At 67.2% G+C, this 56368-nt stretch carries 51 protein-coding genes, 1 tRNA gene and 1 pseudogene (1 of these 53 cut by a window edge); 27 read left to right on the top strand and 26 right to left on the bottom strand.

Translation table 11 applies throughout. The features are described from left to right. Positions 1-282, top strand: the 3' portion of a protein-coding gene (locus tag CWC60_RS15670; protein ID WP_109794893.1) for an RT0821/Lpp0805 family surface protein. The gene continues 201 nt to the left of window position 1, outside the view; only the last 282 of its 483 coding nucleotides appear in the window; its start codon lies beyond the left edge, outside the window; the stop codon is at positions 280-282. 148 nt (positions 283-430) lie between these two features. Then, positions 431-721, top strand: coding sequence for a cupin domain-containing protein (locus CWC60_RS15665; protein ID WP_109794876.1), 291 nt, complete (start codon positions 431-433; stop codon positions 719-721). 10 nt (positions 722-731) lie between these two features. On the opposite strand, the gene CWC60_RS15660 is transcribed toward CWC60_RS15665, so the two are convergent. Then, positions 732-1577: a class II glutamine amidotransferase gene (locus tag CWC60_RS15660; RefSeq protein WP_109794875.1), complete on the bottom strand. Its 846-nt coding sequence runs from the start codon at positions 1575-1577 to the stop codon at positions 732-734. 287 nt (positions 1578-1864) lie between these two features. Between CWC60_RS15660 and CWC60_RS15655 the strand changes: the two genes are divergently transcribed. Beyond that, positions 1865-3250, top strand: a complete 1386-nt coding sequence (locus CWC60_RS15655) for a preATP grasp domain-containing protein (protein WP_125182803.1) — start codon at positions 1865-1867, stop codon at positions 3248-3250. 13 nt (positions 3251-3263) lie between these two features. Here the strand turns inward: CWC60_RS15655 and CWC60_RS15650 are convergent, their stop codons facing one another. Further along, a complete protein-coding gene (locus CWC60_RS15650; protein ID WP_109794873.1) occupies positions 3264-4277 on the bottom strand; it encodes an amidohydrolase family protein in 1014 nt (337 codons plus the stop codon). A 223-nt stretch (positions 4278-4500) separates the two neighbouring features. On the opposite strand from CWC60_RS15650, the gene CWC60_RS15645 reads away from it, so the two are divergent. After that, positions 4501-5238: a proteasome-type protease gene (locus tag CWC60_RS15645; protein ID WP_109794872.1), complete on the top strand. Its 738-nt coding sequence runs from the start codon at positions 4501-4503 to the stop codon at positions 5236-5238. After that, positions 5235-6182, top strand: a complete 948-nt coding sequence (glsA, locus tag CWC60_RS15640) for a glutaminase A (protein ID WP_109794871.1) — start codon at positions 5235-5237, stop codon at positions 6180-6182. The genes CWC60_RS15645 and glsA overlap by 4 nt, the downstream gene beginning before the upstream one ends. A 52-nt stretch (positions 6183-6234) precedes the next feature. Here the strand turns inward: glsA and CWC60_RS15635 are convergent, their stop codons facing one another. Next, positions 6235-7446: an NADP-dependent isocitrate dehydrogenase gene (locus CWC60_RS15635; RefSeq protein ID WP_109794870.1), complete on the bottom strand. Its 1212-nt coding sequence runs from the start codon at positions 7444-7446 to the stop codon at positions 6235-6237. Between the two features lie 174 nt (positions 7447-7620). After that, positions 7621-8919: a crotonyl-CoA carboxylase/reductase gene (gene ccrA / locus CWC60_RS15630; protein WP_109794892.1), complete on the bottom strand. Its 1299-nt coding sequence runs from the start codon at positions 8917-8919 to the stop codon at positions 7621-7623. A 201-nt stretch (positions 8920-9120) separates the two neighbouring features. Between ccrA and CWC60_RS15625 the strand changes: the two genes are divergently transcribed. The 4 genes from CWC60_RS15625 to CWC60_RS15615 all read left to right on the top strand — a co-directional run bounded on the left by CWC60_RS15625 (position 9121) and on the right by CWC60_RS15615 (position 13471). Beyond that, complete coding sequence (locus tag CWC60_RS15625) at positions 9121-11100, top strand: protein meaA (RefSeq protein ID WP_109794869.1); 1980 nt, start codon at positions 9121-9123, stop codon at positions 11098-11100. A gap of 390 nt (positions 11101-11490) precedes the next feature. Further along, positions 11491-11625: a hypothetical protein gene (locus tag CWC60_RS24305; RefSeq protein WP_277422335.1), complete on the top strand. Its 135-nt coding sequence runs from the start codon at positions 11491-11493 to the stop codon at positions 11623-11625. Between the two features lie 89 nt (positions 11626-11714). Continuing rightward, positions 11715-12344: a glutathione S-transferase family protein gene (locus tag CWC60_RS15620; RefSeq protein ID WP_109794868.1), complete on the top strand. Its 630-nt coding sequence runs from the start codon at positions 11715-11717 to the stop codon at positions 12342-12344. A gap of 95 nt (positions 12345-12439) precedes the next feature. After that, entirely contained in the window at positions 12440-13471 is a 1032-nt protein-coding gene (locus CWC60_RS15615; protein WP_109794867.1) for a tetratricopeptide repeat protein, read from the top strand. A 161-nt stretch (positions 13472-13632) separates the two neighbouring features. Here the strand turns inward: CWC60_RS15615 and CWC60_RS15610 are convergent, their stop codons facing one another. The 3 genes from CWC60_RS15610 to CWC60_RS15600 form a co-directional block, all read right to left on the bottom strand. Continuing rightward, on the bottom strand, positions 13633-14148 hold the full coding sequence (locus CWC60_RS15610) for a cupin domain-containing protein (protein WP_109794866.1): 516 nt from the start codon (positions 14146-14148) through the stop codon (positions 13633-13635). Further along, entirely contained in the window at positions 14145-15914 is a 1770-nt protein-coding gene (locus tag CWC60_RS15605) for a monovalent cation:proton antiporter-2 (CPA2) family protein (RefSeq protein ID WP_206419961.1), read from the bottom strand. Before CWC60_RS15605 ends, CWC60_RS15610 begins: the two co-directional genes overlap by 4 nt. A 136-nt stretch (positions 15915-16050) precedes the next feature. Then, positions 16051-16953 carry an MBL fold metallo-hydrolase gene (locus CWC60_RS15600; RefSeq protein WP_109794864.1) on the bottom strand — a complete coding sequence of 301 codons (903 nt, stop codon included), beginning with the start codon at positions 16951-16953 and terminating at the stop codon, positions 16051-16053. 153 nt (positions 16954-17106) lie between these two features. Between CWC60_RS15600 and CWC60_RS15595 the strand changes: the two genes are divergently transcribed. The 3 genes from CWC60_RS15595 to ppdK all read left to right on the top strand — a co-directional run bounded on the left by CWC60_RS15595 (position 17107) and on the right by ppdK (position 22918). Next, positions 17107-17994 carry a glycine--tRNA ligase subunit alpha gene (locus CWC60_RS15595; protein ID WP_109794863.1) on the top strand — a complete coding sequence of 296 codons (888 nt, stop codon included), beginning with the start codon at positions 17107-17109 and terminating at the stop codon, positions 17992-17994. A 2-nt stretch (positions 17995-17996) separates the two neighbouring features. Next, complete coding sequence (glyS, locus tag CWC60_RS15590) at positions 17997-20111, top strand: glycine--tRNA ligase subunit beta (RefSeq protein WP_109794862.1); 2115 nt, start codon at positions 17997-17999, stop codon at positions 20109-20111. Positions 20112-20251: 140 nt separating this feature from the next. Continuing rightward, the gene (gene ppdK, locus CWC60_RS15585; protein ID WP_109794891.1) at positions 20252-22918 is read left to right on the top strand and encodes a pyruvate, phosphate dikinase; all 2667 of its coding nucleotides are present in this window, start codon (positions 20252-20254) and stop codon (positions 22916-22918) included. A gap of 27 nt (positions 22919-22945) precedes the next feature. Here the strand turns inward: ppdK and CWC60_RS15580 are convergent, their stop codons facing one another. The 5 genes from CWC60_RS15580 to gpmI are packed head-to-tail and all read right to left on the bottom strand — an operon-like array spanning position 22946 to position 28731. Then, a complete protein-coding gene (locus CWC60_RS15580) occupies positions 22946-23434 on the bottom strand; it encodes an RNA pyrophosphohydrolase (RefSeq protein ID WP_109794861.1) in 489 nt (162 codons plus the stop codon). Continuing rightward, positions 23424-24695, bottom strand: coding sequence for a divergent polysaccharide deacetylase family protein (locus tag CWC60_RS15575; RefSeq protein ID WP_109794860.1), 1272 nt, complete (start codon positions 24693-24695; stop codon positions 23424-23426). Before CWC60_RS15575 ends, CWC60_RS15580 begins: the two co-directional genes overlap by 11 nt. Positions 24696-24714: 19 nt before the next feature. Next, a complete protein-coding gene (locus CWC60_RS15570) occupies positions 24715-26028 on the bottom strand; it encodes a S41 family peptidase (protein ID WP_206419960.1) in 1314 nt (437 codons plus the stop codon). 2 nt (positions 26029-26030) lie between these two features. Next, the gene (locus tag CWC60_RS15565; protein ID WP_109796417.1) at positions 26031-27170 is read right to left on the bottom strand and encodes a murein hydrolase activator EnvC family protein; all 1140 of its coding nucleotides are present in this window, start codon (positions 27168-27170) and stop codon (positions 26031-26033) included. Next, positions 27163-28731: a 2,3-bisphosphoglycerate-independent phosphoglycerate mutase gene (gpmI, locus tag CWC60_RS15560; protein ID WP_109794857.1), complete on the bottom strand. Its 1569-nt coding sequence runs from the start codon at positions 28729-28731 to the stop codon at positions 27163-27165. Before gpmI ends, CWC60_RS15565 begins: the two co-directional genes overlap by 8 nt. 158 nt (positions 28732-28889) lie before the next feature. On the opposite strand from gpmI, the gene CWC60_RS15555 reads away from it, so the two are divergent. After that, positions 28890-29738 (top strand): c-type cytochrome, encoded by an 849-nt coding sequence (locus tag CWC60_RS15555; protein WP_109794856.1) that lies wholly within the window; start codon positions 28890-28892, stop codon positions 29736-29738. Positions 29739-29761: 23 nt separating this feature from the next. On the opposite strand, the gene rlmH is transcribed toward CWC60_RS15555, so the two are convergent. From rlmH to CWC60_RS15505, 10 genes are all read right to left on the bottom strand, one after another. Continuing rightward, entirely contained in the window at positions 29762-30223 is a 462-nt protein-coding gene (gene rlmH / locus CWC60_RS15550; protein ID WP_206419959.1) for a 23S rRNA (pseudouridine(1915)-N(3))-methyltransferase RlmH, read from the bottom strand. 1 nt (position 30224) lies between these two features. Beyond that, positions 30225-30575 (bottom strand): ribosome silencing factor, encoded by a 351-nt coding sequence (rsfS, locus tag CWC60_RS15545; protein ID WP_206419958.1) that lies wholly within the window; start codon positions 30573-30575, stop codon positions 30225-30227. Between the two features lie 54 nt (positions 30576-30629). Continuing rightward, positions 30630-31235, bottom strand: a complete 606-nt coding sequence (locus CWC60_RS15540; protein WP_109794854.1) for a nicotinate-nucleotide adenylyltransferase — start codon at positions 31233-31235, stop codon at positions 30630-30632. Then, positions 31236-32525 (bottom strand): glutamate-5-semialdehyde dehydrogenase, encoded by a 1290-nt coding sequence (locus tag CWC60_RS15535; protein ID WP_109794853.1) that lies wholly within the window; start codon positions 32523-32525, stop codon positions 31236-31238. Then, positions 32522-33676: a glutamate 5-kinase gene (gene proB, locus CWC60_RS15530; RefSeq protein WP_109794852.1), complete on the bottom strand. Its 1155-nt coding sequence runs from the start codon at positions 33674-33676 to the stop codon at positions 32522-32524. Before proB ends, CWC60_RS15535 begins: the two co-directional genes overlap by 4 nt. Beyond that, positions 33664-34692: a GTPase ObgE gene (gene obgE / locus CWC60_RS15525; RefSeq protein WP_109794851.1), complete on the bottom strand. Its 1029-nt coding sequence runs from the start codon at positions 34690-34692 to the stop codon at positions 33664-33666. The genes proB and obgE overlap by 13 nt, the downstream gene beginning before the upstream one ends. A gap of 135 nt (positions 34693-34827) precedes the next feature. Next, on the bottom strand, positions 34828-35094 hold the full coding sequence (rpmA, locus tag CWC60_RS15520) for a 50S ribosomal protein L27 (RefSeq protein ID WP_109794850.1): 267 nt from the start codon (positions 35092-35094) through the stop codon (positions 34828-34830). Between the two features lie 26 nt (positions 35095-35120). Further along, entirely contained in the window at positions 35121-35432 is a 312-nt protein-coding gene (gene rplU, locus CWC60_RS15515; protein WP_109794849.1) for a 50S ribosomal protein L21, read from the bottom strand. A gap of 108 nt (positions 35433-35540) precedes the next feature. Further along, positions 35541-36005: an acyl-CoA thioesterase gene (locus tag CWC60_RS15510; protein WP_109794848.1), complete on the bottom strand. Its 465-nt coding sequence runs from the start codon at positions 36003-36005 to the stop codon at positions 35541-35543. A 94-nt stretch (positions 36006-36099) separates the two neighbouring features. After that, positions 36100-36939, bottom strand: coding sequence for a nitroreductase family protein (locus tag CWC60_RS15505; RefSeq protein WP_109794847.1), 840 nt, complete (start codon positions 36937-36939; stop codon positions 36100-36102). A 201-nt stretch (positions 36940-37140) separates the two neighbouring features. Here CWC60_RS15505 and CWC60_RS15500 point away from each other — a divergent pair, with 201 nt between their 5' ends. The 4 genes and pseudogenes from CWC60_RS15500 to CWC60_RS24415 all read left to right on the top strand — a co-directional run. Then, positions 37141-38520 (top strand): dicarboxylate/amino acid:cation symporter, encoded by a 1380-nt coding sequence (locus CWC60_RS15500; RefSeq protein ID WP_109794846.1) that lies wholly within the window; start codon positions 37141-37143, stop codon positions 38518-38520. 115 nt (positions 38521-38635) lie between these two features. Continuing rightward, positions 38636-38899 (top strand): DUF7218 family protein, encoded by a 264-nt coding sequence (locus tag CWC60_RS15495; protein WP_109794845.1) that lies wholly within the window; start codon positions 38636-38638, stop codon positions 38897-38899. 104 nt (positions 38900-39003) lie between these two features. After that, positions 39004-39093: transfer RNA gene (locus tag CWC60_RS15490), tRNA-Ser, on the top strand. 80 nt (positions 39094-39173) lie between these two features. Continuing rightward, positions 39174-39251, top strand: a pseudogene (locus CWC60_RS24415) (hypothetical protein); the annotation flags it as partial. Between the two features lie 198 nt (positions 39252-39449). Here the strand turns inward: CWC60_RS24415 and CWC60_RS24195 are convergent. Then, positions 39450-39866, bottom strand: coding sequence for a hypothetical protein (locus tag CWC60_RS24195; protein WP_241147942.1), 417 nt, complete (start codon positions 39864-39866; stop codon positions 39450-39452). Between CWC60_RS24195 and CWC60_RS15480 the strand changes: the two genes are divergently transcribed. The 5 genes from CWC60_RS15480 to CWC60_RS15460 all read left to right on the top strand — a co-directional run bounded on the left by CWC60_RS15480 (position 39856) and on the right by CWC60_RS15460 (position 46913). After that, positions 39856-41322: a hypothetical protein gene (locus CWC60_RS15480; protein ID WP_109794844.1), complete on the top strand. Its 1467-nt coding sequence runs from the start codon at positions 39856-39858 to the stop codon at positions 41320-41322. The two genes, CWC60_RS24195 and CWC60_RS15480, sit on opposite strands and share 11 nt — an antisense overlap. Before the next feature lie 126 nt (positions 41323-41448). Next, positions 41449-43146, top strand: coding sequence for a circadian clock protein KaiC (gene kaiC, locus CWC60_RS15475; protein ID WP_109794843.1), 1698 nt, complete (start codon positions 41449-41451; stop codon positions 43144-43146). Continuing rightward, on the top strand, positions 43143-43475 hold the full coding sequence (locus CWC60_RS15470; RefSeq protein WP_109794842.1) for a thioredoxin domain-containing protein: 333 nt from the start codon (positions 43143-43145) through the stop codon (positions 43473-43475). Before kaiC ends, CWC60_RS15470 begins: the two co-directional genes overlap by 4 nt. Further along, entirely contained in the window at positions 43472-46486 is a 3015-nt protein-coding gene (locus tag CWC60_RS15465) for an ATP-binding protein (protein WP_125182802.1), read from the top strand. Before CWC60_RS15470 ends, CWC60_RS15465 begins: the two co-directional genes overlap by 4 nt. 37 nt (positions 46487-46523) lie before the next feature. Then, the gene (locus CWC60_RS15460) at positions 46524-46913 is read left to right on the top strand and encodes a response regulator (RefSeq protein ID WP_109794840.1); all 390 of its coding nucleotides are present in this window, start codon (positions 46524-46526) and stop codon (positions 46911-46913) included. 15 nt (positions 46914-46928) lie between these two features. Here CWC60_RS15460 and CWC60_RS15455 read toward each other — a convergent pair whose 3' ends face one another. After that, the gene (locus CWC60_RS15455; protein WP_164516578.1) at positions 46929-47315 is read right to left on the bottom strand and encodes a response regulator; all 387 of its coding nucleotides are present in this window, start codon (positions 47313-47315) and stop codon (positions 46929-46931) included. 410 nt (positions 47316-47725) lie between these two features. Between CWC60_RS15455 and CWC60_RS15450 the strand changes: the two genes are divergently transcribed. The 5 genes from CWC60_RS15450 to CWC60_RS15430 all read left to right on the top strand — a co-directional run bounded on the left by CWC60_RS15450 (position 47726) and on the right by CWC60_RS15430 (position 55235). Next, positions 47726-49885, top strand: coding sequence for a hybrid sensor histidine kinase/response regulator (locus CWC60_RS15450; protein WP_109794838.1), 2160 nt, complete (start codon positions 47726-47728; stop codon positions 49883-49885). Positions 49886-50193: 308 nt separating this feature from the next. Next, positions 50194-51090, top strand: coding sequence for a phytanoyl-CoA dioxygenase family protein (locus tag CWC60_RS15445; RefSeq protein WP_164516577.1), 897 nt, complete (start codon positions 50194-50196; stop codon positions 51088-51090). A gap of 287 nt (positions 51091-51377) precedes the next feature. Beyond that, positions 51378-51989, top strand: a complete 612-nt coding sequence (locus CWC60_RS15440) for an inner membrane-spanning protein YciB (RefSeq protein ID WP_109794836.1) — start codon at positions 51378-51380, stop codon at positions 51987-51989. Beyond that, positions 51986-54262, top strand: coding sequence for a penicillin acylase family protein (locus tag CWC60_RS15435; protein ID WP_109796418.1), 2277 nt, complete (start codon positions 51986-51988; stop codon positions 54260-54262). The genes CWC60_RS15440 and CWC60_RS15435 overlap by 4 nt, the downstream gene beginning before the upstream one ends. Continuing rightward, positions 54255-55235 (top strand): dienelactone hydrolase family protein, encoded by a 981-nt coding sequence (locus CWC60_RS15430; protein ID WP_164516576.1) that lies wholly within the window; start codon positions 54255-54257, stop codon positions 55233-55235. The genes CWC60_RS15435 and CWC60_RS15430 overlap by 8 nt, the downstream gene beginning before the upstream one ends. Here the strand turns inward: CWC60_RS15430 and CWC60_RS15425 are convergent. Beyond that, positions 55192-55785 (bottom strand): NnrU family protein, encoded by a 594-nt coding sequence (locus CWC60_RS15425; RefSeq protein ID WP_109794833.1) that lies wholly within the window; start codon positions 55783-55785, stop codon positions 55192-55194. The two genes, CWC60_RS15430 and CWC60_RS15425, sit on opposite strands and share 44 nt — an antisense overlap. A gap of 92 nt (positions 55786-55877) precedes the next feature. Then, positions 55878-56339: a pseudoazurin gene (locus CWC60_RS15420; protein WP_109792444.1), complete on the bottom strand. Its 462-nt coding sequence runs from the start codon at positions 56337-56339 to the stop codon at positions 55878-55880. Between the last annotated feature and the right edge of the window lie 29 nt (positions 56340-56368).

Here is a 56368-nt window from a genome sequence, read left to right as displayed (position 1 = left end):
TCCGAGGTCGGACGCTCGCTGGACAAGTCCGACAGGCTCTACGCCGAGCGCACCGCCCAGCGGAGCCTGGAGAGTTCCCGCAGCGGGACAACGTCAACCTGGGTCAACCCGGACACGCAGCATTCCGGCACTTTCACACCAACCAACACCTACAGGTCGGCGGACGGCCTTGACTGCCGCGACTACCAGCAGCGGGTGATCATCGACGGCCGCGATGAACTGGCGACCGGAACGGCCTGCCGCCAGGCCGACGGCACGTGGCGCATCGTCAACACGCGGTAGACCAGCCCGCCGCGCCGGCTGGCGCACCCGCAACAGGGCATGTACCCTGTCCCCGGGCGCGGCCGGCGCCTCTGGCCTGCGGCATCCTTCATGGGCGAGGAAGGACGCTGAAGTCCGGACCCCGCGCCATGCTGATGGAGAAGGCCGAATGAGCGACAACCGGCCCTGGGCCGTGCCGACGAAGCAGCTCGAGACCGACCGCGTCGTGGTCACCGAATGGCGCTTTGCGCCCGGGGCCCACACAGGCTGGCACCGCCACGGCATGGACTATGTCGTGGTCCCCGTCACGACCGGCGAACTCAGCATCGAAACCGCCAACGGCGTGGCGAAGGCGCCGCTCGCCGCAGGCGTCTCCTACGCCCGCGACGCCGGCGTTGAGCACGACGTGATCAACGACAACCCCTTCGAGTTCGTCTTCGTCGAGATCGAGTTGAAATAGACAACGCCCTTCAACCGGCTTCCCGGAGCGCGCCTTCCGGCAGTCTAAGCGGCTCGAAATGCAGTTTGTAGTCGGGGTCGACGGCATAGACCGTTCCGTTCGGCACCTGCCGCCAGGCCTCCTCCGGCGTCACCGGTTCCGACGCGACCTCGGCGGAACGGTAGTCGGATCTCGGCTTGTGGTGCACATGCGTCTGCCCGCAGATGTCGCAGCGGACAAGGCCGTCACGCTCCAGGTACCAGAGCGTCCGGTTCAGCCGCGTGCCGACCATGCGTTCGCCGTCGCCAAGAACGATATTGAGCCCGACGGGCTTGCCGGGGGCCAGTTCCGCACACCATCGGACGATCCGCTCGACGCCTTCGCGCACGGTTTCGAGCAGGTCGGTCTGCGGTCCGTGCGCCCAGCGTGTCAGCAGGTAATGGAATACATGTTCGCTGTCGGTATCGCCCCGGATCTCATCGTGATGAAGCGGGTCGACATGCTCCAGCAGGCGCGGTCGGATCGCCTCGAAGTTCGGCAAGGTGCCGTTGTGGGCGAAGATGTAGCGGCCGAAGACGAAGGGGTGGGTGTTCTCGATACGCGGCGAACCCACAGTTGCGCGGCGCACATGCGCGATCACGGTGTGTGCGTAGACGCGGGCCGCCTTCTTCGCGAAATGCTCGCCATGGAACGCGGCCCATGTCTGACGCTCCAGCATCGGTACGCCGTCGGGATACTCGGCAACACCCCAGCCATGGCCGTGCGCCAGTCCCTCGGCGTCGCCCTGGCTCTGGCGCATGAGGTTGTTCTGGGAACGGACAAGACCGCATTCGACCCGAGTGGGCTCATTCGCCCGAAGCGCATAGAGACGGCACATTCCGGCATTCTCCTTCCCCCAGGGCGCGTTGCGCAGCTTTGGTCCCGAGAATAGTCTCCTTTGGCAACGGCGCGTCAAAGGGCGAATCGCCGCCGAGCACGCATTTCGGCCGGGCGCGCAGGGACGGGCAACTCTATGGCCAGGAATTCACCAAGCTTGGGGATGAGGGCGTGTCGGCACGGAAGACGCATGGTCCGGACGCCCGAGACACAATGCGGCCGGCGATTCCGATCGTCGAACGCCTGGCAGTCCATCTACCGCAGAGGGAACGGCGGCGACTCCTGCGGATGGCCAGGGCAGTTCTCGCAAACGAGCCCTCGCTCGGGCGGACCGACTTCTTCGGCCCGCGGGTTTCGTCCGGTCTGAAGCCGGGGCCCGCCCTCCTGATCGGCGATCAGCGGGAAGTCGGGCTGTTCGCGGGAATGCGGGAACAGCGGCTGGAGCATCGGATAGCCCTGCTGGCCGACGAGGGCGACTTCCTCGTCGTCGAGAAGGCCTGCCCGCGCCACGAGGCCTTCGTCCGCCACCTGCTCGGCATCCACGACCTTCGGATCATCGAGATCGGCCCGCCGGAGCGGGGCGGCCCGGCGGCGATCGCAAGCCGCTGCCGGTCGCCGGCGCTGGCCGCGCGCTTCGCCGACGCGGCCCGGGACCGGGGCTGCTTCCAGATCGTCCCCTATTTGGGCTCGGGTAAGGACTGGGCGCTGGCCGGAACAATCGCCGATGTCGCCCGCGTCCCGGTCAGGGTCGCCGCACCGCCGCCGCAGCTCGCCAAGCGGGTCAACGACAAGATCTGGTTTGCTGACCGCGTGCGGGCGGTGCTTGGTCCACAGGCCCTGCCGCCCACTTTCGCCGCCTATGGGCCGGCGGCCCTGGCGGCGCACATACGGCGCCTCGCCCGCAATTGCGAACAGGTCATCGTCAAGACGCCGGACAGCGCCGGTTCCCTGGGCAATGTGAACCTCGACGCGGCGCTGATCCGCGGCTTCAGCACCGAAAGGCTGCATTGCTGCGTCCTGGACATCCTGCGCGCCCGAGGCTGGCGCGACCGCTATCCGCTGCTGGTCGGCGTCTGGGAGACCGCCGCCCTGTCCAGCCCCTCGGCGCAGATCTGGATCCCCGCCCCCGGTGACGGAGATCCGGTGGTGGAAGGCATCTTCGAGCAACGCCTGGCCGGTGACGAAGCCGAATTCATAGGCGCCGCTCCGGCTGTGTTATCGGTCGGCGTGCTGCGCCGCATCTGCCGCGAGGCGATGGCGCTGGCCGTACATCTGCAGGCGCTCGGCTATTTCGGACGTTGCAGCTTCGACTGCCTGATCACCGGCGAGGCCGGGCGCGCCCGTGGCGTGCACTGGATCGAGTGCAACGGCAGATGGGGCGGGGTTTCGATCCCGATGAGCTTCGTCAACCGGTTCTTCGGCCGCCACGCCGGCCGCGGCATGGTCATCGTACAGGACCAGTCCCTGCAACTGCGCGTGCGAACCGCCGAAGCGCTCTACGACCTGCTGGGACCGTTCCTGCTGCGCCGCGGGAAAAATGAAGGCATCGTCCCGCTTGCCGTCGGCGGAATCGAGCGCAGCGCCGGATTCCCCTTTCTCGCCGTGGCCGATAGCCAGGCTCGCGCTGAAACCCTGGCCGGCCAGGCCCGCGCCCTGCTCGCCAGACGCGGCTGAACGCTCCCTGCGGTCAATCCGGCAGGTCGAGCCGGTAGACCCGTTTCGCGGTGTCGTGGAACAGGGCGTCGCGCTCGGCCTCCGTATAGGCGGCGGCGATCAGCTTGAAGGCGTTCCACAGCACCGGATAGCTGACCGACAGCTTGTCGACGGGGAAGTTGCTCTCGAACATGCAGCGCCCGGGTCCGAAGCAGTCGATGGCGTGGACGTACCAGTCGCCCGTCGCCGCCACCAGCTCGCGCGCCGTGGGCGGCTTGTCGCGCTTGTGCCAGCCGAAGCCGTTCACGGCCATGTTGAGGCCGCCCAGCTTCGCCACCACGTTCTCGCAGCGCGCCAGTTCCGCGAAATCGAGCTTCCACTGCTCGAAGATCTCGTCGCGCTTGCCCTCATAGGGCCCGATGCCCAGCGGTCCGAGAAAGTGGTCGGCGATGATCACCGTGTCGGGAAAGGCGCGGGCCAGTTCGGTCACCTCCCGGATCTGGGGATGGTAGACCCAGGCCTCGAAGCTCATGTCCCGCTTTTGCAGTTCGGCAAAGCCTTCGCGGAAGGTGGCGTCGGCCAGCATGTGCCTGAACGGCTTCGTGTGCGCCACCCTGACGTCCGGGCTGTCGTCATGGGCTGCGACATGGCGGATGCCGCGGAAGCGGTCGGGCGCCGCGCGCATGTGGGCGTCCAGCACCTCGCCGACGCGGCTGCCCAGGTTGAGGTCGGCCAGGCCCACGATGCCTGCGCAGGCGCGGGCGGCGCCGTAGGTCCCCGACGCGCTCATGGCGGCAACGCCGTTGACGAACTCGGTCTCGCCCACAGGCTTCAGGTGTTCCGGCCCGTCGGCGCGGTACATGGCGCCGCACTCGACGAAGACCGTGGCGACGACGTTGTGACCGGAACCCATGTCGGAGAGCAGTTCGTCCAGCAGATAGCGAGAGCCGGGATAGTCCCAGAGATGGTGGTGCGGGTCGATGATCGGCCGGTCCGGCTCGATGACTTCTTCCTGAACCTGATCCAGCCAGGCCTGATCGATCGGCATGACGCCCTCCCCTGCGCGGTATCGACAACAGCCCTGACTATAGGGCAGGCGGCCGGCCCGGTCAGGTTCCAATGCGCCGCCGGCAAGGCGGGAGGGGAAAATCGGACTTCACCCCGGCCCGAGTAAAGAATCCGCTTTCGCGGCGGGCGGCATGGGCGCAACATCCCCGTCCTCGACAACGCCGCGGGCGACGTGAAACGCCGCGGAGGGAGACCGCAACAGAATGACTTACGGACTTGGCCTGTTCCTGGAGGACGGCTTCGTCGTCACCGCCGACACGCGCTCCAACGCCGGTGTCGACCATATCGCGACCATCTCGAAGATCTCGGCGTTCCAGAACGCGGACGAGCGGGTCATGGTGCTGGCCTCCGCCGGCAACCTGGCGACCACCCAGGCGGTGGTCACCATCCTGAACCAGCGCCTGGGCCAGGGCGGCAACCCGACCAACCTGTTCGATGCGGCGACGATGTTCGACGCCACCAAGATGGTCGGCAGCGTGCTGCGCGAGGTGATGAGCGCCAATGCCCAGCACGTGCAGGCCTATGGCGATCCCTCGGCAAGCTTCCTGTTCGCCGGCCAGATCGCCGGCGGGCCGCACCGGCTGTTCCTGATCTATCCGGCCGGCAACTTCATCGAGGCGTCCCCGGACACGCCCTACCTGCAGATCGGCGAGGTCAAGTACGGCAAGCCGATCCTGGACCGCGCCATGCAGTTCAGGACCAGCCTGTCCGAAGCGGTGAAGCTGACGCTGCTCAGCTTCGACGCCACCGTGCGCAGCAACCTGTCGGTGGCGCCGCCCTTCGACATGGTGATCTACCGCGCCGGATCGCTGGGCCCGATCCAGGTCCGGCGGGTGGAGATGGAAGATCCCTACTTCGTCAACATCCGCAACAGCTACAGCGACGCCATCCGGCAGGCCGTGCGGGACCTCGCGCCGGCTGACTGGCCCGAGATCGCATGACCCGGCCGGTCCCGGACAGGGCGGCCATCGAGGCGGCGCTGGACGAGGCCTATCAGGCCGGCCTCGCCAAATGCGCCCACGGCCATGTCGCGACCTACATCCCCGAACTGGCCCGGGTGGACCCGTCCCTGTTCGGGATCGCGGTGCACACCGTCGACGGCGTCACCGCCTCGATCGGCGACGCCGCCCACCCCTTCACGATGCAGAGCGTTTCCAAGATCTTCTCGCTCTCCGCCGTGATCGAGCATTCCGGCGAGCGGGTCTTCGAGCATATGTCGACCGAGCCGTCGGGCGACGCCTTCTTCTCCATCGTCAAGCTGGAGGAGGAGAAAGGGCAGCCGCGCAATCCCTACATCAATGCCGGCGCGATCCTGACCAGCGATCACCTGCCGGGCGTCGACGCATCGGACAAGATCGCCCATTTCCAGGCTTTCCTCGGGCGCGCCAGCGGGCTGGAGGCGGCCGCGTTCCCGGTCAACGAGGCGGTCTTCCGCTCGGAAGCGGAGACGGGCCACCGCAACCGGGCGCTGGCGGAGATCATGCGCCACCACAAGGTCATCAGCGACGTGGAAGTCGCTGTCGAGACCTATTTCCGGCAGTGCGCGGTCACCTGCACCGCCGAGCATCTGGCGCGGATAGCCATGTTCCTGACCAACGCCGGCGCAGACCCGATCACCGGCGAGCACATCATCACGCCGGCCAACGCGCATGGCGTGCTGGCGCTGATGGCGACGTCGGGCATGTACGACGAGGTCGGCAGCCACGCCATCGAGGTTGGCCTGCCGTCGAAAAGCTCGGTGAGCGGCGCGGTCCTCGCCATCGCGCCGGGGCGCATGGCGATCGCCGGCTTCGGACCCGCCCTGGGTCAGAAGGGCAACTCCATCGGCGCCATGAAGGCGCTGGGCGTGTTGTCGAAGCGGCTGGAGCTCTCGGTCTTCCGCTGATCGCAGCGAAGGCGGCGCGCGAACCGGGCGAGCCGGCCCGCGCGCCGTTGGCTCAGCTCAGCGCCTTCTGGAGGTTCCGGTCCAGGGCGTCGAGGAACTGGTTGGTGGTCATCCAGGGCTGGTCGGGGCCGATCAGGATGGCCAGATCCTTGGTCATCTGGCCGTTCTCGACCGACTGCACGCAGACCTTTTCCAGCGTCTGGGCGAAGTTCACCACCTCGGGCGTCTCGTCCATCTGACCGCGATAGCCCAGACCCCGGGTCCAGGCGAAGATCGACGCGATCGGATTGGTCGAGGTCTCCTTGCCCTGCTGATGCATGCGGTAGTGGCGGGTAACCGTGCCGTGGGCCGCCTCGGCCTCGACGGTCTTGCCATCGGGCGTCATCAGCACCGAGGTCATCAGGCCCAGCGAGCCGAAGCCCTGGGCGACCGTGTCGGACTGCACGTCGCCGTCGTAGTTCTTGCAGGCCCAGATGTACTTGCCGGACCACTTCATGGCGCAGGCCACCATGTCGTCGATCAGGCGATGTTCGTAGATCATGCCCTTGGCGTCGAACTTGTCCTTGAACTCGGCCTCGTAGACCTCCTGGAACAGATCCTTGAAGCGGCCGTCATAGGCTTTCAGGATGGTGTTCTTGGTCGACAGGTAGACGTCCCAGCCGCGGTTCAGGCCGTAGTTCATGCACGCCCGGGCGAAGTCGCGGATGGAATCGTCCAGATTGTACATGGACATGGCGACGCCGCCGCCGGGGAAGTCGAAGACCTCGCGCTCGATGGTCTTGCCGTCCTCGCCCTCGAACTTGATGGTCAGCTTGCCCTTGCCGGGGACCACGAAGTCGGTGGCGCGGTACTGGTCGCCATAGGCGTGACGGCCGATGACGATGGGATCGGTCCAGCCCGGCACCAGACGCGGCACGTTCTGGCAGACGATCGGCTCGCGGAAGATGGTGCCGCCGATGATGTTGCGGATGGTGCCGTTGGGGCTGCGCCACATCTTCTTGAGCTTGAACTCCTCGACGCGCTGCTCGTCGGGGGTGATGGTGGCGCACTTGACGCCGACGCCGTACTTCTTGATGGCCTCGGCCGCGTCGACGGTGATCTGGTCGTCGGTGCGGTCGCGCTCCTCGACGCCCAGGTCGTAATAGTGCAGGTCGATATCGAGATAGGGCAGGATCAGCTTCTGCTTGATGAAATCCCAGATGATCCGGGTCATCTCGTCGCCGTCCAGCTCGACGACCGGATTTTTCACCTTGATCTTGCTCATTCCCCACCTCTTCGGATTGCACGGATTGATCCTGCGGCCGGCACGGCCCCGGAAGCTGCGCCGCTTATATCACCGCGCGCGCGGGCGTCAAAAGCGAAGCGCGCATGACGGTCATCATGCGCGCTTCGCCAAACTCATCGCCCGGCATATCCGGCCGGGCGGCTCCGCCGGCGGTCAGCCGTTGCCGACCTCGATCGCGTCCTCGATGGTGCGCAGGCCCGGCACCTTCGACGAGACCAGCACCGCCATGTTCCCGGGCTTGTGCTCGTTGCGGAACATCTTCATGTGGGCGCGCGGGATGTCGTCCCAGCTGAAGACTTCGGACATGCACGGGTCGATGCGCCGTTCGATCACCAGCTGATTGGCCTGGGTGGCCTGCTTCAGGTTGGCGAAGTGGCTGCCCTGGATACGCTTCTGGCGCATCCAGACATAGCGGGCGTCCATGGTCAGATTGTAGCCGGTGGTACCGGCGCAGAAGACCACCATGCCGCCGCGCTTCACGATGATGCAGCTGACGGGGAAGGTCGCCTCGCCCGGATGCTCGAAAACGAAGTCGACGTCATTGCCCTTGCCGGTGATGTCCCAGATCGCCTTGCCGAACTTGCGGACTTCCTTTGTCCAGGCGGCGTATTCCTCGGTGTTGACCGTCGGCATCTGGCCCCAGCAGTTGAAATCCTTGCGGTTGATCACGCCCTTGGCGCCCAGCGACATGACGAATTCGCGCTTGTCCTCCTCGGAGATCACGCCGATGGCGTTGGCGCCGGCGGTGGCGCAGAGCTGCACCGCCATGGAACCGATGCCGCCCGACGCGCCCCAGATCAGCACGTTGTCGCCGGGGCGCAGGATGTGCGGGCGATGGCCGAACAGCATGCGGTACGAGGTGGCGAGAGTGAGCGTGTAGCAGGCGCTCTCCTCCCAGGTCAGATGCCTGGGCCGCGGCATGAGCTGGCGGTCCTGGACGCGGGCGAACTGCGCGAAGGAGCCGTCCGGCGTCTCGTAGCCCCAGATCCGCTGCGAGGGCGAGAACATCGGGTCGCCGCCATTGCATTCGACGTCGTCGCCATCGTCCTGGTTGCAGTGGACGACGACCTCGTCGCCGACCTGCCAGCGCTTGACCTTGGAGCCCACGGCATAGACCACCCCCGCGGCGTCGGAGCCGGCGATGTGATAGGGCTGCTTGTGGACGTCGAACATGGAGACGGGCGTGCCGAGGGACGCCCAGACGCCGTTGTAGTTGACGCCCGCGGCCATCACGAGAACCAGCACGTCGTGGCTGTCCAGCTCGGGGGTCTCGACCACCTCGACCTGCATGGCCTTGTCCGGCTCGCCCTCGCGCTCCTTGCGGATCGCCCAGGCGTACATCTTCTTCGGTACGTGACCCAGCGGCGGGATCTCCCCGACCTCGTAGAGCTCCTTCTTCTCGCCCTGCGTCAGGTCCGACGGCTCGCTCTCGACTGCCTGGAATTCCGCCATGAGGTCATGCTCCATAAATCTCGCTACCGGATCCGTCCGGCCCCGCTTGCGCGCGGGACTGGACCCTCCCATCGTACAGGAATTATGCTGCAAAGCGGCAAACTACCGTTTTGCAGTGCGGCGACTGATATGATATTTCCGCCGCCAAACGCAAGGCGTAATTTTCGTTCGTACAAGACCTGCCTTTTGGAAGATCAGAAAATGACCGAGACCCCTGAACGCGACCGCCCCTGGCTGATCCGGACCTATTCGGGCCATTCGTCGGCGAGGGCGTCGAACGAGCTCTACCGCACCAATCTGAGCCGCGGGCAGACGGGCCTTTCGGTCGCCTTCGACCTGCCGACGCAGACCGGCTACGACAGCGACCACGTGCTGGCGAAGGGGGAGGTCGGCAAGGTCGGCGTGCCGGTGGGCCATCTGGGCGACATGCGGACGCTGTTCGACGGCATCCCCCTGGAGCAGATGAACACCTCCATGACCATCAACGCCACGGCGCCGTGGCTGCTGGCGCTCTACATCGCCGCCGCCGAGGAACAGGGCGCGGACCGGACGAAGCTGATGGGCACCGTCCAGAACGACATCATCAAGGAGTATCTCTCGCGCGGGACCTACATCTTCCCGCCGGCGGCGAGCCTGAAGCTGATCGCCGACGTGATCGGCTTCACGGTCGCCGAAATGCCGAAGTGGAACCCGACCAACATCTGCTCCTACCACCTGCAGGAGGCCGGCGCGACGCCGACGCAGGAGCTGGCCTTCGCGCTGTCGACGGCGCGGGCGGTGCTGGACACCACGAAGGAGCGCGGCGAACTGCCGCCCGAGATGTTCGGGCAGGTGGCCGGGCGCATCAGCTTCTTCGTCAACGCCGGCATCCGCTTCGTCGAGGAGATGTGCAAGATGCGCGCGTTCGTCGATCTCTGGGACGAGATGCTGCGCGACCGCTACGGCGTCGAGGAAGAAAAGAACCGCCGCTTCCGTTATGGCGTGCAGGTCAATTCTCTCGGCCTGACCGAGCAGCAGCCCGAGAACAACGTCTACCGCATCCTGCTGGAGATGCTGGCGGTGGTGCTGTCGAAGAAGGCCCGCGCCCGCGCGGTGCAGCTGCCCGCCTGGAACGAGGCGCTGGGCCTGCCGCGGCCCTGGGACCAGCAATGGTCGCTGCGCCTCCAGCAGATCGTGGCGCACGAGACCGACCTTCTGGAATATGCCGACCTGTTCGACGGCAGCCCCGTGGTCGACGCCAAGGTGGCCGAACTGAAAGCCGGGGCGCTGGACGAGATGAAGACCATCGAGCGCCTGGGCGGCGCCATCGCGGCGGTCGAGAGCGGCTACATGAAGGAGGCGCTGGTCGAGAGCAACGCCCGGCGCGTGCAGGCGATCATGTCGGGCGAGTTGAAGATGGTCGGCGTCAACTGCTTCACCGAGAGCGCGCCCTCGCCGCTGGCCGAGGCGGCGGACGCCATCCTGACCGTCGACGAGAGCGCCGAGGCCGACCAGATCGAGAGCCTGAACGCCTGGAGGGAGAGCCGTGACGAGGCGGCGGCGAAGGCCGCGCTGGCGGCGCTGGAACAGGCCGCGAAGGAAGACCGCAACATCATGGAGGCCTCCATCGCCGCCGCGAAGGCCGGCGCCACCACCGGCGAGTGGGCCGGCGTGCTGCGCCGGGTCTATGGCGAGTACCGCGCGCCGACGGGCGTTGGCGGCGCGGCCGGCGTCGCCGCGGAGGGGCTGGCGGAGGTCCGCTCGAAGGTCGAGCAGGTCTCGGCCCGGCTTGGCCGGCGCATCAAGATCCTGGTGGGCAAGCCGGGCCTCGACGGCCATTCCAACGGCGCCGAGCAGATCGCCGTCGCCGCCCGGGACGCCGGCATGGAGGTGGTCTACGAGGGCATCCGGCTGACGCCGAAGCAGATCGTCACCGCGGCGCTGGAGGAATCGGTTCACCTGGTGGGACTCTCGATCCTGTCCGGCTCCCACGCCGCGCTGGCGCGGGAGGTCCTCGAAGGCCTCCGCGCCGAGGGCCTGGGCGACGTGCCGGTCGTGGTCGGCGGCATCATCCCGAAGGCCGACGCCGAGGCGCTGAAAGCCGCCGGCATCGCCGCAATCTATACGCCCAAGGACTTCGACCTGGCCGCGATCATGAGCGACATCGCCCGGATCGTGGACGGTTCCGCCGAAGCGGCGTAGGAGAAACCGCGCTGCGCGGGATGGATCGGCCGGCACGCAGCGCGGCTCGGACCGTTGCAGTCATCCCCGATATCGCTCGACACGACAATATTTCCGGCCGAAACCCAGTCCCCGCTTGGCAAGCGCCCGGCGGCGCATCATCTTGAGGGTCGGCCATGGCCATCCGGATCGCGGCCTGCGATCCGGCCCCTCCTTCCGCGTCAGGGATCGGGAGCGGGACCATCGGCGCAGCCCGACAGCGGCTCCGGCCCGGGGCGTCGGGCGACTGCCACGTCAACAGCCGGAAATGTCCACTCCTTGCCGCCCCGACGAGGCGGGCCGGGGGCCCACCCGCAGCGGCGCCGCATCGGAATTCCGGACGCGCGCCGCCGCCCGACACGAGGTAGTCAGATGTCCAAGGGCAACAAGAACCGCGGCAACCGCGAGGCCAAGAAGCCGAAGCAGGAGAAGCCGAAAGTCACCGCCACCGCCAACTCCGGCGTCGCCAAGTCCCAGACGGTGATCGCCGGCAAGAAGGTCCAGTAGCGCCGGATGCCGGCTCGGCGGGTGTCGCCGGCCGGCGCAGACGTCTATACTCCCCTGATCGAACGCCGATCAGGGGAGGAGACGGCATCATGCAGTTCTACGATTGCGCCACCGCGCCCAGCCCGCGCCGCGCGCGCATCTTCATCGCCGAAAAGGGCCTCGACGTGCCCACGACCCAGGTCGACGTGGGCAAGGCGGAGCAGTTGGGCGACGATTTCCTGAAGATCAATCCGCGCGGCACCGTGCCCGTCCTGATGACGGACGAGGGCGTGGCGCTGACCGAGAATCTCGCCATCGCCGCCTATCTGGAGGCGAAGCACCCCGAACCGGTGCTGATGGGCAACAGCGACATCGAGCGCGCCGAGGTCCTGCAATGGGCGGCGATCGCCGAGTCCCACGGTTTCCAGGCCGTCGCCGAGGCCCTGCGCAACACCAACCCGCACATGAAGGGCCGCGCCCTGCCCGGACCCGACAATTACGACCAGATTCCGGAACTCGGCGAGCGGGGCCTCACCCGCACCAAGCGCTATTTCGAGATCCTCGACCGGCGGCTGGAGGGCCGCGAATGGCTGGTCGGCGGCGGCCTGACCTATGCCGACATCACCGCCTTCGTCTGCGCCGACTTCGCGCGCATCATCAAGATGCGGGTGCCTGAGGAGCTGGGCAATCTGCACGGCTGGTACACGAAGATGAAGGAACGCCCCAGCGCCGGCCTCTGAGGCCGGGCCCGTCCCGGGGGCAACTTTTCCCGCTTGCGTTGCATGCCCCTCTGTTCTTCAATCGTTCCAGGGAACGGCGGACATGGGAGCGGGCCATGGGCCTGGTATCGGGATTGCGGCGCGTGGCGTCGGGCCTTCTGGGCGGCGGCGACGTGATCCGAAGCGCGGAGGACGCGGCGGCTGCCCCCGAAAGAGGCGACTACAGCAAGGCCATTCCTTTCCTGGAACAGCTCGCTGCCGCAGGATCGACGACGGGTCTGAATCTCCTCGGCCTCGCCTGTCTGGAAGGCAACGGCGTTCCGAAGGACGAGGCGCGGGGCCTCGAACTGCTGAGGGCCGCAGCCGAAGCCGGCGATATCGACAGCAAGAAGGTCCTGGGCACCAAGCTGCTGTTCGACCCGAACGTTCCCGCCGATTCGGAGGCGGGGATGGCGATGCTGACGGAGGCGGCGGAAGCCGGCGATGCGAGTTCCGCCTACGCCATCGGCCGTGCCTGTCTGGATGGCCGATACTGCGAGCAGAATGCCGACAAGGCGGTGCGGTTTCTGCGGCTCGCGGCAGAGAACGGCGACAACGACGGTCTCGTTGTTCTGGCCAGAGCCTATGAGACGGGGGAGCACGTCGAGCAGGATCCCGCCCGGGCGCTGCAATACTACCGCGAGGCGGCGGCAGCCGGCTCCACACATTCGATGTGCGCGCTCGGCGATCATCACCTTCGGGGCGAGCATGTGCCGCACGACGCCGCGGAAGCCTTCCGCTGGTACGAGATGGCCGCCGAGGCCGGCGATCCGGACGGTTGCTACAAGGCCGGTCTCGCGCTGGTTCAGGGCATCGGCGTGATCGAGGACATCGACCGGGCCGTCGGCTATTTTCAGACCTCGGCCGAATGCGGCCATCCGGAAGGCATGGGATCCTTCGGCATGGTGCTCGAAGGCCATGACCGCGGCGTGGCGCACGCCATGATGAGCCGGGCGCGGGACCGGACGTCCGACCCCGACTTCGCCGCCCGGATGACGGAGCGGCTCGAGGCGCTGGAACCGCAGATGACCGCCGACGAACTCAGCCTCTCCGAACAGAACCGCGCCAGCTGGGCGGAACTGGACGCCGAAGATGAAACCACGGCGTAGGGTTCCGGGCCACGGATCGGGGACCGCATCCGTTGTCACCCCCGCCACCGTGCGAGGGTCCGGAGCGGCTTCGCCGCAAGTCGTTGGTTCGCCGGATGCCCGCACAGGGCGGGCATGACACGCACGGCGTTGCATCGGGCCAATCGACCGGCAGGATTCCGTCAGCCCGTCAACACCTCGACCATCTCCCCCGCCTCCGGCCAGCCGTCGATCAGCGCCTTACGCTCGCCCATCTCGAAATCGGCGAAGTCGAAGCCGGGGCTGACGGTGCAGCCCATCAGGCAAAAGCGGCCGCCGGGCTTCACCCGCGCGCCCTGCCAGACGCCGGCGGGCACGACCGACTGGGGCCGCTGGCCGGCGGCCAGATCGCGGCCGATCTCCACCACGCGGTGGCTGCCGTCGGGAAACAGCCGGAGCTGCTCCACCGGATCGCCCAGGTAGAAGTGGAAGATCTCGTCGGAAGCGACGCGGTGCAGGGCCGAGACGTCGCCCGGTCCCAGCAGGTAGTAGATCGCCGTGCTGAAGCTTCTCTGCCCGCCATAGCGCGGCGGCAGGGCGCCGGCGGCGACCCCCTCGGCCGCACGGTGGATCTCCGCGTAGTGGCCGCCCTCCGGGTGGGGCTGCAGGTCCAGCGTCCGGATGATGGCCTCGATCTCGCGCTTCCAGGCGTCGCTCACAGCTTCTCCCTCACCTCCTCGGCCGCCTCCTCGTCCAGTTCGCCGCTCTCCTCCAGCGAGGCGCGGTGAGCCTCGATGATGCGGTGCGCGGTGGCGCCCGGCAGGCCGGAGCTGATCAGCACCGCGTCGGCGAGCTGCAGGCTGGCCTCCACCGTCTCCGGCACCACCCTGTCGGCGCCGAGATCCCGCAGCCGCCGGGCGTGCTCGTTGTCATGGGCGCGGGCGTGGATCGAGAGGCCGGGCCATTCGCGCCGGGCCGCGGCGACGATGCGCTCCGCCGCCTGGGGGCTGTTGATGGTCACCACCAACGCCGTCGCGCGGTCCGCGCCGAGCCGGCGCAGCATGTCGGGACGGCTGGCGTCGCCGAAGAAGACATGATCGCGGCCCCGCCGGCTGCGGGCGAGCAGATGGGCGTCATTGTCGATGGCGTAGTGCGCCATCTCCTGCTCCTCCAGGATGGCCGCCAGCATCTGACCCACCCGGCCGTAGCCGGCAATCACGACATGCCCCTTCAGGTCCGATGGCGGACTCGCGGCGGCGGGGCGCTGACGCTCCGCGCCACGGGCTTCCAGCGCGCCGCCGAGACGGCGGCCGAAATGCGCCTGCATCGGCGTCGCCATCATCGTCAGGCTGGTGACGATCAGCATGAACTGGGCCGTCGGCCCATCCATCAGTCCGAGCGCGAAGGCCATCGAGACCACCAGCAGGGCGAACTCCCCGCCCTGGGACAGCAGCACCGCGCTCTCCGCGGCGACCGGGCGCGACTGCCCGAACGCCCGGCCGAGCCCGTAGATGATCGGCGCCTTGATGACGAACAGCCCGATCACTGAGACGCCCAGCAGCACCGGCCGGGCGAGGACTTCGGTCAGGTCGATCTCCATGCCGACCGAGACGAAGAAGACGCCCAGCAGCAGGCCCTTGAAGGGCTCGATGTCCAGTTCGACCTCGTGGCGGTATTCGGTCTCCGCCATCAGCAGCCCGGCGACGAACGCGCCCAGCGCCGCGGACAGGCCGGCGGATTCCATGGCCATGGCGGTGCCGATGATGACCAGCAGCACCAGCGCCAGGAACAGCTCCCGGCTGTCGGCCGCGCCGACGAAGCGGAACAGCGGCCGGAGCAGCAGCCGCCCCAGCACCAGCACCACGACGACGGCCGCCGCCGCCTGCCCCATGGCGATGGCGAAGGCGATGACCGGCGAATCCTCGCCGCGGGCGGCGAAGGCGCTGACCATGAACAGGATCGGCAGCACCGCGAGATCCTGGAACAGCAGGATCGAGAAACTGGTGCGCCCGACCTCGGTGCCCAGCCGGCGCTGCTCGGAAAGGAGTTGCATGACGATGGCCGTCGAGGACAGCGCGAAGCCGGCGCCGAGAATCACGGCCATGGGCAGGGTGTTGTCGAACATCGCCGCGATCGCCGTGATCACCGCTGCGGTGACCAGCACCTGCGCCCCGCCCAGCCCGAATACCAGCCGGCGCATCGCCCAGAGCCGCTCCAGCGACAGTTCCAGCCCGATCATGAACAGCAGGAAGATCACGCCCATCTCGGCCAGGGCGTTGACGAACTCGACGTCGTCGATCACAGCGTGGCGCAGCCAGGGCGCCACATCCACGAAGCTGGCCAGGCCGTAGGGGCCGATCACCATGCCGACGATCAGGAAACCCAGGATCGGACTGATCTTCACCCGCCGGAACAGCGGCACGATGATCCCCGCGGCAAGCAGGAAGATGATCACCTCGCGCAGATGCAGTGTGGCGGCGTGCACGGCCTGAAAGTCGCTCCCTTGTCCGGCGTCCGGTTGCGCCGCAGCATAACGCGGCATCCGGCGACGCCGCGACCGCCGAATCCGCATGGCCGCGATCGGGGCCCGGCGTCATTCCGACGAGGCCGGCCAGTGGCCGCTAGTCCACCGAGAAGCGCCAGCCTCCGTCATGGGAGATCACGCGGCCGGCGGTCGGCGGCGCGAAGTGGGTGCCGAAGACCGTCACCGGCCCGTCGGCGTAGCGGCGCAGGAAGTCCTCACGGGTCGCCCGGGCGCGGGCGATGTCGTGGTCGAAGCGGCTGGCGACATGCGGCATGGCGCACTGGATCGGGTGATGCATCAGGTCGCCGGTGATCACCGCGCGCTCGCCGCCCGATTCGATGACCACGCTGACATGGCCCGGCGTGTGGCCCGGCGTCGGTTCCAGCCGGACCTCCCCGGTGACCCGGTGATCGGTCTCCACCAGTTCGTGCAGACCGGCCTCGACGATGGGCCGCACGGAATCCCGGTTGGTGCGGCGGGCGTCGACCACGCCCTCGACCACGTCGACCGGCATGTCGCCCCGGATCGCCTCGGTCGCTTCCCGGCTCCAGTGCTCCCATTCGACGCGCCCGAACAGGTAGCGGGCGTTGGGGAAGGTCGGCACCCAGCGGTCGCCCTGCTTCATGGTGTTCCAGCCGACATGGTCCACGTGCAGATGGGTGCAGAGCACGGTGTCGATCGTCTCGGCCGGATGACCGGCGGCCCGCAGGTCGTCCAGAAAGGGCCCGGACAGCATGTTCCAGGCCGGGTTGCCGCGCTCCTTGTCGTTGCCGACGCAGGTGTCGACGATGATGCGCCGGCCTTCGCTTTCCACCACGAAGGCCTGGATGCAGCTGATCAGCTTGCCTTCCTCGGTGGCGAAGTGGGGCTTCAGCCACGTCTCGCGCAGGATGTCGTCGGTGGTCAGCTCCGTATAGCCGAAGTCCGGCGTGCGTTCGGCCTTCAGCTCCATGATGCGCGTGATCCGCACGTCGCCGATCCGCCAGGTGTCGGTGTTCATCGCGTCCCTCCCTTCGCCTCGTTTCCGCCACAGCATAGCGCGGACCGGGCCCGCATGCCTGCCCTCCGCGGCGTCGCGGGCCTTGACCGCCAGCCCGTCGCCCCTATACCTGTCCCGCGCCTTCTGACCGTCCTTCCGAGAGGCCCCGAGCCGATGTCCAGCGGAGCGCTCGACGCGCCGTCATTCCAGGATCTCATTCTCCGCCTGCACCGCTACTGGTCGGCGCGGGGCTGCCTGATCCTGCAACCCTACGACATGGAAGTGGGCGCGGGCACCTTCCATCCGGCGACGACGCTGCGCGCGCTGGGACCGGAGCACTGGAACGCGGCCTATGTGCAGCCTTCGCGCCGGCCCACCGACGGGCGCTATGGCGAGAACCCCAACCGGCTGCAGCACTACTACCAGTACCAGGTGATCATGAAGCCGTCCCCGGACGACTTCCAGGAGCTCTATCTTGGCAGCCTGCGCGAGATCGGCATCGACCCGAAGAACCACGACATCCGCTTCGTCGAGGACGACTGGGAGAGCCCGACGCTCGGCGCATGGGGGCTGGGCTGGGAGGTCTGGTGCGACGGCATGGAGGTCAGCCAGTTCACCTATTTCCAGCAGGTGGGCGGATTCGACTGCAACCCCGTCTCGGGCGAACTGACCTACGGCCTGGAGCGGCTGGCGATGTACGTGCAGGGCGTCGACAACGTCTACGACCTGGACTTCAACGGCGCCGGCGCCAGTTATGGCGACGTCTTCCTGCAGGCCGAACGCGAGTATTCCGCCTACAACTTCGAGCATGCGGACACGGAGATGCTGTTCCGCCATTTCCGCGACGCCGAGGCCGAATGCCATGCGGTCGCCGACCGCGGCCTGGCGCTGCCCGCCTATGACCAGTGCATCAAGGCGAGCCACGTCTTCAACCTGCTGGACGCCCGCGGCGTGATCAGCGTGACCGAGCGCGCCGCCTATATCGGCCGCGTCCGCGCGCTGGCCAAGCGCTGCGCCGAGGAATGGCTGGTCAGCCGCGGCCACCTGACGGTGGAGGCGTAGACATGGCCGAACTGCTGCTGGAGCTGTTCTCGGAGGAAATCCCGGCGCGCATGCAGGACCGCGCGGCGGCCGATCTCGCGCGCCTGCTGAACGACGCGCTGACCGAAGCGGGTCTCGACGTCTCGAAGCCGGTTCATCATTCGACGCCACGGCGTCTGACGGTGGTCTTAGAGGAGGTGCCGGAGGCCACCGCCGACGTTCGGGAGGAGCGCAAGGGCCCGAAGGCCGACGCGCCGGAGAAGGCGGTCAACGGCTTCCTGGGCTCGGTCGGGCTGTCGCGCGACCAGGTCGAGGAACGCGAGACGCCCAAGGGGACGTTCCTGTTCGCCGTGATCGAGAAGCCCGGCCAGCCAACGGCGGAAATCCTGCCCGGACTGATCGAGGGCGCGATACAGAAGCTGCCCTGGCCCAAGTCCATGCGCTGGGGTGCGCACCAGGTGCGCTGGGTGCGGCCGCTGCATTCCATTCTCTGCCTGTTCGGCGGCGAGGTCGTGCCGGTGAGTTATGGCCCGGTGACCTCGTCGAACACGACGCGCGGGCACCGGTTCCACGCGCCCGATGCGTTCGCGGTGACGGATTTCGCCGACTATCGGGCGAAGCTGCGCGCCGCGAAGGTCATGCTCGACCGCGATGAGCGCAAACGGGTCATCAATGACGGTGCGATGGATTCCCAGCCGAGGGGAATTCTGTACCAGGCGGACCCCAGACTTCTCGATGAAGTTGCCGGGCTGGTTGAGTGGCCGGTACCAGTATGGGGTCGGATCGACGACGCCTTCATGGATGTGCCGCGCGAAGTGCTCGAGTCGTCAATGGCGACGCACCAGAAATATTTTTGTGCCGTGAATGATTCCACCGACGGCAGTCTGGCGCCCTACTTCATCGCCGTCGCCAACCTGGAGGCGGAGGACGGCGGGCAGGCCATCGTTGCCGGCAACGAGAAGGTGCTGCGCGCCCGGCTTTCCGACGCCAAATTCTTCTGGGACAAGGATCGGGAACGCAGCCTGGAGAGCCGCGTTTCCGATCTCGACCCGATCGTCTTCCACGCCGCGATGGGCTCCATGCGGCGCAAGGCCGAGCGTCTCGCGGATCTGGCCAGGTGGCTGGCGCCGAAGGTCGGTGCGGACGAAGGGGACGCGCATCGCGCCGGCATACTGGCCAAGGCCGACCTGACCACCGAGATGGTCGGCGAGTTCCCCGAACTGCAAGGGTTCATGGGCCGCTACTACGCCCGCCATGACGGTGAGCCGGAGGCCCTCGCGGACGCCATTCGTTGGCACTACAGTCCAGCGGGCCCGGGCGACCTCTGCCCTTCCGATCCGGTCTCGGTCGCCGTGGCGCTGGCCGACAAGCTGGATACGCTCGCCGGCTTCTTCGGCATCGGCGAGAAGCCGACGGGCTCCAAGGACCCCTATGCGCTGCGCCGCGCGGCGCTGGGCGTGATCCGGCTGATTCTGGAGAACGGCATTCGTCTCAATCTCTCCGCTACGTTCAATCATGCGCTGCGAGCGATTGCTGGCGACTTCTCCGAAGAGCACCAGAAAATGTACTTCGACCGTCACCGAGAAGGTGAAGCTTTTCGTGCCCAGACCACCATCGAACTGCTCGACTTCATCGCCGACCGGCTCAAGGTGACGCTGCGCGAACAGGGCGTGCGCCACGACCTGATCACCGCTGTTTTCGCGCTGGGCGGCGAGGACGATCTTGTGCGTCTCACCTGGCAGGTCGAGGCGCTGCAGCGGCTCGTGGAATCGGAGGACGGCGGCAACCTGCTGGCCGCCTATCGCCGCGCCGCCAACATCCTGCGCATCGAGGAGAAGAAGGACGGCGCCGTCCATTCCGGCCCCGCCGACCGAGGCGCCTTCGTCGAAGCGGCGGAAGCGGAACTGGGCGAGGCCCTCGCCGCCGCGCTGGAGAAGGCCGACGCGGCGCTGGCGTCGGAGGACTTCGGCGGAGCGATGAGCGCGATGGCCGCGCTGCGCGGGCCCGTGGACGCCTTCTTCGACAATGTCACGGTGAACGCCGACGACGCGGCGCTGCGCGCCAATCGGCTGAAGCTGCTGGCGGAGATCCGCGCGACCCTGCACCGGGTGGCGGATTTCTCGAAGATCGAAGGCTAGAGAGCGCAGGCGGGCCGATTGTTGAAGTTGTCACCCCCGCCGCCGTGCGGGGGTCCGGAGCGGCTTTGCCGCAAGTTGAAAGTTCGACCGGATGCCCGCACCAGGCGGGCATGACGGATCGGGAGAAGGTGACGGCCAGAATGACGAAATGGGTCCTGAGCTTCGGCGACGGTTCGGCGGAAGGCCGGGCCGACATGAAGAACCTGCTGGGCGGCAAGGGCGCCAACCTGGCCGAGATGAGCAATCTCGGCCTGCCGGTGCCGCCGGGCTTCACGATCACGACCGAGGTCTGCACCTACTACTACGACCATGACCACAGCTATCCGCCCGAGCTGAACGACCAGGTCCGCGCGGCCGTGGCCCGGGTGGGCGAACTGGTCGGCGCCGGCTTCGGGGACGCGGCCAATCCGCTGCTGGTGTCAGTGCGCTCCGGCGCGCGCGCCTCGATGCCGGGCATGATGGACACGGTCCTCAATCTCGGCCTCAACGACGAAACCGTCGAGGGCCTGGCGAACAGCGCCGGCGGCGACCGCCGCTTCGCGCTCGACAGCTACCGGCGCTTCATCCAGATGTACGGCGACGTGGTGCTCCGCGTCGATCACGCCGCCTTCGAGGACATCCTCGAAGGGGTCAAGGACACCCGCGGCGTATCCCTGGACAACGAACTCTCCGTCGAGGATCTGGAGCAGATCGTGAGCCTGTTCAAGGAGGAGGTCGAGCGCGAGACCGGCCAGCCCTTCCCGCAGGACCCGGAGGCGCAGCTATGGGGCGCGATCGGCGCGGTCTTCAGCTCGTGGATGAACGACCGCGCGCGCACCTACCGCCGCCTGCACGACATCCCGGCGAGCTGGGGCACCGCGGTCAACGTTCAGGCGATGGTCTTCGGCAACATGGGCGAGACCTCGGCCACAGGCGTCGCCTTCACCCGCGATCCCTCGACCGGCGAGAAGGTCTTCTTCGGCGAATACCTGATCAACGCCCAGGGCGAGGACGTCGTCGCGGGCATCCGCACGCCGCAGCTGCTGACGAAGGCGTCCCGGGAACGCTCCGGCGAGGACAAGCCCTCGCTGGAGGAGGCCATGCCCGCGGTCTTCGCCGAACTGGAACGCGTCTACCAGGCCCTGGAGACGCATTACCGTGACATGCAGGACATCGAGTTCACCGTGCAGCGCGGCAAGCTGTGGATGCTGCAGACCCGTTCGGGCAAGCGCACCTCCAGGGCGGCATTGAAGATCGCCGTCGACATGGTCGACGAAGGCCTGATCACCGAGGCCGAGGCCATCCTGCGCGTCGAGCCGTCCTCGCTGGACCAGTTGCTGCACCCGACCCTGGACCCGGAGGCGGTGCGCGACGTCATCGCCAGGGGCCTGCCGGCCAGCCCGGGCGCTGCCTCGGGCAAGATCGTCTTCACTGCCGACGACGCCGAGCGCCTCGCCAAGCTGGGCGACAAGGTCATCCTGGTGCGCGAGGAGACCAGCCCCGAGGACATCCACGGCATGCACGCGGCGGAAGGCATCCTGACCAGCCGCGGCGGCATGACCAGCCACGCGGCGGTGGTCGCGCGCGGCATGGGCCGGCCCTGCGTTTCCGGCGCGGGCCATATCCGCATCGACTACCGCAAGGGCGAGATGTCGGTTCTGGGCCGGGTCTTCAACGCCGGCGACGTCATCACCATCGACGGCGCCGCGGGCGAGGTGATGGCGGGTGCCGTCGCCACCATCCAGCCGGAACTGTCGGGCGATTTCGGGCGGCTGATGGTATGGGCCGACGGCCATCGCCGGATGAAGGTCCGCGCCAACGCCGAGACCCCGGCGGACGCCCGGACCGCACGCGAGTTCGGCGCCGAGGGCATCGGCCTCTGCCGCACCGAGCACATGTTCTTCGAGGACGACCGCATCCTGGCTGTCCGCGAGATGATCCTCTCCGACCGGGAGAAGGGCCGCCGCGCGGCGCTGGAGAAGATCCTGCCGATGCAGCGCCAGGACTTCGTGGAGCTGTTCGGCATCATGACCGGTCTGCCGGTGACGATCCGCCTGCTCGATCCGCCGCTGCACGAGTTCCTGCCCAAGTCCGACGAAGACATCCAGGCGGTCGCGGACGTGATGGACGCCGATCCCGAACACATGCGCCGGCGCGCCAGCGAACTGCACGAGTTCAACCCGATGCTGGGCCATCGCGGCTGCCGCCTGGGCATCTCCTACCCCGAGATCTACGAGATGCAGGCGCGCGCCATCTTCGAGGCGGTCGCCGAGGTCAAGCGGGACGCAGGTGAAACCGTGACGCCGGAGATCATGATCCCGCTGGCCGCCACGCGGCGCGAGATCGACATCCTGAAGGCGCTGATCGACCGCGTCGCCGCCGAAGTGGCCCAGGCCAGCGGGCTGGAGCTGCACTATCTGGTCGGCACCATGATCGAACTGCCGCGGGCGGCGCTGCGCGCGGGCGAGATCGCGGAATCGGCGGCCTTCTTCTCCTTCGGCACCAACGACCTGACGCAGACGACCTTCGGCATCAGCCGCGACGACTCGGCCAGCTTCCTCGACGACTACATCGAGCAGGGTGTGTTCGAGAAGGACCCCTTCGTCAGCCTGGACCGCGACGGCGTCGGCGAACTGGTGCAGATCGCCGCCGAGCGCGGGCGCAAGACGCGTCCCGACATCAAGCTCGGCATCTGCGGCGAGCATGGCGGCGACCCGTCGTCGATCGCCTTCTGCGAGGAAGTCGGGCTGGACTATGTCTCCTGCTCGCCCTTCCGTGTGCCGATCGCCCGCCTCGCCGCCGCCCAGGCCGCGATCCGGGAGAAGTAGCGGCGCGCCCGGCGCGATGACGCCGCCCTAACGCGCCTCGGCGGGGAACAGCGGCGCGAATTCGGCCACCACCCGGGCATAGGTCTCACGCTTGAAGTCGATGGCCATCTCGGCCAGTTCGGAGAGCGGCGTCCAGCGCCATTCGCGGAACTCGGGATGGTCGGTCTGCAGATCGATATCGCGGTCCTCGCCCAGAAACCGCATGGCGAACCATTTCTGCGACTGGCCGCGATAGCGGCCGCGCCAGACCCTGCCCACGAGGTGCGGCGGCAGGTCGTAGGGGATCCAGTCCTGTGACTCCGCGATGACCTCCGCCTTGGCCGTGCCGATCTCCTCTTCCATCTCGCGGAAGGCGGCGGTGACCGGCTCCTCGCCGGGGTCGATGCCGCCCTGGGGCATCTGCCAGGCTTCCACTGTCTGATCGATGCGCTGGCCGACGAATATCCGCCAGTCCCGGTTGATCAGCATGATCCCGACGCAGGGCCGGTAGGGCAGATCGGCCGGATCATCCGCCATTCTCGCCTCCTCCGACGCGGACCACGGCGGAAACCGGCGCCAGCAGGAAGCCGCGCTTGCGCATCTGCGGTATCCACATGCGCAGCCGCTCGATCGTCACCGGATAGGGCTGGGCGAAGCCGACCGCGACGCCGCGGGCCAGCGCCAGCTCTTCCAGTTGCGCCAGCCGCCGGTCGATCGGGCCGCGTGCGGCCTCGACGTCGATGAAGCGGTCATTGGCGACCGACGGCACGCCCAGTTCCGCCGACAGCTTGGCGGCGATCGAGGCCGGGGTCACGCGCGCGTCGACATAGAGCAGGCCGCGCGCGCCGATGGCTTCCAGGATGGGCTGCATGTCCTTGGGCGAGACGGTCATCCGCGAGCCCATGAAGTTGGTCACGCCGACATAGCCCACCGCCCGCGACAGCACCCAATGCAACCGGTCGACATTGACCTCGGGCTGGTTGGTCGATAGCAGCGCCTTGTCGCCCGGATCGTCGAAGGCGGTGTTGCGGGGCTCCATGGGCACCTGGATCAGCACCTCGTGGCCGGCCGCGCGCGCCGCGGGCACCCATTCGTCGAGCCGCGTCGAATAGGGGCTGAAAGCCAGGGAGATCTCGCCCGGCAGATCCTGGATCGCCGACAGCGTCGCCGCCTCCGCCAGCCCGACTTCGGACATGACGATGGCGATGACCGGCTGACCGGCCTCGCGCTCGAACGGGCGGCCATAGGCCTGCCAGGCCACCCGCCCGTCGGGGGAACGGACCGGCAGCGGGCCGTACCGGCCGCGGTCGGTGAGTTCCGGGTCCGGCGCAGGCGGCAGGGGCGTGCGTTCGAATTCCTCGACACCTTTCGGCGCCGGCTCCGGCTCGGGCATCGGCTCGGGCGCTGGCCGGGGCGCCGCTTCCGGTTCCAGCTGCGGTTGAGGCTGCGGCGCCGGATGTTCGGGTTCCGGCCGAGGCGCCGGCTCGGGGGCGGGCTGCTCCGATTCCGGCTCCGGTTCGGGAGCCGGCTGCGGCGTTGGCGCTGGCGACGGCGCTTCGGGAGCGGGGCTGTCGGCCACTGCCGGCGCCTCGGCGGCAGGGCTCTCCTCCCCGCTCTTCACGGCCGCCGGCGGCGTCGCGGCCTCCCCGGTTTCCGCTATCGGCTCGGGCGCAGCGGCGTCCTCCGGGGGGCCGGCCCACCACAGCCAGCCGATCACCCCGGCATAGGCCAGGACGAGCAGCGGCGCGACGATCAGGAGCGCCGTCTGTGCCGCCGGACGCCTGCCGTGCGCCGCCATATCTCCGGGTTGCCCGGCGTTACTTCAGCGAGCCGGCGCGCGCCAGATCGATGGCCCGGATCGCGTCGAGCGCCCGCTGGAGCTGATAGTCCGGGGGCGTCTCGCCGCCCTCCGGCGCCGCCGCGCCGGGCTGGCCGGCGTCGGGCGCGGAACCGTCGCCGTTGTCCGTGTCGTTCTCCAGACGGTTGCGCAGATCGGCCTCGGAGCGGGCGTTCGGATTGTCGATGATTTCCAGCGTCGCCTGCGGCACCTCGATGTCGGGCAGGATGCCTGTCGCCTGGATCGACGTTCCCGAAGGCGTGTAGTAGCGCGACGTGGTCAGCTTCAGGCGGTTGCCGCCCTGGAGCTGGATAATCGACTGGACGGAGCCCTTGCCGAAACTCTTGGTGCCCATGAGGATCGCCCGGTTGTGGTCCTTCAGGGCGCCGGCGACGATCTCGGAAGCGCTGGCCGAGCCGCCGTTGATCAGCACGATAACCGGCAGGCCGGTGGCGATGTCGCCCGACTTGGCATTGTAGCGTTCGATATTGTCGTCGCCGCGGCCGCGGGTCGAGACGATCTCGCCGCGCTCCAGGAAGGCGTCGGAAACCGCGATCGCCTGGTTCAGCAGTCCGCCCGGATTGTTGCGCAGGTCCAGCACCACGCCCCTCAGCTGGTCCTCGCCGATTTCGGCCCGCAGCGTGTCCATGGCGCTGCGCAGACCGCTTTCGGTCTGCTCGTTGAAGCTGGTGATGCGGATATAGGCGACATTGCCTTCGGCGCGGGAGCGCACGGACTGCACCGTGATGATGTCGCGCGTGATGGTGATGTCGAAAGGCTCCGCCTCGCCCTCGCGGATCATCGTCAGCACGATGTCGGAGCCGACGCGGCCGCGCATCTTCTTCACCGCCTCGGTCAGCGAAAGGCCCAGCACCGGTTCGCCGTCGATATGGCTGATCAGGTCGCCCGGCCTGACGCCGGCACGCGCCGCCGGCGTATCGTCGATCGGAGTGACGACCTTGACGAAGCCGTTCTCCATCGTGACCTCGATGCCGAGACCGCCGAACTCGCCGCGGATGTCCACTTCCATCTGCTTGACGCGCTCGGGGCTGAGGAAGTTCGAATGCGGATCGAGAGACGACAGCATGCCGTTGATGCCGGCCTCGATCAGCTTCTTGTCGTCGACGTCCTCGACATAGTTGGACCGGATCTTGGCCAGGGCGTCGCCCAGCAGCTCCAGCAGGCGATAGACCTCACGGTCCTGGTCCTGAGCGCGCGCCGGGGCGCAGGCGACCATGCTGACCGATGCGATCATGACCGCCGACATGACGGCGGCGACTGTCGTACGTTTCATCATTATCCGCTTGTCTTTCCTTGCCTTTGCGCCAGCCACGGGCCCGGATCGACAGGCAGGCCGTCATGGCGCAGCTCCAGATAGAGTTCGGGCCGTCCGCCGTCTTCCCGGACAGCCATGCGGCCGACCGGCTCGCCGGCCAGCAACCACTGGCCGACAACCACGTCGATGCCAGACAATCCGGCGACAAGCAAATGATAGCTGTCTCCGAAATCGAGGATCAACAGCCGCCCATAGGAGCGGAAGTCGCCCGCGAAGCGCACGATTGCGTCGTGCGGGGCGGTCACGATGGCCCCCGGGCGCGTGCTGATCGCCATGCCCTTGCCGGCATTGGCGCCCCGCTGCTCGCCGAAGGCTGAGACCACCCGGCCCTCGGCGGGAAGAGGCAGCCGTCCCTTGAAAGCCGCCATCGCCTCCGCCGTCCGGCGCCCTTCCGGCGCCGCCACCGGCTCCAGGTCGCCCAGCCGGCTGACCAGATCTTCCAGCGTGCGTACCTTCCGCGCCAGCTCCGCCGCGCGCGCCTGCGCGGATTCCGCCGCCTGCCGCGTGCGGCCGGCCTGGGCGCGGCGCGCCGCCACCAGTTCCGCCAGCCGGGCGCGGTCGTTCTCCAGCGCCGAAAGCGCGTTCTCCGCTTCGCTCCTTGCCGACGCGAGACGGGCCTCGGTCGCCGCGAGCGTCCGCATGTCATCAGTGATCGCCGCCATCCGCCGTTCCAGGGCCGGGCGCAGCCCCGCCAGAGCCGAGGCCGACAGCCGGGCCCGGTCGAACGCGCCGGGGCGCGCGATCACCGCCAGCGGCGGCACCCGGGCAATCCCGGTCAGGGCGGAGAGCGACGCCGCCATCTGATTGCGCCGCGCCGCCAGTGACGCGTCAAGCTCGGCGCGGCGCGCCTCCAGCGCCGCGATTTCCCGCTCCAGCCCGCTGAGACGGCTTTCGGCGCCGCGCACCGCGCCCGCCGTTTCCGCAAGCTCGGCCGACAGCTTCGCCGCTGCGGCCTTCTGCGCTTCCGCTTCGCGTGCCAGCGCATCGGCCTCCGCCGCCGCTGCGGCCCGGTCGTCCCGCGCGGCCTCGAGGTCCCGCACCTCATCGGCGGCCGTCAGTAACGGCCACGACACCAGCGCGAGAAGCAGGAGTCTATGCAATGGCGCGCCGGGTCCTTTCTTCGGCCGCCCTGGCCGGCGCGAGCAGTACGCGGCCGGACATCGCCGCCGGCTGCGGCAGATCCATCAGTTTCAGCACCGTGGGCGCCAGGTCGGCCAGACGGCCGTCCTTCAGCACCATCCCGGCCGGCCCGCCGACCAGCGTGAGCGGCACCGGATTGGTGGTGTGTGCGGTATGCGGCTGGCCGGTCTCCGGATCCGCCATCATCTCCAGATTGCCGTGATCGGCGGTGATCAGCATGGCGCCGCCGGCGGCCTCGACAGCCTCTGCGACCCGGCCCAGACAGGCATCGATGGCCTCGACGGCCTTCACCGCCGCCGCCACGACGCCGGTATGGCCGACCATGTCGGGATTGGCGAAGTTGACCACGATCAGATCCGTCCGGCCGTCGCGGATGCGCTCGACCAGCCGGTCGGTGACCTCTGCCGCCGACATCTCCGGTTTCAGGTCGTAGGTGGCGACGTCGGGCGACTGCACCATGATCCGGTCCTCGCCTTCGTAGCAGGTCTCCTGGCCGCCGTTCAGGAAGAAGGTGACATGGGCGTACTTCTCGGTTTCGGCGATACGCAGTTGGGTCCGACCTGCCCTGGCCACGACCTCGCCCAGCGTGTCTTCAAGGTTCTCGGACGGGAACAGCGTCTCGAGAAAGGGATTCAACGCCTCCGAATACTCGACCATGCCGGCGGCCGCCACGAAGTCCGGCACGCGCGAGCGGTCGAAGCCGTCGAAATGCGGGTCCAGCAGGGCGGTGAGGATCTCGCGGGCGCGGTCGGCGCGGAAATTCGCCATCAGCAGGCCATCGCCCGCGCGCACGCCGTCATAGCCGCCGATCCGGCGCGGCCTGACGAACTCGTCAGTTTCGCCGGCTTCGTAGGCGTCCGCCAGGGCGGTCTGCGCATCGGCGAATTCGGCGACCCCGGCGTCGACGATGGCGTCGAAGGCCAGCTTTACCCGGTCCCAGCGCTTGTCGCGGTCCATGGCCCAGTAGCGGCCCATGACGGTGGCCAGCCGCACACCCTCGGGCAGCGCCGCCTCGAAGATCTCGATGAAGCCGGCGGCCGACTTCGGCGGCGTGTCGCGGCCGTCGAGGATGCCATGGACCAGCACCTCGACGCCGTTCGCCGCCAGCGCCTTCGCCAGCGCGATCATGTGATCCTGATGCGAATGCACGCCGCCCGGCGACAGCAGGCCCATCAGATGCACACGGCCCGCCTTCTCCGCCAGCCGGCGCAGCGCGGGCAGATCGCCGAGGCGGTCCTGTTCGATGGCCTCGTCGATGCGCGGCAGATCCTGCAGCACCACGCGGCCGGCGCCGATGTTCATGTGGCCGACCTCGGAATTGCCCATCTGGCCATCGGGCAGGCCCACGGCGACGCCCGAGGTCTCGATCAGGCTCTGCGGACAGGTCCGGCAGAACCTGTCCCAGTTCGGCGTCCGCGCCATCAGGATGGCGTTGCCCTCGCGCGCCTCGCGATGGCCCCAGCCGTCCAGGATGCACAGGACAACGGGGCGATAGCTCGTCTTGGAATCGTGTTCGGTCATGGCGGGCTATATAGCGGAGTGCAGGGCGGATTTTGAGTGTTTTCCCAAGGGCCGGCTGGGCCGATGGCGAATCGAAGGCTTATGATGATCAAATGCGGCTGGATTATGATGGCCGCAAGGTGTGAGCCGGCCAGGCCGGGAAGCGAAAGGGGGACGGTATGGACATTCTGAGAAACGGGCTCGCCGTCGCGGCGATCGCGGGCGCACTCTTCGCGGCGTGCGGCGCGCAGGCCGAGGAGACCTTGCTGGAACGCGGAACCTATCTGATGCGCTCGATCGTGGCCTGCGGCAACTGCCACACGCCGAAGGGACCCGAGGGCGAACTGCCGGGCATGGAGCTGGCCGGCTGGGCGGAGATCGAGAGCAACCCGGCCTTCACCGCAAGCGCCCCGAACATCACGCCGGACCCGGAAACCGGTATCGGAGGATGGACCGACCGACAGATCATCGACGCCATCCGCGAAGGCCGGCGTCCCGACGGCTCGATCATCGGACCACCCATGCCGATCGCGCTCTATCGCGGCCTCTCGGACCGCGACGTGCAGGCGATCGTCGCCTACATGCGCCAGGTCGAACCGGTGAACAACGAAGTGCCGGATTCGGTCTACAACATGCCGCTGCCACCGGCCTACGGACCGCCGGTCGGCGCGGTGCCCGAACCCGACCGCGATGACCGGCTGGCCTATGGCGCCTATCTCGCCGGTCCCGCGGGGCACTGCATCGAATGCCATTCGCCGATGGGGCCGAAGGGTCCGGACTGGGAGAACCGGCTCGGCGCCGGGGGGCTGGAGTTCCACCTTCCCTTCGGCACGGTGGTCTCGACCAACATCACGCCGGCCGGAATCGGAGATTACTCGGATGCAGAGGTCGAACGGATGATCCGCGAGGGCGTGCGCCCCGACGGCTCGAAGATGCTGCCGCCCATGCCCTATGGCTATTACGCGAACATCTCCGAGCCTGACATGGACGCGATCATCGCCTTTCTGCGCAGCCTGCCGGAGAAATAGGAGCCGCCCACCCGCCAGCCCGGTCAGTCCCGGTGATAGGGGTGGCCGGTCAGGATGGTGTGGGCGCGGTAGAGCTGCTCGGCGAGCATGGCGCGGACGATCAGGTGCGGCCAGGTAAGGCGGCCGAAGCTGACTGTGAGATCGGCCATCGCCCGGGTCTCGTCATCCAGCCCGTCGGCGCCGCCGACCAGGATGGCGATATCGCGCCGACCGGCATCGGCGAAGCCCCCCAGCGCGGCCGCGAAGGCCCGGCTGTCCAGTTCCCGGCCACGCTCGTCGAGGGCGATCACCGCCTGGGCGTCGGCGGCGCGCTCCCGCAGCAACGCGTTCTCGCGCCGGTTCCGCTCGGCGTCCGAACCCCCCTTGCGGTCTTCCAGCTCGTGCAGGTCCAGCGGCCAGGGCAGGCGCTTCGCATAGACGTCGAACAGCGTCCGCTCCGGCCCGCGGCCGAACCGGCCTATGCTGCAGATGGCGATGCGGAGCAAGTCAGCCGGTCGCGAAGTCCGCTTCCGGCTTCGACAGCTCGGCGGCCCACATCTTCTCGAGGTTGTAGAAGTCCCGGACTTCCGGGCGGAAGATGTGGACGATGACGTCGCCCGCATCCACCAGAACCCAGTCGCAGGCGCCCGCGCCCTCGACGCGGGCCCGGCCGTGTCCGGCGTCCTTCAGTTTCTCGACGACATGGTCGGCAATGGCCGAGACGTGCCGTGCCGAGCGCCCCGAGGCGACCAGCATGTGATCGGCGATGTCCGTCTTGCCTTCCAGGTCAATTCGCACGAGATCCTCGGCCTTGTTGTCCTCGAGGGTCGTCGTGATCAGGCCCAGCAGTTCGTCCACGGGCCCGTGTGCAGCATCGCGGTCGACGATGGCTGTCCTCCTTTGGCGGCGCCGTTACAAGGGGTTCTCGACAGGCCAGGGGGTGGCGCCGTGCGCCCTGACCTTCGTCGCCGACATGGGGTGCCGCCGCATCCTTATGAAGGACCACGCCGGCGGTTTCGCATCCGCCAGCGCCCGCACGTCCGACTGCCGCCAATAGGCGCGCCGGAACCGGGTCGCCGCCTGCCCCGTCAGGACGTTCCAAGAATAGGGCTCGCGGTCGAATACGGCAACGGGCACGAGCGCCATCATTTCCGTCCAGCGGTCCCAGCCGGGAAGCTGGCGCAGATTGTCGGCGCCCATCAGCCAGACGAAGCGCTCGTCGGGATGGCGGCGCCTCAGTTCGGACAGCGTGTCGACCGTGTAGCGGGTGGCCATCCGCGCTTCGATGTCGGTGACCCTGATCCGCGGATGGCGGGCCAGCCGTTCGGCGAATTCGAGGCGGCGGGCCAGCGGGGCCATGCCCTTCGTCGCCTTCAGCGGGTTCTGCGGCGAGACCAGCCACCAGACCTCGTCGAGGGCGAGCCGGTGCAGGGCTTCCAGGCTGAGATGGCGATGGCCGTCATGCGCCGGGTTGAACGAGCCGCCCAGCAGGCCGATGCGAAGTCCGCGGTGGGGCATTCAGGGGCGGGTCTGGCCCGTGCCGCGCACGACGTACTTGAAGCTGCAGAGCTGCTCCACGCCGACGGGGCCGCGGGCGTGCATCTTCCCCGTGGCGATGCCGATCTCCGCGCCCATGCCGAACTCGCCGCCATCGGCGAACTGGGTTGAGGCGTTGTGCATGACGATGGCCGAATTCACCTCGTTGAGGAACCGCGCCGCCGTTTCGGCGTCGTCGGTGACGATGGCGTCGGTGTGCTCGGAGCCGTGGGCGCGGATGTGATCGATCGCCTGCTCCACGCCGTCGACCAGCGCCGCGCTGATGATCGGGGCGAGATACTCGGTGTCCCAGTCCTCGGGCCGGGCCGGGACGACGCGGTCGTCCAGGGCGGCGACGCCCTTGTCGCCGCGCACTTCGCAGCCCGCCTCGATCAGCGCGGCGACGATGTCGCGGCCGGTCTTCCCGGCGATGGCGCGGTCGATCAGCAAAGTCTCCGCCGAGCCGCAGATCGAGGTGCGCCGCATCTTCGCGTTGACCGCGATGTCGCGCGCCATTTCCGGATTCGCCGCGGCGTGGACATAGACGTGGCAGCGCCCCTCCAGATGGGCGAAGACCGGCATGCGGGCCTCCTGCTGGACCCGTTCGACCAGCGACTTGCCGCCCCGCGGGACGATCACGTCGATATACTCCGCCGCGCCCAGCATGTAGCCGACAGCGGCGCGGTCCGTGGTGGCGACGAGCTGGATCGACGCCTCGGGCAGGCCGGCGGCCTTCAGGCCCTCGACCAGGGCGGCATGCAGGGCGGTGTTGGTATGGAACGCCTCGCGGCCGCCGCGCAGGATCACCGCGTTGCCCGCCTTGAGGCAGAGACCCCCGGCGTCGGCGGTCACGTTGGGGCGGCTCTCGTAGATCACGCCGACGACGCCGAGCGGCGTGCGCACGCGCTGGATCTTCAGCCCGTTCGGCCGCTCCCACTCGGCCATCACCGAGCCCACCGGATCGGCGAGCGCGGCAATGTCCTCCAGGCCCTTCGCCACGGCTTCCAGCCGGGCGCGGTCCAGTCTGGCGCGGTCGATCAGCGGCGCCGAAAGGCCGGCGGCCTCGGCGCCCTCGATATCGACCTGGTTGGCGGCAAGGATCGAGCCCGCGCGGTCCCGGATCGCGGCGGCGGCGGCAGTCAGGGCGCGGTTCTTCGCTTCTGCCGGGGCGACAGCCAGCGCCTGGGCGGCAGCCCGGGCTGCCCGGCCCATCTCCGCGATACGTCCGCCGAGGTCTGCATCGCCGGCGAAATCGGCTTCCACTACACTCATGACCGAAGCTCCTCTTCCACGATTTCCAGCACCAGGTCGTCGCGATGGATCATCTCGTCGCGGCCACGATAGCCGAGCAGGGTCTCTATTTCATCGCTCTTGTGGCCCGCGATCCGCCGCGCGTTGGACGCCTCGTAGGCCGACAGGCCCCGGCCCAGCACGCGGCCGCCGCCGTCGCGGATCCACACCGCGTCGCCGCGATCGAAGTCGCCGTCCACCGCGCGCACCCCGGCCGGCAACAGGCTGCGGCCCTTCGCCAGCGCCCGCGCCGCGCCATCGTCGATGACCAGGGCGCCGCTGGGCTTCAGGGCGCTCGCGATCCACTGCTTGCGCGCCGTGCGCGGCGTCTGGTTGGCGGCGAACCAGGTGCAGCGGGCGCCCTCGGCCACGCGCTTCAACGGGTGCAGCACCCGGCCGTCGGCGATGGCCATGTTGCAGCCGGCGGCGACGGCGATCTGCGCCGCCTGCAGCTTGGTCGCCATGCCGCCGACGCCGACGCCGCTGCGGCTCGTCCCCGCCATGGCCATGACGGTTTCGTCCAGCGCCTCGACCTCGGCCACGAAAACAGCCGTGGAGTCGCTCGCCGGATCAGCGGTGTAGAGACCGTCGACGTCGGACAGCAGGACCAGGCAGTCGGCCGTGATCATCTGCGCCACGCGGGCGGCGAGGCGATCGTTGTCGCCATAACGAATCTCGGCGGTCGCCACGGTGTCGTTCTCGTTGATCACGGGCACGCAACCCAGCCGGAACAGGGTCTCCAGGGTGGAGCGGGCGTTGAGATACTGGCGGCGATTCTCGGTGGCGCCGAAGGTGACCAGGATCTGGCCGCAATCCAGCCCGTGCGCGGCCAGCGCCTCCTGCCAGGCATGGGCCAGCGCGATCTGCCCCACGGCCGCCGCAGCCTGCTTGTCCTCCAGCCGCTGACGGCGGCGCGGGATGTCCAGCCGCCGCCGTCCGAGCGCGATGGACCCGGAGGAGACGATGGCCACATCCTGGCCCCGCGCTCGCGCCTCGGCCACGTCGGCGGCCAGCGCCGCCAGCCAGTCCCGGCGCAGTTCCCCGCTCGCCTGATCGACCAGCAGGGCCGAGCCGATCTTGACCACCAGCCGCCTGGCGCCGGTCAGGCGCGCCGCGCCCCTCAGGGCCGCCAAGGTTCCGCCTCCTGTCCCGGCTTCGGCCGTTCCGCCTCGACCGCGCGGCGCAGGATGCGCAGCGCCTCGGGCACGCCCCGCCCGGAAACGCCGGAGAGCACAACAACCTCGCGGCCGGACGCCTCGATCAGGGCGGCGCGGCGCTCGGCGATTTCCTCCTCGGACATGGCGTCGGCCTTGTTCAGGCCGACGATCTCGACCTTCTCCTCCAGTCCCGCGCCATAGGCCTCCAGTTCGGCCCGGACGGTGCGGTAGTTTCCGGCCGGATCCTCCGCGGTGCCGTCCACCAGATGAAACAGCGCCCGGCAGCGCTCGATATGCCCAAGAAACCGTGTGCCCAGGCCGACGCCCTCGTGCGCGCCCTCGATCAGGCCCGGGATATCGGCCACGACGAAGCGCTTGCCGTCCTGTTCGACGATGCCGAGGCTGGGATGCAGCGTGGTGAAGGGGTAGTCGGCGATCCTGGGGCTGGCGCGGCTGACGGCGGACAGAAAGGTCGACTTGCCGGCGTTGGGCAGGCCCACGAGCCCGACATCGGCGATCAGCTTCAGCCTGAGCGTCACCCGCATTTCCTCGCCCGGCCAGCCATTGTCGGCGCGGCGCGGCGCGCGGTTCGTCGACGACTTGTAGTGGGCGTTGCCGAAACCGCCATTGCCGCCCTTCAGCAGCACCACGCGGTCGCCGGCATAGGTCAGGTCGGCGATGACCTCCTCGCCTTCCTCGTCCAGGATCTGGGTGCCGATGGGAACCTGGAAAACCGCGTCGGCGCCATTGGCCCCGGTGCGGTTCGCGCCCTCGCCGGGACGGCCGTTGTCGGCGCGGATGTGCTGGCGGTAGCGGAAATCGATCAGGGTGTTGAGCCCTTCGACGGCTTCGGCGATGACGTCGCCGCCCTTGCCGCCGTCGCCGCCGTTGGGGCCGCCGAACTCGATGTACTTCTCGCGCCGGAACGACAGGCAGCCATGTCCGCCGCGGCCGCTCTTCAGATAGACGCGGGCCTCGTCGAGAAACTTCATGACCGCCGGCCTCCGCCGCTCGTGCGGACGCGTCTCATGGCGTCAGTTCCGATGGGAATGGGAAATGTCGGTTCCGGCGCTTGGCCGGTGAAGGCGGGCGCCGTGGCGGCCCGCCGCATCATGACCGGCGGACCCTTACTCGGCCGCCGGCGCCGGCACGATCACGTTGATCGTGGGCTTCAGGCCGCCCTTGGAGAAGCTCACCTCGCCCTCGACCTTGGCGAAGATCGTGTGATCCTTGCCCATGCCGACGCCCTCGCCAGGGTGCCAGCGCGTGCCGCGCTGCCGGATGATGATGTTGCCGGGAATGACCCGCTCGCCGCCGTACTTCTTCACACCGAGCCGCTTGCTTTCCGAATCGCGACCGTTCCGGGACGAACCGCCTGCCTTCTTGTGAGCCATGGGACGTTACTCCGTTGCGGTGGCGCTCAGGCGCCGGTGATGCCGGTGACCCTGACGACCGTCAGGTTCTGACGGTGGCCACGGGTGCGGCGATAGTTCTGACGCCGCTTCTTCTTGAAGACGATGATCTTGTCGCCGCGGATCTGATCCAGCACCTCGGCCTCGACCTTTGCGCCGTCAACCAGCGGCGAACCCACTTTCAGGTCCGCGCCGTCGCCCACGGCCAGCACATCGAACGCGACGGTCGCGCCGGGCTCCGCCTGCAGGGTCTCGACGTTGAGCACGTCGCCCTCGGCGACGCGATACTGTTTTCCACCGGTCTTGATGACAGCGTGCATGTTTCTTCTCTATCCGGTCTGACAGGCCGCGGCGCTGGAAGCAGCGGCCGGTCGGCGACAATTCAAACGTGACCGCCGGGCGCGCGGCCCGCCGGAAGACAGCGGCTTTTAGACAGCGGCGGGGGGACTGTCAACACCCGCTTCGCGGCCGAGTTCCGCCAGCAGTATGCGCTTCGCCGCATCGGGCGGCGGACATGACCGTCCGCCCATCGCATGAACCAGCACGGAGCGGGCGCGCGCAATGCACCGGTCGCCCTCGAAAACCCCGCTGATTACCGTGTAGCTGGTATTGCCGACGGCCACCACGCGGGTGCCGATATCCAGTTTCGAGGGAAAATTGAGCTCGGCGATGTAGTCGACCTCGAGACGCACCACGACCCACTCCACCACTGGCGCGACGTCGCCCATCAGCTCGTCGATCATGGTCACGCGACCGACCTCGACCATCTGCGGCACCACGGTGTTGTTCACGTGGCCGATGCGGTCGGTGTCGGAGAATCGCGTCATCCCCTGGACCCAGCGCCAGTAGGTCGCGCGGTCGGTCGGATCCGGGGCGGTGGCGGTGTCGGTCATGACGGGGCTTTCGATGGATGGCGTTTCGGCGGCGCCGGACCTTACAGGCTCCGGCGCCGGGCGCAATGCCGCCCGCGCCGCATGCCGTCATGAGTCAGTCGAGGCTGAAGCCGATCGCGCGGACATAGGCGCCGAAATCGGCGCGTTCCGGGTTCGCGTACTGGCGCGCCTTGTCCTCCGACCAGCCATAGGCCGGGTCCTCGCCGAAGCGCGCCACGTCCCGCTGCACGCGGTAGGGCGCGATCGCGCGCCGGCGCGCATCGTAGGCATCGACCGCCTCCCGCAGCCCGGCCTCCCTGTAGCGGTCCCTGTGCACGGTATGGGACAGTGGCAGGCGCGGCGCGACCGGCGTCGGCGCGTCGGGCCAGCCCAGCGCAACGCCGGCGACCGGGAAGACGTACGCGGGCAGGGCCAGCAGTTCCAAAATCTGTCGTGCATGGTTGCGGATGGCGCTGATCGGACAGGCGCCGACCCCGGCGGCCTCCGCCGCCAGCACCAGAGCCGACAGAGCGATGCCCGCATCGACCGCGGCGTTGAAGAAGGCGTCCAGGTGGTCGTTGGCGAAGGTCCGGTCCCGCCATTCGTGGATCCTGCGCTGCCGGCGGTTGTTGCCGAGAACGATCAGCATGTGCGGCGCGCGGGCGATCCAGCGCTGGCCCTGCGCGCCCTCCGTCAGCAGGGCGTCGATCTCCCGGCGCAGGGCCGGGTCATCGACGATCAGGATATCGCGCTGTTGCAGGTCGCTCTTGGTCGGCGAGCAGAGCGCGAGCGCGGCCAGACGGTCGAGCAGCGCGGGCGGCAACGGTTCGGGACTGAAGCGCCGGCAACTGCCGCGCGAGGCCATATCGCGCCAAAGCTGCGGCTCGTCCGCATCATGCGGCTGCGGCGCATCGCCGAAACGGCGTTCCAGCAGGTCCGAAATGCTGTTTGTCATGGCCTCCTCCCCCGAAGCGATTCCCGCATCTGACGACCCGGCGGCGGAGACTTCAAGCGGCTCGCCGGCGGCAGCGCCGTCGCCTCGGGTCGCGTTGCCGCCTTGGCTGACCGGCTGGCGGATGACACTTGTGGTAACGTCGCCTCCGGCCCGGAGCCGGCTTGCCGCGGCCACACACAGGAAGTCTGGTACCGAATCACCATGTCCGACACCCCCGCCGAAGCCGCGCCCGCGCCGCCCCGCTCGCTGCCGGCCCTGCGCAAGCACCTCTTCACCCTGATCCGCCAGCGGCTCTGGCTGCAGGTGCTGATCGGCATGGCGCTGGGCGTCGGCTTTGGCGTTCTGATCGGTCCGACCTCGGGCCTGCTGGCGGCGGACCTCGCCACCCTGGTCGGCAACTGGGTGGCGTTGCCGGGCCGGCTGTTCCTGCTGGCCATCCAGTTCGTCGTCGTCCCCCTGGTGGTCGCCTCCGTGATCCGCGGCATCGCCGCCGGTGAGGCGGGGAGCGATCTCGGCCGGCTGGGCGCGCGCGCGGTGGCCTTCTTCATGATCAGCACCCTGCTGGCCGTGGCCCTCGGCGTCGGCGCGGCCACGCTGATCCGCCCCGGCGCCTTCGTCGATACCGCAGCGGTGGACCGCGCCCTGGGCGAAGGCGCCGGGGCGGTGGCGGCCGCGCCCGCGCGGCCGCCCACCATCGACGCCCTTCCCGACATGATCGTCGGCCTGTTCCCCACCGACCCGCTCAGCACCTTCGTCAGCGGCAACATGCTGCAGATCGTCATCGCCGCCGCGATCATCGGCCTGGCGCTGGTGATGACGCCGGCCGACCAGCGGCGCCCGCTGCTCGACCTGCTCGCCTCCATCCAGGCGGCCTGCATGGTCATCGTCGGCTGGGTCCTGCGCTTCGCGCCGCTGGCAGTCTTCGGTCTGCTGGCCAACATCACCAGCCGTATCGGCCTCTCCGCCCTCATCGGCACCGGCATGTATCTGGTCACGGTCCTCGTCGGGCTGGGGATGCTGATGCTCTGCTATCTACTGACGGCGCGGATCCTCGCCGGACGGCGCATGGGCCGTTTCCTGGCGGACACGCGCGACGTGATGCTGCTCGCCTTCTCCACCTCCAGCTCCGCCGCCGTGATGCCGCTGACCCTGAGCACGGTGGAAAAGCGCCTGGACGTCCGTCCCGCCGTGGCGCGCTTCGTCGTGCCGCTGGGCACCACGATCAACATGGCCGGCACGGCCCTCTACCAAGGCGTGGCGACGGTGTTCCTGGCACAGGTCTTCGGCGTCGAGCTGGGTGTCGGCGGCATCCTGCTGCTGACCGCGATGGCGACCGGCGCGGCCATCGGCTCGCCGGGCACACCGGGCGTCGGCATCGTCATCCTGGCAACCATCCTGGCCAGCGTGGGGATTCCGCCGGCCGGCATCGCCATCATCCTGGGCGTCGACCGCGTGCTCGACATGTGCCGCACGGTCGTCAACGTGACCGGCGACATGGTGGCCTGTGTGACCATCGACCGGATGATGCCGGAAGAGACGGCGGCGGAGCCGGCGGCCGTCCCGCCGCCGCCCGGCGCCTGAAGCGCGGCGCCTCGTCGCCCCGGAAGGCGCCGCGGGTTGCGCCCGGCCGCCCCGGCAACATCTCTCTCTCGTACCGGCAAGCGTACAAGACCAACAACAACCGGGAGAGAACGCCATGGCGAAGAACCACGCGAATTCCGTCAAGGACGACGAGACTTACGAGGAACTGCGCGACAAGGGCATGAGCAAGGAAAAGGCCGCGCGCATCGCCAACGCGAAGCAGAACGAGAGCCAGAAGCCTTCGAAGAAGGGCGGTCAGAGCAATGCCTACGAGAACTGGACCAGGGACGAGCTCTACGCGAAGGCGAAGCAGGTGGGCATCGAAGGCCGCTCCAACATGAACAAGGGCGAGCTGAAGAAGGCGCTGCGCCAGCACTGACCGGAAGCGGGCTCCGAAACGGATTGCGGCGGGCCGGGCCTTCGGCTAGTGTCCGCGCCCGCCGGCCAGCCCGGCGTCCCCGTGGTCCGAAACGACCCGTCTGCGGAGAGGTGCCGGAGTGGTCGAACGGGGCGGTCTCGAAAACCGTTGTGCCTTTGCGGGCACCGAGGGTTCGAATCCCTCCCTCTCCGCCATTATCTTGTAGCGAACCCGAGAAGAGGCCCCAAACGCGGGCCTTCTTCTTTTTGTTTCAAAGGCGTTTAGCCGAGGAAGCATTGATGCCGAGGGTCCGATTACCTTCAAACGCCTCTCGCAGCTGATCGCCCGCGACCACGGATTTCAGCGCACTGGCAAGGAAATTCGTGGTGTCATCTGGCGGGCGTGCCGCGATCTCAGGCCCCACAAAGAGACGACTGACGGGCACAAGGTGTTCTGGCCCGAGAGCCTTGAATCCAGGTTCTTGATACCGTTCAGAGGCTTGTCATTTGCACAGATTGAACGGAGCTGGCCGGACGTTCCGCATCCCGAAAAATTGGGACTGATTGCCGAGCTAGTGGCTGACGATTCGGATGATCTGGCAGCCGCTGTAGCCGATCGAATTGGTTACTCCCGCATCGCCGCCCGATTCCGAAAGGAGATCGACGCGCTGATTGCAGAAGTATTGCAAGAAGAATGACCACAAAAATCTGGACTGTCGCCATCGAATTCTGAGCACAATTCTCAACACATATGTCAATTTATCATCGCATTCGAGAGCGCCTGCCGCGACCAGGGTCTTGTCTCGCCCGACAGCGACTACAATTGCCGCTTTGTCTATGGTCGGCCGCGGGATGATCAGCCAAACCTCCACCCGAATCGACGGAAATCTCCGAGGCCGGGTGCTCACGAGCAATGCCGTCGTCATCGAGCGGCCAGCATTAACCTCTCCTTCACGGCCGATCTGCCAGAAAGGCTCCATGTCGCCCAACCAGCTCCCAATGCCCGCGAAAGCAGGTTCATCGCCGGCGCGCGCGGCGCGCGGTCGTGAGCTGGAACTCGTGCTTCCCGGCGAAGACGAATGGATCGAAGTCAGGCTGAGCGAGGATGGCCGAACCATCCTCTCGGCGGCATTGCGCCCGGACGATGGCCGCCCCGAGGCGTTGCGGACGTTTCACGCCATCGCCGGCGAGATCCTCGCGAGGCCGGACGTCTTTGCGGATCGCATTATCCTCGTGTCGCTTCATTTGATCGCGCACGACATCGAAAGCAGCCGCCAGCGGTTGCGTATTGCAGAACGTCTGTCGAAGCGTGCGCTGAGCGAGATCCGGAAGGTCGCAACGCCCCAGGATCTGATCCTCGAGATCGCGCCCGAGTGCATCATGATCATCTCGACGGAACGCGACCCGAACCGCGGCACACGTTGGGCGATCCCGTGCAGGAAAGCGGCCGCGCCCCTGCTTGGCGAGACTGGCGCCGATGACATCCGGATTTTCGGGCTGCACGGGGCAGAAGCAGGCCGTCTTCTGTTCGTCGACAACCGGAGCGTTCAGCCACTGGAGATGTTTCAGTCTGCAGATGCCGGGCCTCAACTCGGCCGCATTCCACGAAATCATCGGAAATCGAGCGCAGGGACGTCATCGGTTCTGGTCTACGAGGAACATGCGGACCAGCCGGAAGCGCCCTTCACCGCCCACCCCCTCGAACTGTCGGAATTCGATGTCCAGTTCACCGCAACATGGGACGTCAAGAGCGAAGTCCTGAGCGTGTTTTCGGCGGAACCGTTCCGCGTCATCGGTGGCAGGGAATATCGGGGCTTTCCTGCAATCGAGGAAGCCCAGAATTTCGACAAGCTCATGCTCGAACTGTGTCTGAAGCTCCTCGAACATGGCGTGGCGCGGATAGACGAGTTCGTGACTGCCGGACAGGCCGGAATGATCGCGGTTCCGGTCAGTTTCAGAGCCCTGGCGACAAGCTGGCGATTGAGCCGCTACCTGAACGCGTTGAGGGCCTTTGACGGCGCCCGGCACGAGCGGCTCTGTATCGTCATATCGGACATACCGCCCGGCGTGAACGGCGCGAAGCTTCAGAACATGGTGGACATGCTCCGTCCCGAATGCCGGGCGATATTCCTGAGGGTCGGGTATCAGGTCCCGCTAACGAGATCGGTCTTTCCGAAGCGCGTTCACGCCGTGGGTCTCGACGTTCATGGGGACCGCCGGCGCGAGGAGGACATGATCCGCACCTTCGAGCAATTCGCCAGGCTGTGCCGATCCCACGAGTTCAACTCCTATGTGATGGGCCTCGACACAACCAGCCTCGTGCTCTCGGCCGCTGCGGCCGGGATTCGGTTTATCAGTGGCGACCGCATCCAGGGGCCGGAAACCAATCCTGCCGGCGCCTGCCACTATGGCTGGCTGAATTTCTACTCCAGATTAAGAAATTAGTACTATTTTACCTCGCCTTTCCCTCCCTTGATACATTTTATCCGAGTATGTAGCTTGTCGTTTTGTAGGCATCTTGAAATCACGTGCCAACATGATACTTCAAAATTCTTCCCGGGACGGATACGAATGGCCAACAAGGCGCCGACGGGCTCCACAATTCTGGATGACATGGCCGGCGGCGGATTTCCTCGCGGCCGCATCACCTTGATCGATGGGGAGCCGGGTTCGGGCAAGACCATCCTGTCATTGCAATTCCTGCTTCATGGCGCCGAGCGTGATGACGAGCCGGGGATTCTGGTCTGTTTCGAGGAAACGGCCGAGGAGATTGCAGCGGACGCCGCAGCTCTCGACTGGGATATTGCAGCACTTCGGGCGGATGGCCGGTTCGACATCATCGAAGGCGGGCTTGGGCCCGATGTCGCAATCGAAGGCCGTTTCGACCTTCAGGGTCTGCTGGCGGCGCTCGGCGCCAGGGCAGACGCCATGGGCGCAACGCGGGTGGCCTTCGACTCGATCGACGTCCTGCTCGATCTCCTGGATGATGAACAGGCCGCCAGACGCGAACTTTACCGGTTGAAGCAATGGGTTCGCGAACGCGGAATGACCTGCGTACTCACCGGAAAGATTGAGGAGACCGGCGCCTCGGTATCCTCGAGGAGTTCCTTTCTGAACTATTTTTCGGATGCCTGTATCGAACTGCGCCGGCGGCATGTCGACCAGGTGGCGGTCCGAACGATCTGCGTGACCAAGCTTCGCGGCAGCACCAGCAGCTCAAGTCTTCTGCCGTTCATCATCGGACCCCGGGGCATCACGATCGCCGATCCCGGTTCCGCAGAAGTCCGCCACAAGGTTTCGACCGAACGCGTCAGCAGTGGCGTGGCGCGTCTCGACCAGTTTCTGGGCGGCGGCTATCTCAGGGGATCCGCCATCCTGGTAAGCGGCGTGCCCGGGACGGCCAAGACATCGCTTGCCGTAAGCTTTCTGGAAGCCACCTGCCGCAGAGGCGGCAAATCGCTTCTGGTCTCATTCGACGAGGCCGGCGAACAGATCGTGCGAAACGCCGCATCCATCGGGCTCGAGCTTCAATCGCAGGTCGATGAAGGATTGCTCCGCTTCCTGTCGCTACGATCGGGAGCGGCGGGTATCGAGGATCACATCGTCAACATCATGGCGGAGATGGATCGGCTCCAACCTGATTGCATGGTGATCGATCCGCTGTCCGCGATCCACAAGGCGCCGGGGCAGGTTCACGCCATCACGCCCGGCCAGCGCTTGATGGACCATGCAAAGAGAGAGGGCATCACGCTGCTGATGACCTCGCTTACCGAAAAGGAGGCGCAGCCGGGCAGCTATATCGATACGGCGTCGAATGTCTCGACCATTGCCGATACCTGGCTTCACCTGACATTTGCGGTCAACGCCGGCGAGCGGAACCGCGCCATCTCGATCGTCAAATCCCGGGGCACCTCGCATTCCCATCAGGTTCGTGAGCTTGTCATCTCCGACCAGGGTATCGATCTGGTGGATGTCTATGCGCTGGGCGGCGAGGTCCTGATGGGAACGGCTCGCAAGGAACGCGAGTTCGAGATGGAGCGCGACGAGCGGATTGCAGAACGCGATTTCGACCGGCGCCGCAAGACCCTTCTGGAAGAACGGAAGGCGATGGCTGCCGAGCTGGATCGCCTGAAGGGTCAGGTCGAGCTCCGCGACCAGACGATCGAAGAACTGGAAGAAGCGGAGGATGAGCGTCAACGGATGCGGTCGGAGCGCCGACGTCGAATCAGTCTTTCGCGGCGCTCAGACCCGGAGTCCGAGAGTCGATGAGCATCGAGGCGTCAACTCAGCGTCCGGACATTGGCGGCGACGGTCAAGCCGAGCGTCCCCGGCAGCTTCTCCTTTACGGGATCGAAGGCAGTTCGACGACATTGAGGGCGAGAAGAAATCTCGAGGCCGCCCTCGAAGCAACTGGCGTCGACCTCGACCTCCTCCAGTTCGTGGATGTGCTCGAAAATCCGCAGAGCGCCTACACCGATGGCGTGATGGCGACCCCGATGCTCGTGATTGGAACCGGTGGGTCAAGCCTGCGCGTCGTCGGCACCCTGGATGATATCGAGCACATTCGTCGCTTGCTGGATAGGTGGCGGACACGGTGACCGAAGCGCCCGGCAGCGACTCCTCCCCCCCTGTGCGCGAAAGCCGGTTCCGCCGCCGCGTCCTGATTGTCTCGTTTCTGGTCGCCATCCTCGTGGTTGGCGAGACGGCCATCGACGTGTATCGGGACCACATGCGTCTTACCGAGGACGCCGAACGCGACGTCGAAAACCTCGTCGTCAATCTGGCCAGCACCCACAAGCAGGTTTTCGACAGTATCGATCTTCTCTTCTTATCTCTGGAAGATCATCTGAACGAGACAGACACCCTGGATGCTGGGGCCAGGGCGCACATCGGCCGCCTGCTGCGCGGTTTCCGCTCCCGTTTCCCGGAATTCCAGAGCGTGGTGGTCCTGAACCGCGATGAAACCGTCGTTGCCTCCGGACACCGCGATTTATCGAAGGAGTCAGGTTTCCTCGATCAACGCCGCGTCAAGGCGCTGATCGAAGGAAATGACCTCGGGAAGCATATCGAAACGCCCGTGGCCGCGGGAGCCTCCGGCAACCTTGTGATACCCGTGGTCCGAGCGTTCCGCAATCGATCCGGACAGGTGGTCTATGCTGCGGTCGTGGCGCTGAAGACGTCTGCCCTGACCGGAACACACTCGGCCCTGGAGATCGGTTCCGGCTCGGTCATGCTTCTCGCACGCACCGACGGGACCGTGCTCGCCCGCTCGCCTTCGACCGATATTGTAGGAGGATCCCTGGCCGACCGGCCATTGTTCACCGAACACATCTCCTCGGCGTCTACAGGTTCATATACTTCACCGCCTCAGAGCGACGGCGAGATACGTATCGTCGGCTATCATGTGAGCCCCAGGCACGAGCTGGTGACGGCGATCGCTGTCGATCGCGACAGAATTCTTGCACCGTGGCGAGAGAATCTGGTCGGTCATATCGGGTCGGCAATTCTCTTGGTTCTCCTTGTCGCCGCCGCCGCGTGGTTCATGATTCGCAGTCATGACCGGGAAGCAGCGCTGCGGCGATCTGCCGAAAGAGCCCGGAACCGCGCCCGGGATCGAGCAGTCAAGCAGCAGATTATGGCCGGACTCAGCCAGTATTCGGCCGAAGCGGAAGATTCGCAGGACTTCCTCGACCGGGCTGCCCGAGCGTTGCGAAAGGGAACCGACTGCGATTTCGCGAGCATCGCGCGCCAGGTCAGTTCGGGATCCCAGATGATGATCGTAGCGCGGGATGGCTGGCCTGAGCATGCGCGCGAGGAATACGTATTTGTTGGAGGGACGGACTCGCATTTGGGCTTCGCTCTCCATTCGCGCGATACCATCATCAGCCACGATTACGGGACCGAGAAAAGATTCCGGCCACACCACCGTCTGGTCGAACTGGGCGCACGGTCGGGAGTTGCAGTACCCATGCTGACCGCCTCGGGCGGCTTTTCCGGTGCACTTTCAGTCTACAGCACGAACCCGGCGGCCTTCTCCGACGACGACAGGATGTTCGTCGAGGCTATCGGCCACCTGATCGCCAGCTACTACGAGCGTCGCATCCAGTCCAATCTGCGCAGCGCGGTTCTCGACAGCGTACCCAGCATGCTCGCTGTTCTCGACCATCGCGGCGACATCCTGTTCGTCAACAGGTCATGGATTTCGGAGGGCGACGCCCGGGACCTCCAGATGCCGGAAGGTGGTGTCGGGGCGAATTACATCGACATATGCACCCGGGCCGCGGCCGAAGGCGTCGTCGAGGCGCAGCAGATGCAGGAAGGCATTCTGGACGTGATGTCGGGTCAGACCGACCGGTTCCAGATGGAGTATCCCTGTGGGGATGAAAAGGAGATGCGCTGGTTCTTCGCCACGGTATCGCCGGTCAACCTGGACGGGCATAGCGGCGCGCTGGTGAGCCACCTGGACATCACATCCCGCCGGGAACTGGAGAAGCAGCTGCGCGAAGCCAGCAGGATGGAGGCGCTGGGGCAGCTGACGGGCGGTATTGCGCACGATTTCAACAATCTGCTGATGGTCGTTGCCGGCAACGCGGAAATGCTTTCGGACCGGATCGGGCCGGAGACAAGGGAAGGCCGCATGCTGGCTGCGATCCGCGAAGCCGCTGGTCGCGGCGCAGCGCTGACGGACGGGCTCCTTTCCTTCTCCCGGCGGCAATTGCTCTCGCCTCAGGCGGTCGAGCCTCAGAAGGTACTCCAGGATGCCGCCCGGCTTCTCGAACGCACGCTCCGTGAGGATATAGAGCTCAGGGTCGAAACGCCGGATTCATGCCGCCAGATCCTCGCCGATGAAGCGCAATTGCATACCGCGCTGATGAACCTGATCCTGAACGCCCGGGATGCGCTGCCCAATGGCGGCACGATCATCCTCCGCTGCGAGGACCTGGACAATGGCGGCGCCCCCGTCGCTTTCGTGCGCCTTTCGGTAACCGATGACGGCGAAGGCATGCCCCCTGCCGTAGCCGACAAGGCCTTCGAACCGTTCTCCACGACCAAACCGGTCGGTCAGGGCACTGGTCTGGGTCTGAGCATGGTGCATGGCTTCGCGATCCAGTCCGGCGGAACGGCCTCGCTGGAATCGAAGCCGGGCCAGGGCACACGAGTCATGATCGATCTTCCTGTCGCCACCGGATCGGAGGCTGTCGGAAACAACGGTGGCGCCGCTGATCTCGACGATCAATTCGAAGGAACCATCCTGGTTGTCGAGGATGAAGACCGGGTGCGGAACTACCTGAGATTGCTGCTCGAAGATATGGGTCTGACGGTTCATGAAGCGTCAAGCGCGGCCGACGCGCTGGAATCTCTGGCGGGATTGCCGGAGCTGGATCTGCTCCTGAGTGACGTGATCATGCCCGGCAGCATGTCGGGCTATGGGCTCGCCAGCGAAATTCGCCGCAACCGGCCAGGTAGCGGTATCATACTCATGTCCGGCTACACCGATCCGAGCATGATCGAGCGGCTTCATGAGCACGACCCGTCGATTCCGCTGCTGCGCAAGCCCTTCAGCCGCAGCCAGCTTGTCGCAATGCTGAAGACGGTCCTCTCGGATTGATGTCCATGGTTCGCTATCTCGACAAAGGTAACCGGGAATGAAACGAATTCTTCTCGTCGATGACGATCCGCTGGTCCTGGGCACCCTGAGAGAAGCGCTCGATGGGGCGGGCTACGCCGTTGCGACAGCGGAGAATGGAAAACAGGCGATGCAGGAGCTTTCGCGCGCACGCACGGATCTTGTGGTCACCGACCTCATCATGCCGACGCAGGAAGGGGTGGAAACCATCATGGCGGTGCGGAAGGCCTATCCAACCCTGCCGATCATTGCGATTTCCGGAGGCGGGAGGCTCGATGCGCTCTCGCTGCTGGACGTGGCCCGGAAGTTCGGGGCGGCCGCGACCTTGAAGAAGCCGTTTCCCCCGAGCGTGCTCGTCACCCTGATCGGTCGGATATTGGCCGAGCGGCGCGGCGGGGAGTCATGCTGACCGGGTCCGGCGCGGTCATTCGCCCGGGCCTGCTTCCTTTCCGGACATGACCTGATGGATCGTGTTGAGAAGAACCTTCGTTCCAAAAGGCTTCTTGAGGGCCGCGGAAGCGCCGGCCCTTCTCGCCGCCTCAAGCAGTGGAGCCGGGCCGAGCTTGCCGCCGCCGGTGATGGCGATGACCGGGAGACCCGGCTCGGTACGTGAAATCTCGGCTATCGTTTCGATACCTTCACGATTCGGCATGATGATGTCGCAAAGCACGACATCCGGCTTCATCTCTCCGAGCAAGCGCAGCGCATCGTCTCCGTCGGTGGCCACGGTCACTTCATGGCCCTGAGTTTCCAGGCTGTTGGTGAACATGTCCCGGATCAGGCGGTCGTCGTCGACGACAAGTATCTTCATGATTATGCTGATTCCTGCCCTTGAATGATCTGCGGAGACACGCTCGCGGCACACCATTGCGGAACACACCTAAACAAATCTCTAGCGCGTGATGTGGTGCGCGTGCAGGATGAGCCAATGGCAATCCGCCCAGATTCAGCGTCTCCGTAGAACTGGAACTGTTTGCCCTGACTTTCGGCCTACCGCGGTCATTCGTCCTACGGAGGGGCCATGGCCCAATCGGAAACCTGTTCGACTTTCCCGGGTTTATCCGCAGGATGCCGACATGGCAGACTAACGCTCCAGTTGTTCTTTGGGTACTGGCTTCGCCCTACTGTGAGGACTTCCACACTGCTTGGTTGGAGGCAGCCTGATCGGATCATGGAGACCTCACGATAGGCACCAACGAGCACTACAGCCCTGCCAGCGATTTGAGATTCGGCGCGGCAGGCGGGACAGCGCTGCGTGTCGCCGCGGTCTACGCCGCCGCCGGATTCCTCTACATTCTCGGGTCGGATTGGCTCGTCGAACATGGATTCAGCAGCGACTGGCGACCGGGCATCCAGAGCGTCAAGGGAATGGGATTCGTCCTGATCACGGCGCTCGGTCTGGGCCTGATCTGCCGATTCTTCATCCGCCGCGGCATGGCGCAAATCATTTCCGTCAACGCCGCTCTGGAGAAAAGCCGGGAACGTTTCGAACTGATTGCCGACAATGTGGGGGAGGTCCTGTGGATCGGCGACCCGCGCGATCGTGGTATCCACTACGTCTCACCGGCGTATGAAACGATCTGGGGCCGCTCCAGTGACGCGATGTTCAGCGATCCCGGATCATGGATGGAAACCGTTCATCCCGATGATCGCGCCTATACCCGAAGAAAGATCCGGGAACGGCAACGGCAAAGCAACGTGGCCGAGTACCGGATCGTCAGGCCCGATGGCGCGATCCGCTGGATCGAGGATCGTGGATTTCCCGTCCGCAACGAAAGCGGAGAGGTTTATCGCGTGGTCGGCGTCGCCCGCGACATCACCGAGCATCGGCAGGCGAAGGCGCACATCGAAGAGCTGCGTTCGCGTTTCGAGAAGGTGATTGCCGCAGCCCCGGTCGGCATCCTCGTTCACCGCGATTTCACCCCGATTCTTGCGAATGAGGCCCTGGCGAGAACGCTCGGCTATTCCAGCGCTGACGAGATTCTTGGCCTGCCCGACTGCCTGGCGCTTTTCGCCGAGGAGGAGCGGGACCGTATCGTGCAGTTCAACCGCCAACGCATGAGGGGCGGTGACCCGCCGAAGGCCTACGACCTCAAGGGTAAGACACGGGACGGTTCCATCATCGAACTCGAGAACCGGGTCACCGTTCTCGACTGGGGAGGGTCGCCCGCAGTCTGTACCATTCTCGCCGACGTGTCCGAGCAGCGCGAAACCGAACGCCAGTTGCGAAAGGCGCAGAAGTTCGAAGCCATTGGACAGCTCACGGGCGGTGTCGCGCATGACTTCAACAATCTTCTGACCGTCGTGATCGGGAACGCCGGGCTACTCGAGCAGCGGCTTGACGGGCGCGATGAAGACTCGAGGTCCTTGGTAGACACAATCCTGAAGGCGGCGAACCTCGGCGCCGAGCTCACGCATAATCTGCTCGCCTATTCCCGGCGTCAGGTGCTGGCGCCCGCGGCAACGGATGTCGCGGCACTGATCGAGGGAATGCGGCTGCTTCTGCAGCGGACCCTGGGCGAGCACATCGAAATTGCCATCTCCCATGAGCGCAGCATCGATGATGCTTACGTGGACGCCAGTCAGCTCCAGAACTCAATCCTCAATCTCTGCCTGAATGCGCGGGACGCAATGCCCGAGGGCGGCCTGCTGCGGATCGAAATGACCAACACCCGTCTGGATGCGGATGCGGATGCGGATGCGGCGCAGCGGCAGGCCGACGTGACGCCAGGTCCATATGTCAGCATCGCGGTTTCGGACACCGGAACCGGCATGCCCGAGGAGGTGGTGCGCCACGCGTTCGAGCCATTCTTCACCACCAAGGAATCCGACCGCGGCAGCGGTCTCGGACTCAGCATGGTCTTCGGATTCATCAAGCAGACCGGGGGTCATCTCGACGTCGATTCCGAAGTCGGCAGGGGTACGACGATCCGGCTCTACCTGCCGCGCGCCGAGACGCCGACACGGCCCCGGGAGGAACCGCCGGCTGCTCCCGCGATGGAAGGCAGAGGCGAGCTGGTGCTGCTGGCCGAGGACGATGCGATGGTCCGGGATTTCGTGGTGCTGCAACTCTCCCTGCTGGGATACCGGGTGATGGAGGCTGCAAACGGGCAGGAGGCGCTGGCGTTGCTCGAGCAGAACGAGGATATCGATCTGCTCTTCACCGACATCGTCATGTCGGGCGGCATGAGCGGGCGACAGCTGGCAGATGCCGCGCAACGCATCCGGCCCCGGCTGCCCGTGCTTTTCACCTCCGGCTATACGGAGGCCTCCATGCTGAATGAGGGGTGGGTGGAGCCGGGCATGCGGCTGCTGCAGAAGCCCTTTCAGCGTGAAGATCTGGCGCGGATGGTCCGGTCGACCCTTGACCGCGATGCATGACATCGACAGTTCGACGGCAAGCTGATTTCGAGGTTGAGCCCATTGCTCGGCTTGTGCCGGGCCCCGTGCCCCTCTGAGGCCTCAGCGCGTCCACGCCCGGGGCCTGGAGCAGGATAGTGAGGTGCACCTGGTCTGAGCCCCTTGGCTCCCTCGTTCAGAACGAGAGTTCTTCCGTTTGATAGCTGATGGGTCGGTGGTTTGCGAGAGTGCCGGGCGCGGCCGTCGCCGCCCCGCCGACGAGGCATCTTGCATCGAAACGGCCGCGCCGCTGGAATGGCCCTCAGACCCGGCAGAGGAGCCAACAGCGGATGCCCAGGCCAGAATTCGACCGCGACGCAAGCCCCGAGGCCGTCGCCGAAGCCCTTGACGAGCACGGCTACGCCATCGTGCGCGAACTGGCCGATGCGGAGACCGTGTCGCGTCTCAACGCCGATTTCGACCCCCATGTCGACGCGGTGCAGCTTGGCCGGACCGACTTTGCCGGCCACAGGACCAAACGCATCAACAATCTGATCGCCAAGTCCGCGGCCTGCCGGGAGCTCGCCGTCCATCCCACGATCATGGGCGTCTGCGACCGCGTTCTGCTGCCCCACTGCGCGCGCTATCACCTCCATGTCACCCTGCTGGTGGATCTGCAGCCCGGCGAGACGGCCCAGGAGCTGCACCGCGACGGCGGGATCTATCCCGTGCGCCTGCCTTCCATCCCCATGACGCTGGCCACCATGTGGGCGTGCAACGACTTCACCGCCGGGAATGGCGGCACCCGGCTGGTGCCCGGCAGCCACCGCTGGGCCCATGACCGTCAACCCACAGCCGACGAGGCGGTCAATGCGGAGATGCCGGCCGGTTCGGTGCTGCTCTACACCAGCAATCTCATCCACGGCAGCGGCGCCAACCGGTCGAACGGCAACCGCCGCGGCATGGGGCTTCACTACAATCTCGGCTGGCTGCGCCAGGAGGAGAACCAGTACCTCTCGATCCCGCCGGACAAGGCGAAGGATATCCCCCACGAGGTGCTGAAGCTGATCGGTTACGACTTCGGCGGCCCCTATCTGGGCTTCGTCGAGACGGGCCATCCGCTCACTCTCGCCGACCCCGCACTGCCGCGCGACATGGACCGCACCGGCGGCGCAGCGATCACGGCCCGCAGCCGCGCCATCAAGCCCCTGTACCTCGGCGACACGCCCGACGACGGTCTGGACTGAACCCCCGGGGGCGTGAGGCCGCGGCGGCGGCATGGCCAATCCCGGTTTCCACCGGATGCGCCACAGGCGTTTCCACGCCCCGGGCAAATCGACGCGGTTCCATACGGCCGGCGCGCTCACCACGTCCTGCACACAAGAAGAAGCAAAAAACGAGCGCGCAAAGTGCCCGAGCATCTGAAATTCAACTCTGCCGGCGGAGGGCGAATCCCGCCCCGCCTGCCGGTTCCGTCGCGGCCCGCCGCCTCCACGGCCCGCCGCTCGTCGGCGTGTCCCCGAAGGATCGGCCGATGAGCGAGATGGCAGCCGAAATTCCGCTGAACAGGACGTCGAAGCTCCTGGGCAAGCTGGCCCTGGAAGCCGGACCGCTGCTGGCATTCTTCGTCGGCTTCATGTTCGGCGACATCTTCGTCGGCACGGCAGTGTTCATGATCGCAATGATCGTCTCGGTCGCCTGCACATATTCGGCGAAACGCACCCTGCCGACCTTCCCCCTGCTGGGGCTGGTCATGGTGCTTGCCTTCGGCGGCCTCACGCTGTGGCTGGGCGAGGCCATGTTCATCAAGATCCAGCCCACCGTCGGCAATGCCCTGTTCGGCGCCATGGTGCTGGGCGGGCCGCTGGTCGGCGTCAACTTCCTGAAGCGCGCCTTCGGCGACGAACTGACCATGCGCGACGAGGCCTGGCGCAAGCTGGCGTTCCGTGCCGGCGGCTTCCTGATCTGCCTCGCCCTGCTCAACGAGGTCGTCCGGCGCTCCTTCAGCACCGAGATCTGGGTCTACTTCAAGGTCTTCTGCGTGCTGCCGCTGGACGCGCTGTTCGCAGCCAGCCTGTGGCCCATGTTCCGCCGCGAGCGGCGGGCCGCCGAAGCGGCGCGCCGGCAGAAGCGGGAGGCGGCATGATCACCACGGCGCGCTCGTGGAAAGGCGCGGCAATGCTGACCGCGCGCTACACGGTCTTCCGCGCCCGCGAACCCCGCCGGCGGCGCTGGAGCCTGGAGGACCGTCTGGCGGCGCTGCCGCGCCAGGGCCTGCCGCTGGAGACCGGGGTCGAGATCCGCTGGAACGACCATCAGGTGCCCTTCGTGGAGGCCGCCGGGGAGCGCGACCTCGCCGTGGGCCTGGGCGTCGTTCACGGCCATCTCCGGCTGTTCCAGATGGAAATCATGCGCCGGCTGGCGCGCGGCCGCATGGCCGGGCTGCTGGGTCCGGTGGCGCTCGACGTCGACCGCAGCCTGCGCATCGTCGGCTTCTCCCGCGCCGTCGAGGAAATCCGGCAGGGCCTGCCGGAGGAAACGCGGGAATGGCTTGCCGGCTTCCGCGACGGCGTCAACGCGGTCATCGAATCGGCGGACGAGCATCCGGAGGAGTTCCGCCTTCTGGGCGCCGCACCCGAGCCCTGGACCCTGGCCGACCTTGTCGCCATCGGGCGGGTGGCTGCGAGCGACTTCTCCTGGAAGGTCCTGCGCCGGCTGTTGCCGCACAGCGACCGAGAGAACTGGCCGGCGGCCTGGCAAAGGCTGATCGCGGAAGGCGGCTCCCCGGTGCCGTCCTATGCCGGGGATGGCCGCAGCCCCGGAACCGAAGACTTCCTGGCCGCCTTCGGCCGGAGCGGCAGCAACTCCCTCGCCGTGGCCGGCGAACGTACGAAAAGCGGCGCAGCGATGATCGCCAGCGATCCGCATCTGGGCGTCATGCTGCCCAATCTGTGGCTGATCGCCGGCATGCGCGCGCCCGGCATTCACGCCGTCGGCCTGATGATCCCCGGCGTTCCCGTGATGGCGCTGGGCCGCAACGAACACATCGCCTGGGGGGGCACCAGCCTGCATGCGGCCAGCAGCGACCTGTTCGATGTCACCGATCTGCCGGACGGGGAAATCGCAACGCGCGAGGAAACCATCCCCGTGCGCTGGGGCGGCGAAGGCCGGGTCACGATCCGGGAATGCGCCTACGGACCGATCATCTCCGACGCGCCCATGCTCGGGCTGCCGAAGAACCGGCCGCTGGCCATGCGCTGGATCGGCCACGATCCGAACGACGAGATCAGCGCCATGCTGGGCGTCCAGCGCGCCCGCAACTGGGACGAGTTCCGCGGCGCCCTTGACGGCTTCGCGGCGCCCGCACAGACCATGGTCTACGCCGACGTCCGGGGCCGGGTGGGCAAGGCGATCGCAGCACACCTGCCGCGCCGCGGCGCGGGTCCGCCGGCCGACATCGTCCGCAAGCGCGAGTTCCTCGACCACTGGAGCGAAATCGTCGTCGGCAGCGACTTCCCGGCGGAGTTCGCGCCCGAGCGCGGCTATGTCGCCTCCGCCAACAACCGGCCGCCGCCTTCGGACGTGCCGGTGGGCTTCTTCTTCTCCTCGAACGATCGGGTGGACCGGATGAACCGGCTGCTCGACGGCTTGAGCGAAGGCGGGCCGGATGACCTGAAGGCGCTGCAGCGCGACGTCGCCATGCCGTCCTCGGAGCGGATCCGCCGGGGCATGCTCGAGGTGCTCGACAACCAGGCAGCCGACACGCCCGACGTCGTAGGAGCGCTGGCCACGTGGAACGGCCGGCACGAAGCCGGCTCGCGCGGCGCCCTGGCCTATGAGCTGATGGTCCATCACCTGCTGCGCCACCTTCATGCCGCCTATGAACTGGCGCTCTACCTTGCGGCATGGGACCTGACCGCCCAACTGGCGCGCGATCTCGAGGAACTGCCCCGCCGGCGCCTCGAGAAGGCGGCCACAAGGGCCGCGCGGGACGCACAGTCCGATTTCAGGCGTCATCGGACATGGGGCGCGATCCACCGCATGCGCCTGGAGCATCCGTTCGCCCGGGTGCCGGTCATCGGCAGGAGCTACCGCTTCAGCGACGACGCCATCGGCGGCGGCAACGAGACATTGATGAAGACCGCTCACGGCGTGGCGCGGGACACGCACCGCGTCGGACTGGGCCAGGTGGCGCGCCATGTCTCCGACCTGTCCGACCCGGACGCCAACGACTTCTGCCTGCTGGGCGGCCAGGACGGCTGGCTCGGTTCCGACAGCTTCAACGACCAGTACACGCTCTGGCGGGAAGGACGCTATGTCCGCGTACCAATGTCGCGCTCCTCGGTAGCCCGCGAGTTCCGCCATGTGGTCACGCTGTCGCCGGCCGGCGCCGGATATGGGGAGCATCGCCATGGCTGAGGCCCGTCAGAAAGCGCAAGACGGCCATACGGTCAGCTTCCGGAGCTGGAACCCCTACATGCCCCGGGACATGGCCGAAGGCGCGCGGGACCGGCCAATCGAGGCGCAGGGCACGCTCTATCTTCCGGCGGGCGAGGCGCCGCCCGGCGGCTGGCCGGGCGTCGTCATCGCCCAGGGTCTGGGCGGGCCGATGCGAAACAGGGAGATGGCCTATGGCCGCTGGCTGGCCGAGCACGGCCACGCGACCCTGGTGCTGGACAGCTACGCCTCCCGGAATATCCGCGGACCGGAGACATGGAAGGCGCTCAGGCTCACGACGGCGATGGTCCTCGCCGACGCATTTGGTGCGCTGGCCTATCTGGGCAGCCGTCCGGAAATCGACGGCGAGCGGGTGGCCATCAAGGGCTACTCCTATGGCGGCATGGTTTCCCAGGTGGCCGCCTTCGAGCCGATCAGGGACCTGTACCAACCCGAGGGCGGGGGCTTCGCCGCCCACATCGCCTATTACAGTTGCAGCGTCGTGCGCATGAAGGAACCCGAGACCACCGGCGCGCCGGTGCTGATCATGATCGGCGAGCGGGACCGGAACGTTTCGGTCGAGCGCACGCAGAAGATCGCCGAGGATCTGCGCCGCGGCGGATCCGATGTGCGGCTGAAGGTTTTCGACTGCTACCACCAGTGGGACGGCGACGACGTGGAACCGCGGCGTTTCGGCTTCCACCTGCGCCATTGCCACGTGGAACTGCAGCCCGACGGCGAACTGCGCGTGGAAGAATCGGGACGGAAGATCGACGGACCCCTGAGCCGGCTCCTGTTCCTGGCGACCCATGTCAGTTCGCGGGGCTATACCATCCAGAAGAACAGGGAGGTGACACGGCGGTCGAACGCGGAGGTTCTCGATTTCCTGGACGGCCTGCGCCGGGGGCCGATCAGCCGGGCAGGGCAAGCCAGGCGAGCGGGTCAGGGCCGATGACCAGTGGATGCAGCGCCAGCAAGGCCGCCCAGACGGCCAGCGCCGCCGCTGCCGGCCGATAGCCGACGCGGTCCGGGGCGCTCCCGGCGACCGGCGCTGCGGTGAGCATGTTCTTGACCAGCGCGAAGAGTGCGATTGCAGCGAAGACGGCGAACAGCAGCAGCGCCCGCGCCTGCCCGACATTCGCGAGGTGGAGCAGCGCCCAGAGCAGGATGCCGGCGCTGGCCGGGGCCGGAACAAGACGATAGAGCCAAGCCGCGCCCTTGCCCGGCGGCCGCATCAACCGCACCGCGACGAGCCAGAGCGCCAGCGGCATTGCCAGCACCGCCGCCCAGCGGGCCCAGAGCGGCGGCGACCAGACCCAGGGGCTGTCAGCGGCCCCGGCATAGGCCTGGATCACCCAGGCGACCGCAGCGAGCGAGACGAGGCTGTAGGCGATGCGGAAGGCCCTGACGCCCAGCCGCGCCAGCAGCCGTTCGCGCAGCGCCGGCAGGGACGGCGCCGCATGGGTCAGGAACAGCAGCGCCAGCGCGGCCGCCAGGTTCGTCATCGCTCCGCCTTCCTCTGTCCTGACATTTCCTCAACGCACCGGGGCCGGCGGGCGTCGCCGCCCCCGGCCCTCTTCGCGTCATGGCATCCGGTTCAGCGCGCGGCCAGCCGGTCGTCCATTTGCTGCAGCAGGGCGGACATGCGCTTGTCCGCCCGGCCCGGATGCTTCGCCTCGCGGATGGCGTCCAGGTTCGCCGTGGCGTCGCCGACCACGACAACGCCGACCATGCCCATGCCGTAGTGGGGCAGGCACTTGTAGCCGTAGACACCCTCCTCGGTGAAGGTCACGGTGACCGGCTTGTTCATCCGGCCCTTGAAAGCCTCGGCATTGGCGGGAAGCATGGACCTGATGGTTTCCGCGTTGTGGCCCTTGTCGGTGGGCAGGAAGGTCACGGTATCGCCTGGCTGGACCTCCAGATAGGCGGGCTCGAAGACCATCATGCCGTCCGCGCCGCGGTTCAGCATCTTGACCTCGAAGTCGGCGGCCGCGGCGGGCTGTACGGCGGCGGCGAGGAGACCGCCCAGCATGGCGGCGGCGATCAGGGTGCGTTTCATCTCGGGGTTCCTTTCGTCAATTGTCTTCG

Source organism: Minwuia thermotolerans (genome assembly GCF_002924445.1).
Classification (GTDB): domain Bacteria; phylum Pseudomonadota; class Alphaproteobacteria; order Minwuiales; family Minwuiaceae; genus Minwuia; species Minwuia thermotolerans.
Note: the sequence above shows the minus strand (reverse complement) of the source record. Positions and strands in the feature narration are given on the sequence as shown.

Excerpts from the sequence above, each read along its gene's own strand:
- CWC60_RS15555 (WP_109794856.1), top strand. The coding sequence starts at position 28,890 with ATGGACATTCTGAGAAACGGGCTCGCCGTCGCGGCGATCGCGGGCGCA.
- CWC60_RS15580 (WP_109794861.1), bottom strand. The coding sequence starts at position 23,434 with ATGGCGGATGATCCGGCCGATCTGCCCTACCGGCCCTGCGTCGGGATC.
- glsA (WP_109794871.1), top strand. The coding sequence starts at position 5,235 with ATGACCCGGCCGGTCCCGGACAGGGCGGCCATCGAGGCGGCGCTGGAC.
- CWC60_RS15600 (WP_109794864.1), bottom strand. The coding sequence starts at position 16,953 with ATGAACACCGACACCTGGCGGATCGGCGACGTGCGGATCACGCGCATC.
- CWC60_RS15510 (WP_109794848.1), bottom strand. The coding sequence starts at position 36,005 with ATGACCGACACCGCCACCGCCCCGGATCCGACCGACCGCGCGACCTAC.
- CWC60_RS15660 (WP_109794875.1), bottom strand. The coding sequence starts at position 1,577 with ATGTGCCGTCTCTATGCGCTTCGGGCGAATGAGCCCACTCGGGTCGAA.
- CWC60_RS15445 (WP_164516577.1), top strand. The coding sequence starts at position 50,194 with ATGCCCAGGCCAGAATTCGACCGCGACGCAAGCCCCGAGGCCGTCGCC.
- CWC60_RS15625 (WP_109794869.1), top strand. The coding sequence starts at position 9,121 with ATGACCGAGACCCCTGAACGCGACCGCCCCTGGCTGATCCGGACCTAT.
- CWC60_RS15635 (WP_109794870.1), bottom strand. The coding sequence starts at position 7,446 with ATGAGCAAGATCAAGGTGAAAAATCCGGTCGTCGAGCTGGACGGCGAC.
- CWC60_RS15440 (WP_109794836.1), top strand. The coding sequence starts at position 51,378 with ATGAGCGAGATGGCAGCCGAAATTCCGCTGAACAGGACGTCGAAGCTC.
- CWC60_RS15655 (WP_125182803.1), top strand. The coding sequence starts at position 1,865 with ATGGCCAGGGCAGTTCTCGCAAACGAGCCCTCGCTCGGGCGGACCGAC.
- CWC60_RS15495 (WP_109794845.1), top strand. The coding sequence starts at position 38,636 with ATGGCGAAGAACCACGCGAATTCCGTCAAGGACGACGAGACTTACGAG.
- CWC60_RS15455 (WP_164516578.1), bottom strand. The coding sequence starts at position 47,315 with ATGAAGATACTTGTCGTCGACGACGACCGCCTGATCCGGGACATGTTC.
- CWC60_RS15460 (WP_109794840.1), top strand. The coding sequence starts at position 46,524 with ATGAAACGAATTCTTCTCGTCGATGACGATCCGCTGGTCCTGGGCACC.
- rplU (WP_109794849.1), bottom strand. The coding sequence starts at position 35,432 with ATGCACGCTGTCATCAAGACCGGTGGAAAACAGTATCGCGTCGCCGAG.
- rpmA (WP_109794850.1), bottom strand. The coding sequence starts at position 35,094 with ATGGCTCACAAGAAGGCAGGCGGTTCGTCCCGGAACGGTCGCGATTCG.
- ccrA (WP_109794892.1), bottom strand. The coding sequence starts at position 8,919 with ATGGCGGAATTCCAGGCAGTCGAGAGCGAGCCGTCGGACCTGACGCAG.
- CWC60_RS15535 (WP_109794853.1), bottom strand. The coding sequence starts at position 32,525 with ATGAGTGTAGTGGAAGCCGATTTCGCCGGCGATGCAGACCTCGGCGGA.
- CWC60_RS15620 (WP_109794868.1), top strand. The coding sequence starts at position 11,715 with ATGCAGTTCTACGATTGCGCCACCGCGCCCAGCCCGCGCCGCGCGCGC.
- ppdK (WP_109794891.1), top strand. The coding sequence starts at position 20,252 with ATGACGAAATGGGTCCTGAGCTTCGGCGACGGTTCGGCGGAAGGCCGG.
- CWC60_RS24305 (WP_277422335.1), top strand. The coding sequence starts at position 11,491 with ATGTCCAAGGGCAACAAGAACCGCGGCAACCGCGAGGCCAAGAAGCCG.
- CWC60_RS15570 (WP_206419960.1), bottom strand. The coding sequence starts at position 26,028 with ATGAAACGTACGACAGTCGCCGCCGTCATGTCGGCGGTCATGATCGCA.
- CWC60_RS15665 (WP_109794876.1), top strand. The coding sequence starts at position 431 with ATGAGCGACAACCGGCCCTGGGCCGTGCCGACGAAGCAGCTCGAGACC.
- CWC60_RS15615 (WP_109794867.1), top strand. The coding sequence starts at position 12,440 with ATGGGCCTGGTATCGGGATTGCGGCGCGTGGCGTCGGGCCTTCTGGGC.
- CWC60_RS15425 (WP_109794833.1), bottom strand. The coding sequence starts at position 55,785 with ATGACGAACCTGGCGGCCGCGCTGGCGCTGCTGTTCCTGACCCATGCG.
- kaiC (WP_109794843.1), top strand. The coding sequence starts at position 41,449 with ATGGCCAACAAGGCGCCGACGGGCTCCACAATTCTGGATGACATGGCC.
- CWC60_RS15505 (WP_109794847.1), bottom strand. The coding sequence starts at position 36,939 with ATGACAAACAGCATTTCGGACCTGCTGGAACGCCGTTTCGGCGATGCG.
- CWC60_RS15500 (WP_109794846.1), top strand. The coding sequence starts at position 37,141 with ATGTCCGACACCCCCGCCGAAGCCGCGCCCGCGCCGCCCCGCTCGCTG.
- CWC60_RS15540 (WP_109794854.1), bottom strand. The coding sequence starts at position 31,235 with ATGCCCCACCGCGGACTTCGCATCGGCCTGCTGGGCGGCTCGTTCAAC.
- glyS (WP_109794862.1), top strand. The coding sequence starts at position 17,997 with ATGGCCGAACTGCTGCTGGAGCTGTTCTCGGAGGAAATCCCGGCGCGC.
- CWC60_RS15645 (WP_109794872.1), top strand. The coding sequence starts at position 4,501 with ATGACTTACGGACTTGGCCTGTTCCTGGAGGACGGCTTCGTCGTCACC.
- CWC60_RS15575 (WP_109794860.1), bottom strand. The coding sequence starts at position 24,695 with ATGGCGGCGCACGGCAGGCGTCCGGCGGCACAGACGGCGCTCCTGATC.
- obgE (WP_109794851.1), bottom strand. The coding sequence starts at position 34,692 with ATGAAGTTTCTCGACGAGGCCCGCGTCTATCTGAAGAGCGGCCGCGGC.
- CWC60_RS15435 (WP_109796418.1), top strand. The coding sequence starts at position 51,986 with ATGATCACCACGGCGCGCTCGTGGAAAGGCGCGGCAATGCTGACCGCG.
- gpmI (WP_109794857.1), bottom strand. The coding sequence starts at position 28,731 with ATGACCGAACACGATTCCAAGACGAGCTATCGCCCCGTTGTCCTGTGC.
- CWC60_RS15470 (WP_109794842.1), top strand. The coding sequence starts at position 43,143 with ATGAGCATCGAGGCGTCAACTCAGCGTCCGGACATTGGCGGCGACGGT.
- CWC60_RS15420 (WP_109792444.1), bottom strand. The coding sequence starts at position 56,339 with ATGAAACGCACCCTGATCGCCGCCGCCATGCTGGGCGGTCTCCTCGCC.
- CWC60_RS15595 (WP_109794863.1), top strand. The coding sequence starts at position 17,107 with ATGTCCAGCGGAGCGCTCGACGCGCCGTCATTCCAGGATCTCATTCTC.
- CWC60_RS15650 (WP_109794873.1), bottom strand. The coding sequence starts at position 4,277 with ATGCCGATCGATCAGGCCTGGCTGGATCAGGTTCAGGAAGAAGTCATC.
- CWC60_RS15430 (WP_164516576.1), top strand. The coding sequence starts at position 54,255 with ATGGCTGAGGCCCGTCAGAAAGCGCAAGACGGCCATACGGTCAGCTTC.
- CWC60_RS15480 (WP_109794844.1), top strand. The coding sequence starts at position 39,856 with ATGTCGCCCAACCAGCTCCCAATGCCCGCGAAAGCAGGTTCATCGCCG.